The 57,671-nt window shown below is 44.3% G+C and carries 49 protein-coding genes (1 of these 49 only partly in view); 28 read left to right on the forward strand and 21 right to left on the reverse strand.

The window, feature by feature from the left end; genetic code table 11:
- Nucleotides 1–113 precede the first annotated feature (113 nt).
- The 5 genes from lon (at nucleotide 114) to SNR28_RS14240 (ending at nucleotide 5,462) form a co-directional block, all read left to right on the forward strand.
- Nucleotides 114–2,459 (forward strand): endopeptidase La, encoded by a 2,346-nt coding sequence (gene lon / locus SNR28_RS14220; RefSeq protein WP_375753279.1) that lies wholly within the window; start codon nucleotides 114–116, stop codon nucleotides 2,457–2,459.
- Between the two features lie 198 nt (nucleotides 2,460–2,657).
- On the forward strand, nucleotides 2,658–2,930 hold the full coding sequence (locus SNR28_RS14225; protein WP_277826404.1) for an HU family DNA-binding protein: 273 nt from the start codon (nucleotides 2,658–2,660) through the stop codon (nucleotides 2,928–2,930).
- A gap of 56 nt (nucleotides 2,931–2,986) precedes the next feature.
- The gene (locus SNR28_RS14230; protein WP_375753281.1) at nucleotides 2,987–3,109 is read left to right on the forward strand and encodes a hypothetical protein; all 123 of its coding nucleotides are present in this window, start codon (nucleotides 2,987–2,989) and stop codon (nucleotides 3,107–3,109) included.
- Nucleotides 3,110–3,115: 6 nt separating this feature from the next.
- Entirely contained in the window at nucleotides 3,116–4,981 is a 1,866-nt protein-coding gene (gene ppiD, locus SNR28_RS14235; protein WP_375753283.1) for a peptidylprolyl isomerase, read from the forward strand.
- 130 nt (nucleotides 4,982–5,111) lie between these two features.
- Nucleotides 5,112–5,462 (forward strand): ComEA family DNA-binding protein, encoded by a 351-nt coding sequence (locus SNR28_RS14240; RefSeq protein WP_375753284.1) that lies wholly within the window; start codon nucleotides 5,112–5,114, stop codon nucleotides 5,460–5,462.
- 33 nt (nucleotides 5,463–5,495) lie between these two features.
- On the opposite strand, the gene rrtA is transcribed toward SNR28_RS14240, so the two are convergent.
- Nucleotides 5,496–6,059, reverse strand: coding sequence for a rhombosortase (gene rrtA, locus SNR28_RS14245; protein WP_375753286.1), 564 nt, complete (start codon nucleotides 6,057–6,059; stop codon nucleotides 5,496–5,498).
- A gap of 3 nt (nucleotides 6,060–6,062) precedes the next feature.
- Here rrtA and SNR28_RS14250 point away from each other — a divergent pair, with 3 nt between their 5' ends.
- Nucleotides 6,063–6,677 carry a tRNA-uridine aminocarboxypropyltransferase gene (locus SNR28_RS14250; protein ID WP_375753287.1) on the forward strand — a complete coding sequence of 205 codons (615 nt, stop codon included), beginning with the start codon at nucleotides 6,063–6,065 and terminating at the stop codon, nucleotides 6,675–6,677.
- Between the two features lie 12 nt (nucleotides 6,678–6,689).
- Here SNR28_RS14250 and SNR28_RS14255 read toward each other — a convergent pair whose 3' ends face one another.
- Nucleotides 6,690–8,021, reverse strand: a complete 1,332-nt coding sequence (locus SNR28_RS14255) for an anti-phage deoxyguanosine triphosphatase (protein ID WP_375753288.1) — start codon at nucleotides 8,019–8,021, stop codon at nucleotides 6,690–6,692.
- A 386-nt stretch (nucleotides 8,022–8,407) separates the two neighbouring features.
- On the opposite strand from SNR28_RS14255, the gene SNR28_RS14260 reads away from it, so the two are divergent.
- Nucleotides 8,408–9,874, forward strand: coding sequence for an SLC5 family protein (locus SNR28_RS14260; RefSeq protein WP_375753289.1), 1,467 nt, complete (start codon nucleotides 8,408–8,410; stop codon nucleotides 9,872–9,874).
- 68 nt (nucleotides 9,875–9,942) lie between these two features.
- Here SNR28_RS14260 and SNR28_RS14265 read toward each other — a convergent pair whose 3' ends face one another.
- Together SNR28_RS14265 and SNR28_RS14270 are read right to left on the reverse strand one after the other, a co-directional pair.
- A complete protein-coding gene (locus SNR28_RS14265) occupies nucleotides 9,943–10,338 on the reverse strand; it encodes a heme-binding protein (protein ID WP_375753290.1) in 396 nt (131 codons plus the stop codon).
- A gap of 9 nt (nucleotides 10,339–10,347) precedes the next feature.
- Nucleotides 10,348–11,328: an aldo/keto reductase family oxidoreductase gene (locus tag SNR28_RS14270; RefSeq protein WP_375753291.1), complete on the reverse strand. Its 981-nt coding sequence runs from the start codon at nucleotides 11,326–11,328 to the stop codon at nucleotides 10,348–10,350.
- Nucleotides 11,329–11,455: 127 nt separating this feature from the next.
- On the opposite strand from SNR28_RS14270, the gene SNR28_RS14275 reads away from it, so the two are divergent.
- Entirely contained in the window at nucleotides 11,456–12,328 is an 873-nt protein-coding gene (locus SNR28_RS14275; RefSeq protein WP_375753292.1) for a LysR family transcriptional regulator, read from the forward strand.
- Nucleotide 12,329: 1 nt separating this feature from the next.
- Here the strand turns inward: SNR28_RS14275 and SNR28_RS14280 are convergent, their stop codons facing one another.
- From SNR28_RS14280 to SNR28_RS14290, 3 genes are all read right to left on the reverse strand, one after another.
- Entirely contained in the window at nucleotides 12,330–14,798 is a 2,469-nt protein-coding gene (locus tag SNR28_RS14280) for a TIM-barrel domain-containing protein (RefSeq protein WP_375753293.1), read from the reverse strand.
- A gap of 140 nt (nucleotides 14,799–14,938) precedes the next feature.
- A complete protein-coding gene (yfbR, locus tag SNR28_RS14285; RefSeq protein WP_375753294.1) occupies nucleotides 14,939–15,535 on the reverse strand; it encodes a 5'-deoxynucleotidase in 597 nt (198 codons plus the stop codon).
- A gap of 62 nt (nucleotides 15,536–15,597) precedes the next feature.
- A complete protein-coding gene (locus tag SNR28_RS14290) occupies nucleotides 15,598–16,812 on the reverse strand; it encodes a pyridoxal phosphate-dependent aminotransferase (protein ID WP_375753295.1) in 1,215 nt (404 codons plus the stop codon).
- Nucleotides 16,813–17,113: 301 nt separating this feature from the next.
- Here SNR28_RS14290 and SNR28_RS14295 point away from each other — a divergent pair, with 301 nt between their 5' ends.
- From SNR28_RS14295 to menE, 6 genes are all read left to right on the forward strand, one after another.
- Nucleotides 17,114–18,409 (forward strand): isochorismate synthase MenF, encoded by a 1,296-nt coding sequence (locus SNR28_RS14295; RefSeq protein WP_375753296.1) that lies wholly within the window; start codon nucleotides 17,114–17,116, stop codon nucleotides 18,407–18,409.
- Complete coding sequence (menD, locus tag SNR28_RS14300) at nucleotides 18,406–20,139, forward strand: 2-succinyl-5-enolpyruvyl-6-hydroxy-3-cyclohexene-1-carboxylic-acid synthase (protein WP_375753297.1); 1,734 nt, start codon at nucleotides 18,406–18,408, stop codon at nucleotides 20,137–20,139. Before SNR28_RS14295 ends, menD begins: the two co-directional genes overlap by 4 nt.
- The gene (gene menH, locus SNR28_RS14305) at nucleotides 20,126–20,953 is read left to right on the forward strand and encodes a 2-succinyl-6-hydroxy-2,4-cyclohexadiene-1-carboxylate synthase (RefSeq protein WP_375753298.1); all 828 of its coding nucleotides are present in this window, start codon (nucleotides 20,126–20,128) and stop codon (nucleotides 20,951–20,953) included. Before menD ends, menH begins: the two co-directional genes overlap by 14 nt.
- Before the next feature lie 24 nt (nucleotides 20,954–20,977).
- Nucleotides 20,978–21,844 carry a 1,4-dihydroxy-2-naphthoyl-CoA synthase gene (gene menB, locus SNR28_RS14310; RefSeq protein WP_375753299.1) on the forward strand — a complete coding sequence of 289 codons (867 nt, stop codon included), beginning with the start codon at nucleotides 20,978–20,980 and terminating at the stop codon, nucleotides 21,842–21,844.
- Between the two features lie 96 nt (nucleotides 21,845–21,940).
- On the forward strand, nucleotides 21,941–22,930 hold the full coding sequence (gene menC, locus SNR28_RS14315; protein ID WP_375753301.1) for an o-succinylbenzoate synthase: 990 nt from the start codon (nucleotides 21,941–21,943) through the stop codon (nucleotides 22,928–22,930).
- 3 nt (nucleotides 22,931–22,933) lie between these two features.
- Nucleotides 22,934–24,325: an o-succinylbenzoate--CoA ligase gene (gene menE, locus SNR28_RS14320; protein WP_375753302.1), complete on the forward strand. Its 1,392-nt coding sequence runs from the start codon at nucleotides 22,934–22,936 to the stop codon at nucleotides 24,323–24,325.
- 87 nt (nucleotides 24,326–24,412) lie between these two features.
- Here menE and nagE read toward each other — a convergent pair whose 3' ends face one another.
- The gene (gene nagE / locus SNR28_RS14325) at nucleotides 24,413–25,867 is read right to left on the reverse strand and encodes an N-acetylglucosamine-specific PTS transporter subunit IIBC (RefSeq protein WP_375753304.1); all 1,455 of its coding nucleotides are present in this window, start codon (nucleotides 25,865–25,867) and stop codon (nucleotides 24,413–24,415) included.
- 162 nt (nucleotides 25,868–26,029) lie between these two features.
- Between nagE and SNR28_RS14330 the strand changes: the two genes are divergently transcribed.
- Both SNR28_RS14330 and SNR28_RS14335 read left to right on the forward strand, forming a co-directional pair.
- A complete protein-coding gene (locus SNR28_RS14330) occupies nucleotides 26,030–26,911 on the forward strand; it encodes a LysR substrate-binding domain-containing protein (RefSeq protein WP_375753305.1) in 882 nt (293 codons plus the stop codon).
- A 90-nt stretch (nucleotides 26,912–27,001) separates the two neighbouring features.
- Nucleotides 27,002–27,154, forward strand: a complete 153-nt coding sequence (locus SNR28_RS14335; RefSeq protein WP_375753306.1) for a hypothetical protein — start codon at nucleotides 27,002–27,004, stop codon at nucleotides 27,152–27,154.
- 50 nt (nucleotides 27,155–27,204) lie between these two features.
- Here the strand turns inward: SNR28_RS14335 and SNR28_RS14340 are convergent, their stop codons facing one another.
- Genes SNR28_RS14340 through SNR28_RS14350 form a run of 3 tightly spaced genes read right to left on the reverse strand, consistent with a single transcriptional unit; the run spans nucleotide 27,205 to nucleotide 30,628 of the window.
- Entirely contained in the window at nucleotides 27,205–28,122 is a 918-nt protein-coding gene (locus SNR28_RS14340; RefSeq protein ID WP_375753307.1) for a YeiH family protein, read from the reverse strand.
- A gap of 38 nt (nucleotides 28,123–28,160) precedes the next feature.
- Nucleotides 28,161–30,029, reverse strand: coding sequence for an MFS transporter (locus tag SNR28_RS14345; RefSeq protein ID WP_375753308.1), 1,869 nt, complete (start codon nucleotides 30,027–30,029; stop codon nucleotides 28,161–28,163).
- Between the two features lie 11 nt (nucleotides 30,030–30,040).
- Complete coding sequence (locus SNR28_RS14350) at nucleotides 30,041–30,628, reverse strand: TetR/AcrR family transcriptional regulator (protein WP_375753310.1); 588 nt, start codon at nucleotides 30,626–30,628, stop codon at nucleotides 30,041–30,043.
- A gap of 247 nt (nucleotides 30,629–30,875) precedes the next feature.
- On the opposite strand from SNR28_RS14350, the gene SNR28_RS14355 reads away from it, so the two are divergent.
- The gene (locus SNR28_RS14355; RefSeq protein ID WP_375753312.1) at nucleotides 30,876–31,769 is read left to right on the forward strand and encodes a Tim44 domain-containing protein; all 894 of its coding nucleotides are present in this window, start codon (nucleotides 30,876–30,878) and stop codon (nucleotides 31,767–31,769) included.
- An 87-nt stretch (nucleotides 31,770–31,856) separates the two neighbouring features.
- On the opposite strand, the gene SNR28_RS14360 is transcribed toward SNR28_RS14355, so the two are convergent.
- The 3 genes from SNR28_RS14360 to SNR28_RS14370 form a co-directional block, all read right to left on the reverse strand.
- A complete protein-coding gene (locus tag SNR28_RS14360; RefSeq protein ID WP_375753314.1) occupies nucleotides 31,857–32,216 on the reverse strand; it encodes a hypothetical protein in 360 nt (119 codons plus the stop codon).
- 109 nt (nucleotides 32,217–32,325) lie between these two features.
- Nucleotides 32,326–34,461, reverse strand: a complete 2,136-nt coding sequence (gene pta / locus SNR28_RS14365; RefSeq protein WP_375753315.1) for a phosphate acetyltransferase — start codon at nucleotides 34,459–34,461, stop codon at nucleotides 32,326–32,328.
- Between the two features lie 107 nt (nucleotides 34,462–34,568).
- Nucleotides 34,569–35,765, reverse strand: coding sequence for an acetate kinase (locus SNR28_RS14370; protein WP_375753317.1), 1,197 nt, complete (start codon nucleotides 35,763–35,765; stop codon nucleotides 34,569–34,571).
- 331 nt (nucleotides 35,766–36,096) lie between these two features.
- Between SNR28_RS14370 and yfbV the strand changes: the two genes are divergently transcribed.
- The 6 genes from yfbV (at nucleotide 36,097) to SNR28_RS14400 (ending at nucleotide 43,180) form a co-directional block, all read left to right on the forward strand.
- Nucleotides 36,097–36,549, forward strand: a complete 453-nt coding sequence (gene yfbV / locus SNR28_RS14375; protein WP_375753318.1) for a terminus macrodomain insulation protein YfbV — start codon at nucleotides 36,097–36,099, stop codon at nucleotides 36,547–36,549.
- Between the two features lie 256 nt (nucleotides 36,550–36,805).
- On the forward strand, nucleotides 36,806–37,771 hold the full coding sequence (locus SNR28_RS14380; RefSeq protein WP_375753319.1) for an ABC transporter substrate-binding protein: 966 nt from the start codon (nucleotides 36,806–36,808) through the stop codon (nucleotides 37,769–37,771).
- A gap of 187 nt (nucleotides 37,772–37,958) precedes the next feature.
- Entirely contained in the window at nucleotides 37,959–38,876 is a 918-nt protein-coding gene (locus SNR28_RS14385; protein ID WP_375753320.1) for an ABC transporter permease, read from the forward strand.
- Nucleotides 38,873–39,667 (forward strand): ABC transporter ATP-binding protein, encoded by a 795-nt coding sequence (locus SNR28_RS14390; protein ID WP_277826433.1) that lies wholly within the window; start codon nucleotides 38,873–38,875, stop codon nucleotides 39,665–39,667. The genes SNR28_RS14385 and SNR28_RS14390 overlap by 4 nt, the downstream gene beginning before the upstream one ends.
- A gap of 130 nt (nucleotides 39,668–39,797) precedes the next feature.
- The gene (gene malZ / locus SNR28_RS14395; RefSeq protein ID WP_375753322.1) at nucleotides 39,798–41,633 is read left to right on the forward strand and encodes a maltodextrin glucosidase; all 1,836 of its coding nucleotides are present in this window, start codon (nucleotides 39,798–39,800) and stop codon (nucleotides 41,631–41,633) included.
- A gap of 68 nt (nucleotides 41,634–41,701) precedes the next feature.
- Nucleotides 41,702–43,180 carry a GGDEF domain-containing protein gene (locus SNR28_RS14400; RefSeq protein ID WP_375753324.1) on the forward strand — a complete coding sequence of 493 codons (1,479 nt, stop codon included), beginning with the start codon at nucleotides 41,702–41,704 and terminating at the stop codon, nucleotides 43,178–43,180.
- A gap of 44 nt (nucleotides 43,181–43,224) precedes the next feature.
- Here SNR28_RS14400 and dusC read toward each other — a convergent pair whose 3' ends face one another.
- The gene (gene dusC / locus SNR28_RS14405) at nucleotides 43,225–44,172 is read right to left on the reverse strand and encodes a tRNA dihydrouridine(16) synthase DusC (RefSeq protein WP_375753326.1); all 948 of its coding nucleotides are present in this window, start codon (nucleotides 44,170–44,172) and stop codon (nucleotides 43,225–43,227) included.
- A 136-nt stretch (nucleotides 44,173–44,308) separates the two neighbouring features.
- On the opposite strand from dusC, the gene SNR28_RS14410 reads away from it, so the two are divergent.
- Nucleotides 44,309–44,902 carry an SEC-C metal-binding domain-containing protein gene (locus SNR28_RS14410; RefSeq protein WP_375753327.1) on the forward strand — a complete coding sequence of 198 codons (594 nt, stop codon included), beginning with the start codon at nucleotides 44,309–44,311 and terminating at the stop codon, nucleotides 44,900–44,902.
- A 144-nt stretch (nucleotides 44,903–45,046) separates the two neighbouring features.
- Here the strand turns inward: SNR28_RS14410 and dsbB are convergent, their stop codons facing one another.
- Both dsbB and nhaB read right to left on the reverse strand, forming a co-directional pair.
- The gene (dsbB, locus tag SNR28_RS14415; protein WP_375753329.1) at nucleotides 45,047–45,556 is read right to left on the reverse strand and encodes a disulfide bond formation protein DsbB; all 510 of its coding nucleotides are present in this window, start codon (nucleotides 45,554–45,556) and stop codon (nucleotides 45,047–45,049) included.
- A 103-nt stretch (nucleotides 45,557–45,659) separates the two neighbouring features.
- Nucleotides 45,660–47,249 carry a Na(+)/H(+) antiporter NhaB gene (gene nhaB, locus SNR28_RS14420; RefSeq protein ID WP_375753331.1) on the reverse strand — a complete coding sequence of 530 codons (1,590 nt, stop codon included), beginning with the start codon at nucleotides 47,247–47,249 and terminating at the stop codon, nucleotides 45,660–45,662.
- Nucleotides 47,250–47,722: 473 nt separating this feature from the next.
- On the opposite strand from nhaB, the gene fadR reads away from it, so the two are divergent.
- Nucleotides 47,723–48,562 (forward strand): fatty acid metabolism transcriptional regulator FadR, encoded by an 840-nt coding sequence (gene fadR, locus SNR28_RS14425; RefSeq protein WP_375753332.1) that lies wholly within the window; start codon nucleotides 47,723–47,725, stop codon nucleotides 48,560–48,562.
- Nucleotides 48,563–48,630: 68 nt separating this feature from the next.
- Here the strand turns inward: fadR and SNR28_RS14430 are convergent, their stop codons facing one another.
- Together SNR28_RS14430 and metG are read right to left on the reverse strand one after the other, a co-directional pair.
- Complete coding sequence (locus SNR28_RS14430) at nucleotides 48,631–49,440, reverse strand: hypothetical protein (protein ID WP_375753334.1); 810 nt, start codon at nucleotides 49,438–49,440, stop codon at nucleotides 48,631–48,633.
- Nucleotides 49,441–49,700: 260 nt separating this feature from the next.
- A complete protein-coding gene (gene metG, locus SNR28_RS14435) occupies nucleotides 49,701–51,740 on the reverse strand; it encodes a methionine--tRNA ligase (protein WP_375753336.1) in 2,040 nt (679 codons plus the stop codon).
- 207 nt (nucleotides 51,741–51,947) lie between these two features.
- On the opposite strand from metG, the gene apbC reads away from it, so the two are divergent.
- The 3 genes from apbC to SNR28_RS14450 all read left to right on the forward strand — a co-directional run bounded on the left by apbC (nucleotide 51,948) and on the right by SNR28_RS14450 (nucleotide 56,155).
- Complete coding sequence (apbC, locus tag SNR28_RS14440) at nucleotides 51,948–53,015, forward strand: iron-sulfur cluster carrier protein ApbC (RefSeq protein ID WP_375753337.1); 1,068 nt, start codon at nucleotides 51,948–51,950, stop codon at nucleotides 53,013–53,015.
- A gap of 162 nt (nucleotides 53,016–53,177) precedes the next feature.
- Nucleotides 53,178–53,819: a uridine kinase gene (gene udk / locus SNR28_RS14445; RefSeq protein ID WP_375753338.1), complete on the forward strand. Its 642-nt coding sequence runs from the start codon at nucleotides 53,178–53,180 to the stop codon at nucleotides 53,817–53,819.
- Nucleotides 53,820–53,959: 140 nt separating this feature from the next.
- Nucleotides 53,960–56,155 (forward strand): AsmA family protein, encoded by a 2,196-nt coding sequence (locus SNR28_RS14450; protein ID WP_375753339.1) that lies wholly within the window; start codon nucleotides 53,960–53,962, stop codon nucleotides 56,153–56,155.
- Between the two features lie 111 nt (nucleotides 56,156–56,266).
- Here the strand turns inward: SNR28_RS14450 and SNR28_RS14455 are convergent, their stop codons facing one another.
- Both SNR28_RS14455 and SNR28_RS14460 read right to left on the reverse strand, forming a co-directional pair.
- Nucleotides 56,267–56,746, reverse strand: a complete 480-nt coding sequence (locus tag SNR28_RS14455) for an aminoacyl-tRNA deacylase (RefSeq protein WP_375753340.1) — start codon at nucleotides 56,744–56,746, stop codon at nucleotides 56,267–56,269.
- Nucleotides 56,747–56,853: 107 nt separating this feature from the next.
- A protein-coding gene (locus SNR28_RS14460) for a hypothetical protein (RefSeq protein WP_375753341.1) crosses the window boundary here: on the reverse strand, nucleotides 56,854–57,671 show its 3' portion. The gene runs 13 nt beyond the window's last position; only the last 818 of its 831 coding nucleotides appear in the window; its start codon lies off the right edge, out of view — the gene reads right to left on this strand; the stop codon is at nucleotides 56,854–56,856.

Here is a 57,671-nt window from a genome sequence, read left to right on the forward strand (position 1 = left end):
ATTATTGAAAGAGGAGGTATGAAAATACCTCCTCTTTTTTTTATTCACTTGTTGAAACCTTTCAAATTAGCCCCATATACTTTTCTATAAGACAAAGCGGAAGAGAGAAAAATATGAACTTGGAACGTTCCGAGCGTATCGAGATTCCCGTACTGCCTCTACGTGACGTAGTGGTTTACCCACATATGGTGATTCCTCTGTTTGTTGGCCGTGAAAAATCCATCCGTTGCCTTGAGTCAGCGATGGACAACAACAAACAAGTACTTCTCGTTGCCCAAAAAGAAGCAGATACTGATGAGCCTTCAATTGATGACCTTTTCGGCATTGGTACTGTAGCGACAATTTTGCAGCTTCTGAAGTTACCAGACGGTACTGTGAAAGTATTGGTAGAAGGTCAGCAGAGAGCCAAGATTGAACAGTTTAAAGAAGGCGATTTCTTCCTGGCAGACGCTGAGTTCTTAGTGACGCCAGAGCTTGAAGAGAAAGAGCAGGAAGTCGTTGTACGCAGCGCTATCAACCAGTTTGAAGGCTTTATTAAGCTAAATAAAAAGATTCCACCAGAGGTGCTTACCTCCCTGAATGGTATTGATGAAGCTGCGCGCCTTGCAGATACAATCGCAGCTCACATGCCATTAAAACTTGCTGAAAAACAGCAGGTGCTTGAGATCATTGACGTAAATGAGCGTCTTGAATTCTTGATGGGGCAAATGGAGTCAGAAATTGACCTGTTGCAGGTTGAGAAGCGAATCCGTGGTCGTGTTAAGAAGCAGATGGAAAAATCTCAGCGCGAGTACTATCTGAATGAGCAGATGAAGGCGATTCAGAAAGAGCTAGGTGAGATGGATGATGCACCTGATGAATTTGAAACTCTTAAGAAGAAAATCGAAGAGTCTAAAATGCCTCAGGAAGCACGCGAGAAGACTGAGCAGGAACTGCAAAAGCTGAAGATGATGTCACCGATGTCAGCAGAAGCGACCGTAGTTCGTAGCTACATCGACTGGATGGTGGGTGTTCCGTGGGCTAAACGCTCGAAGGTTAAAAAGAACCTTGCCAAGGCGGAAGAGGTTCTTAATGCCGACCACTATGGTCTGGAGCGAGTTAAAGAGCGCATTCTTGAATATCTCGCCGTTCAGAACCGTATCAATAAGCTAAAAGGTCCAATCTTATGTCTTGTTGGTCCTCCAGGTGTAGGTAAAACCTCTCTGGGACAGTCAATTGCATCTGCTACTGGTCGTAAGTATGTACGCATGGCGTTGGGTGGTGTGCGTGACGAGGCTGAGATTCGTGGTCACCGTCGAACCTATATCGGTTCACTGCCAGGTAAGCTGATTCAGAAGATGTCTAAAGTGGGTGTTAAGAACCCGTTATTCCTTCTGGATGAGATTGATAAGATGTCTTCAGATATGCGTGGTGATCCTTCATCTGCACTTCTTGAAGTTCTTGACCCTGAGCAAAACAATGCGTTTAACGACCATTACCTAGAAGTTGATTACGACCTTTCCGATGTTATGTTTGTTGCAACATCGAACTCAATGAACATTCCTGGGCCTCTACTGGACCGTATGGAAGTGATTCGTCTGTCTGGTTACACAGAAGATGAAAAGCTAAACATCGCTAAGCGTCACCTTGTTGAGAAGCAGATGAAGCGCAACGGCCTGAAAGATGGCGAAGTGAACATCGAAGACTCTGCGATTATCGGCATAATTCGTTACTACACGCGTGAAGCGGGTGTACGTGGCCTTGAGCGTGAGATCTCTAAGATCTGTCGTAAGGCTGTGAAGAACATCCTTCTGGATAAAGACCTGAAGCAAGTTACTGTGAACATGGACAACCTGAAGGAGTACTTAGGTGTTCAGAGACACGACTACGGTAAAGCTGATGAAAGCAACCGAATTGGTCAGGTAACCGGTCTTGCGTGGACAGAAGTGGGCGGTGATCTGCTGACTATCGAAACCGAAGCTATGCCAGGCAAAGGTAAGCTGACTCAAACCGGTTCTCTTGGTGACGTAATGCAGGAGTCTATCCAGGCAGCGATGACGGTGGTTCGTACCCGTGCTGAAAAACTGGGTATCAACGAAGACTTCTACGAGAAACGTGATATTCACGTGCATGTGCCAGAAGGTGCAACACCAAAAGATGGCCCAAGTGCAGGTATTGCTATGTGTACAGCGCTGGTTTCAAGCCTGACGGGTAACCCTGTACGTGCAGATGTCGCTATGACAGGTGAAATCACTCTTCGTGGTGAAGTTCTGCCAATTGGTGGATTGAAAGAGAAGTTGCTTGCGGCACATCGCGGTGGCATTAAAACGGTATTGATTCCTAAGGATAACGAGCGTGATTTGGAAGAAATTCCTGAAAACGTTATCGCTGATTTGGTTGTGAAGCCTGTTCAGTGGATCGATGAAGTTTTAACCGTTGCTTTGGAAAACGACCCTAAGGGATTCTCTGTAGAGCCCTAAAATAGTGACGTGTAGCAAAAATAAGTAAAGAATAACGCTGGCAGAGCCTAAAAAGGCTTGTCAGCGTTTTTTTTGGAAGCTAAGTTATCAAACTATGCCGCAGGGCTTGGGATTCAAGGCCTGAGGTGAAAATTAAAATCTCAAATGGAACGAATGTTACCAATAAAAATCATAACGGTAACAACAAGGGGAATAACCGTGAATAAGACACAATTAGTAGAAAAAATCGCAGATAGCGCAGACATCTCTAAAGCTTCAGCTGGCCGTGCACTAGACGCATTCATTGAAGCAGTGACTGAAACTCTGAAAGACGACGATCAGGTAGCACTTGTTGGCTTCGGTACTTTCAGCGTACGTACTCGTGCTGCACGCACTGGCCGTAACCCAAAAACTGGTGAAGAGATTCAAATCGCTGAAGCTAAAGTACCTGCATTCAAAGCTGGTAAAGCACTAAAAGAAGCTTGCAACTAATTTGAGTTGAATTTCTCCTGATTCAGGAACTTTTCCTGAGTTTTGGAATCGTATTTATGCGCATCGTACTGGTGCGCATTTCTTTTTCTGATATCATCTGTTCATTCAACTTCAAACGAGTCAAAGATGCCGGAACAGTTACTATCGGGCTATATCAGACTCAACCATCGGAGAACTAAAAAATTATGATGGATCGATTGCGCGAGGGCGTAAACAGCATCGCAGTTAAAATTATTCTAGGGCTCATCATCCTTTCTTTCGTATTTGCTGGTGTAGGTAACTACATCATTGGTGGTAGTAACAACGCTGCTGCAAAAGTTGGCAATACAGAAATCGGACGTAACGCATTCGAACAGGCTTATCAGAACGAACGCAATCGCATGCAGTCACAAATGGGTGACTACTTTGCAAATCTACTTGCAGACCCGACATATGTGCAGTCATTCAGAAAATCAGTACTTGATCGTATGATTAACGATGTACTGATCGAGCAATACGCGGATTCTCTTGGTTTGCGTATCAGTGATGAGCAGGTTCGTAGTGAAATTCTTCGCATGGCACCATTCCAGAACGATGGTAAGTTTGACCAGGAAATCTACGCAGCTTCTCTTCGTCGTGCTGGCTTTACAGCTGACAGCTTTGCAGAGTACATGCGCCGCGAAATGACTCGCGCGCAGGTTGTTACAGCGCTGCAGGCAAGTGAGTTTATTCTTGAAGGTGAAGTTGAAGGTCAGAGTAAGCTGCTTACTCAGACTCGTGATATCAGAACGATCTCTCTTAACCCTGAAGAGTTTGCAAAAAACATAGAACTTTCTGATGAAGAGCTTCAGGAGTACTACAACGCTAACGCTCCTGCTTATACTCGTCCTGAACAAGCGAAAGTTTCATACATTGAACTATCAGCGCAAGCGCTTAAAGAGCAAGTGCAGGTTTCTGAAGATGAAATCAAACAGTACTACCAGGACAATGTTGATAAGTACTCTTCAGAAGAACAGCGTGAGCTTAGCCACATCCTAGTAATGGGTGATGATGAAGCGAAGGCTCAGGAAATTCTGGACAAGCTGACAGCCGGTGCTGACTTTGCAGAAACTGCGGCAACTGATTCTGAAGATATCGGTAGTGCTGAGCAAGGTGGTTCTCTGGGTTGGGTTGAGAAAGGCGTAATGGACGCTGATTTCGAGGCTGCTGCTTTTGCTCTGGAAAATGCGGGTGACATGAGTGGCCTTGTAAAATCGAGCTTTGGTTACCACATCATCAAGCTTGACGCTCTAAAAGCTTCTCAGACTAAACCTCTGGAAGAAGTTGAAGCACAGATTAAATCTGAACTGGCTGATCAGCAAGCAGTAGACAAGTTCTACGAACTACAGAATGAGCTTGAAAAAGTGGCGTTTGAGTTCCCTGATTCTCTTCAGGATGCCGCTGAAGCGACAGGTCAGACGGTAGTAACAACAGACTTTATTTCTCAGGCAGAAGCACCTGCGGTTCTTAGCTCTCCAGCAGTTATGCAAACTATCCTAAGCCCTGAAGTGAAAGACGAAGGTCTAAACTCAGAGGTGATGGAAGTTGCTCCCGAGCACGTAATCGTAGTACGTGTTGAAGAAACTCGTGATGCCACATTGCTACCATTTGATGACGTGAAAGATCAGGTTGTCGAAGCTCTTTCTAAAGTGAAAGGTGAGCAAAAAGCGTCTGAACTAGCAACAACCGTTCTGGATGCGCTGAAAGCAGGTAATGAAGCTATTTTGGCTGAGAACAGCCTGTCATTTGGTGAGTCAGAAACAGTAGATAGAAGTTCTCCGTTGGCAAACGTTGTTTTTGCTATGCCAAAACCGGCAGAAGGCAGTGTTAGCTACGACCAGACTAAAGATATGCTTGGTAACATCACAGTTGTAGAGCTTTCTAAGGTTACAACAAATAGTGATGCATCATTTAATACTCAGATCGGTGCTCAGATGGCACGTTCAAATGTGCAGCAAGACTTAGATGCTATCTTAGCAACTCTTCGTTCTCAGGCTGATATCGAGTACTACGTGATAGACTCTCAGCCGTAATTTGCTGAAAGCGATATAACAACAAACGGGCCACTTTATGTGGCCCGTTCTGTTTTTGGAGATTGATGCGCGACATAAATGAAGGAGTTTTTATTATGAACCAACTGCAGAAATACTGAGGGTTAAAAATATGAAAACTCGTGCTTTATGGACAGCACTTCTCACAGCAATTTTGGTTGCACCTGTTTTTGCCAATGTTGAAAAACCAGAAACAGATACTGTCGTTAAAGATGAACAGGAAGTTCAGCCTCGGGTTACTGTCGCTGACAAATACGAAGGTATCGAGATTACCGTAAACATAAACTCTGCGTCTACGGATGAGCTGGCAACACTATTAAAAGGTATCGGTAACAAGAAGGCGCAGGATATCGTTGACTATCGTGAGAAGCATGGAAAGTTTACTTCGGCAGATGACCTGATAAAGGTGAAAGGTATAGGTCCTTCAACCATAGAAAAAAACCGGGAGCGTATAGAGCTATAACCACTTTTAAATTTTAGCTTCTCTCGGAACAGTTCAACTCCTACTGGATGGCCGGGAGAAGCGTCTTAACAGCATGCTAAAGAGATATATAGCAAACCCGGCAATGCAACCTGCCAAATGCGCTTCAACAGCGACTCTAGCACCAATAAGTTGTGCGGTACTCTCAGATGCACCAAACCACTGTTCATAGGCTACCTTTGTAATGACACCAAGCACGAGTAATATGCTGGTTCTTCTGCCTTCCAATGTTTCCATAAGTGCGTAATAAGCAAAGACACCGTGAAGCACACCTGAGAGCCCTGCGTAGTTACCCATATTGGTAAATAACAATGAGCTGCCTACGATAGCCGATACAGTGATAAGAACGATGCCAATACTTTGAGCGGTAGGCTTGAATACAAAAGCTATCACCCACAACGCAGCAGCATTTAAAATAAGATGGTATAAGTTGGTGTGGGTAAAGTTTCCTGATACGATTCGCCACCATTCACCGGAAGATATCAGCTGATGGTTCCAGATAGCCATAGATTGCATCGATGGTAGCTGTAGAATGGCAGATATTATAGTTGTGATAAACAGTAATAGAGAAAGGTTCAAGAGATGTCCCGTTATTGTCTACAATGTGGCAAAGCAAGTAAGGCTTGTATCTGCGGTTGGATTAAGCCAATTGAAACAGATATCGAGCTTATCATTCTTCAACACCCTTCAGAAGTGAAGCATGCCAAAGGAACGGCAAAAATATTAACGCTTTCGATGAAGAATAGTTATCTGTTTAATGGTGAAGACTTTTCCTCTCATAATGAACTCAATCGGATACTTAGTGATACGAATTACCTAAACCTTTTGATTTACCCCAAAGAGGAAGCCGTACCGATTAAGCAGAAAGCCTCTGAGTGGATTTCTGAAAGTCGAAAAATACGTATCATTCTAATCGATGGGACATGGCGTAAGGCTTATAAAATTTATCAGCTTTCTAAAAACCTTCATTCGCTAGACGCTTTAGACATCTCTGATTGTAAGGACGGTAACTATCGAATCAGAAAAGCTCCGTCGGAAACGAGTTTATCTACGGTAGAGGCGGGGTATTGCGCTTTTAGTTTACTGGATAAGCAAACGGATTTTACTCCCCTGCTTTTAGCATTCGAGAACATGATAGATTTTCATATTTCTCAAATGCCAAAAGGGGTGTATGAGAAGAATTACCGTTCTAGGTAAGCTTGTAGCCAACTAATATAAAGAGTGTGCTGAAAAAAGCTGTTGATGGAGCTTTTGAGCGTATCCGTCGGTCATGTTCGCGATATAATCGCAGATAACTCTCATGCCACCTTCGTCGCTTTCGTCTGCTCGTTGCCATTTTTTACGTGTTGCTTCCGGTAACAAGCGTTCAGGATCCGCACTCAACGCTTCGAACAAATCGATGACAATCTGCTGTCCTCGGTATTCCAATCTTTGAACCTCAGGTACTTTAATTACATACTCACTAACAAAGCGTTTGAAGATCGCTAACGCACTGTCTAATCCTGGTTCAAGGTACGCATTGTAGCTCAGAAGTTCACTTTCAAAAGATTCACTGACCTTATTGACAGAAACACCGGTCAGTAACGTGTTCACGATGCCTCCAATCGCATCTTTTCGTAAATAGTGCTCTCCACTAAATAGCATGTGACTAATCGCCTGAATGTTCCCCTCAAACCACTGCGCGCCGCAATTGGCTAACTGATTTGCAGCACCTTCTTGCCATTGATGAGTATCGATCAGGCCGAGAACAATGGCGTCCTCAAGATCATGGACACCATAAGCAATATCATCGGCCAGTTCCATTATCGAGCAATCAAGCGACTTAAAACGACTTTTTCTGTGAGCGAGAGGGTTGTCTGACGTGTCCTCCCGTAGTGCACTAAACCTATCTTTATCTGCTTCTGACAAAGGTTCCAGTACCCAATTGAGTTCAGTTGTGTCTACATCGTAGATACCTTTAGCGGGCGCCCACTCACTGGCTCTTAACTGCCTTTGATGAACTACAGGGTCAGGGTAGTGGTCACTGTGAGCTTTACTCAATAAAGCAGGGTACTTGATTAAACCTAGAAGAGTTCTTCGGGAAAGATTCATTCCATTGTGCTGAGTGTAAGGTTCTAGCTGAGTGACAATACGAAAAGTCTGTGCGTTGCCTTCGAAGCCGCCATGGTCTCTCATCGCATAGTTTAGAGCCACTTCTCCACCATGTCCGAAAGGAGGATGACCGATATCGTGAGCAAGGCAAAGTGCTTCTATTAAACTTGCAGAAGGCAGAATAGGGGAGTATTCGACTTGTCTCTGTTGAATTTGGGCCAGAATTCCAGAGCCAATCTGAGCTGCTTCAAGTGAATGAGTCAGTCGGGTTCTGTGAAAATCATTCGCTCCGGTACCATGTATTTGAGTTTTTGCCTGTAAGCGCCTGAAGGCAGCAGAGTGAAGTATTCTGGCACGGTCACGCTGAAAAGGATCTCGATGATCTTTTCTTCGAAGTTTGTGCTCGTTATTGATGCGATGCTGCCACAGCTCCAATTGCCTACTATCCATACCTAACTCCTTGTTTTGCACATAGTCATAATGCGCTGAATTGGTAATTGCGTCTAGAAACAAATCACTTTCGACATGATTGTTAAACGATTAGATGGAATTTTATTAAAATACACAAATTGTGATTGGTAACGTTTACATGGTGATTTGCTCACTATATAAATATAACGCGCGTTAATATCGCCCATATTTGTGATGAAAGTTTGTTCTTCTTCTCCATTTAATGTGATCATGATCTTGTGTTAGAAATTAATAAGAAAATTTAGGGTAAACGTTTCCACTAATGTTGCTTTGATCACAGAATATGTTTGTGCAAACATCTAATCTTCACCTCATAACAGAACATCATTTTTCAACGTGTAAACAATCGTTATGAGGATTTTTTTATGGAAGCAATAATTCAGTTAGCTGTATTTATCGGGCTAACAGCGTTAGTGGGTTACCTAACCTACAAAAAGTGTGCAGAGGCTGGTCCTCGTGGTGAGGGTGCAAAAGATTACTTCCTTGCAGGTGGCGGCCTGTCATGGGTGTTTATCGCTGGTTCTATAACACTGACTAACCTAAGTACTGATCAGTTGGTTGGTATGAACGGCAACCAGATGCTACTTCTTGCTCTTTGGGAGCTTTGTGGCTTTATTGGTCTGATTATTCTGGCAAAAATCTTTGTTCCAATTTACTACAAATACAAGTGTACAACGACGACAGAACTGCTAGAGCGTCGTTACAACAACAAACATATCCGTGCAACGGTAGGTACCCTTTTCTTACTTGGTAACATTTTCATCTACCTGCCAGCGATGCTATACGGTGGTGCGCTGTTTATGCAGTCTATGTTTAACGTAGAAATCGGTCTGATGCCTATTGCTATTATGTTTGCGGTTGTTGGTTCAGCATATGCAATCTTTGGTGGTTTGCGTGCGGTAGCAGTATCAGATACTTTCTCTGGTGTTGGTCTGCTTCTGATGGCGGTACTTATTGTGGTTCTTGCTCTGAACGCTATTAACTGGGATTTCTCTGGAATTCCTCAGGAACGTCTGACTCTGATTGGTGATGCGGATTCTCCGATTCCTTGGCCAACACTACTTACTGGTATGCTGTTTATCCAGATTTACTACTGGAGTACTAACCAGACAATTACTCAGCGTGCTATGGCAGCGGAATCAGTGAAAGAAGCACAGAAAGGTGTTCTTGCCGCAGCGTGTATCCGTATTCTGATTGTTCCTGCAATCGTAGTTATCCCTGGTATTGTTTCTTACAAGCTTTACGGTGATATCGGTGATGCAGCATACGGTCGTATCGTTGGTGACCTTCTACCTAGCTACCTATCTGGTGCATTTGCAGCGGTAATGGCAGCAGCGGTACTAACCAGCTTTAACTCAGTGCTTAACTCTTCTGCTGCACTTTATGTGTGTGACATCCACCAGAAGTATTTCAACGAAGAGCCAAACGTTAAGCGTCTGAGCACAATCGTATCTATCAGTTTTGTTGTGCTTGCAGTACTTCTTGTACCAGCATTTGCAACAGCAGATAGCCTGATTAACCTGCTTCAGCAGTTGAACGGCTTGTTAAGTATGCCAATCCTATCAGCGTTCATCACAGGTCTACTGTTTAAGAACGTTCGTGCTGAGTCTGTAATCCTGTCAGTAGTATTCGGTACTGCACTGTACGGTTACTTCACATTCGGTAGCGCACCATTTGGCCTGCACTACATCCACCTGATGGCGGCTACTCTGGTTGCTTGTGTGGTGTTTGCACTGGCAGTGAACAAAGTTGTATTCAAGAACAGCGCAAAGTTTGTTGGCTTCAAGCGTGGTGAAGATGACGAACTGAAAGCAGCAACAGAAACAAATTAAGAGTAAATAATAGTTACTAAAGCCCCTTTGGCCTCGCATTTAGCGAGGCCTTTTTTCGTTACTGACAATTAGATCTCCAGACTTTGAATTACCTTTTCAGCGAGTCTTTCATCATCGTCTTCGCTCAGACCACTAATGCCTACTGCACCAACCACGAAACCATCGACTTCGATAGGGGCTCCACCTTTAAATCCGGTTATCCGGCTATCTGTCCAATAACCCAAATCTTTTCCTGTATCGCGAGCCCATGCACCAAGATTCCCACTAGGCTGTCGATCCCGGGCTGATGTATAGGCTTTATTTTGGGCCAGAAGACCAGCCTGAACACTTACGTTGTCCATTCGCGCAAATCCAAGTAATTCACCGTGGGTATCGCAGACACTAATGGCAATTGTTTGTTGATTTGCCGTTGCTGCCTCTATTGCTGTATTAATCAACAGCTGTACATTATTAAGTGATAACATTTTTGATTCCTATGGTAGTGGGTTTCCACGAGAACTGACGTAAAGCGAATACCACTCTTCACGGGTAAGAGTGACTTTGGTGGCCTTCGCTGTTGCTCTGATGCGATCTGGGTTTGTTGTGCCTATAACTGGTTGGACTCGTGCAGGGTGGCGAAGCAAGAAGGCAATAACAATCGCTTCACCCGGCACCTGATACTTCTGAGCTAGCTCAAGCACTCGTTGGCTTGTTCTGCGAATGCTTTCATCCTGTGAGTGCAAACCGTTTTCAGAAAAACGCCCCTGAGCAAGACTGCCCCATGCCTGAAGCTGGATGTTCTCAAGTTGGCAATGCTCCAGCAACCCACTATCAAAATTCACATTGTGGTTGCCATCACTGCCGACTAAAACACCGTTATCCAGCCAGTCAGTTTTTGCCAGGCTCATCTCAATCTGATTCGCCACAATTGGCATGTTCAGAGCAGACTGAAGATACCGAATCTGGTGAGAGTTCATGTTGGAAACTCCGAGGAAGTCGAATTTGCCGTCGCTTTTGAGCTTTTCCAGTGTTCCGGCCAGTTCATCCAGCTCTACTAACGGGTCTGGTCGATGGAGAAGCAGCACGTCGAGTTTCTCGATTCGCAGACGTTCTAAAATGCCGTGTACGGATTCGGTAATCCAATGGGCAGAGAAGTCATAACGTCCCGGCCCTGAATTGTCTTCAAAACGAATACCGCACTTGGACTGAATCAACATCTGGTCACGCAGTGACGGGGCATCTGCCAGTGCCTGGCCAAAGGTGCTTTCTGCTTTAGAGAAGGTATAAATATCAGCGTGGTCAAATACATTGATTCCCGTTTCAAGTGCTGTATCTATGATGGTTCTTGCCTGATAGATATCATTTTCAGAAACAGGTGTCTCATTCCAGCCACCTCCTAGCCCCATGCAGCCATAAACCAGTCTGCTTGCTGTGGGCAGGTAGGAATTTAGTGGGCTTTTCGAATCAATAGTCATAACGTTATCCAGCTTGTTTTGATTGTAGAGATGATATTGTTCTTTCATATGTGTATAAACGGGCTAAAATGGAATTCATTGTTCACATATGTGAACAAATAGATTGCTGAAAAAGTAGGGGTGGTGTTTGAGTGAACGTAAACGAATAGAAAGGCTAATGTTATTTGTTGGGCTAGCTGAAATACTTAATTTTACTAAGGCGGCTGAATCATTAGGTGTTTCTAAGGGATTTTTGTCTGAGCAGATAAAAAAGCTGGAAACTGAACTCCGGTGTCCTCTGCTGATTCGTACAACCCGAAGTGTCAGACTTACACAGGAAGGCGAGAGGGCATATAGACAAGGAGTTAAGATTCGCTCACAAATGTTAGAACTAGAGCGAGGCTTGATGATCGAGCACGATGAAGTGAGTGGCCTTTTAAAAATGACTGCTCCTAAGATGTTTGCTGAAACCTATCTTTTTGAACTTTGCGCGAAGTTCAAGCAAAAGCACCCGGGTATAAGTTTTGAAATTAACTCCAGCTATACGACCTACAATCTTAGCCAGCAAGATATTGATCTGGCATTTAGGGCGACCAACAAGCCTCCTGAGAACATGGTAGCTACCAAGTTGTTTTCTTATAGTCATTTACTAGTAGCATCACCAAAATACCTCGATACGTACGGTCGACCATGCGCGACTAGCGAGTTAAATCAGCACCACTGTTTAGCTACTCTCCATCAGCGCGAGTGGCCAATGAAATCGGGAGATATACCCGTCACTGGTTGGGTATCAACTAATGAAAACCATATTCTCAAGCAACAGGCTTTGTCAGGCGAGGGTATTATCCGGATCGCTAATTACTATGTAGATAAAGAGATTAAAAAAGGGTTGTTAGAGCAAGTGTTGACAGAAGAAACCCTAACAGCACAAAACTCAGTGTACCTTTTTTATCCGCAGGTGATATATCCATCGGTCAAACTTAAGGCGTTTGTGAGTTTTGTGCGAGAGTATTTTATTTAAGTTAATCATCCATGGAAATGACCATATATTGATCAAAATTAAGGGTAATTTCAGCGCTCTCTAACTTCCAGAATGAGTGATCGAACTGCAAAGTCACTTGTTTTTTCTCCATATCATAATGCCAGCTCTTTTTGTTGAGTTGATGTTGGTACAAAACTTGTTCCAAAGGCTGGTTGTTGATGACTATCTGATGCGGGCAATTTTCCTGTACCAGTAATGTTAGCCTGACCTGCTTCCATTGGGGGATGAAGTTAGTTTTTTGTTTGACCGTGAGCTTGATCTGTGACGCTTTTGCCTGCCACTCAAACTCACTCTGATGGTATTCTCCCAACTCAAAATCCATGGTTTTACCGTCGTCATCATAAAAATATGCTTGCCCGGTTTTCCATGCTGCGAGTATTATCTCCAGACCGTTTGGTGACTCCTGGTCTGAAGTATCAATAAATACCCCGCTACCTGCTCGCATATATAAAGGGCTATAGTCCAGTTGCGTCTTTACTTGATGATAAATGCCACCAGTTAACCTTTCTCCGGTGTACCAATCTACCCACTCACCTTTGGGTAAATAAATATCTAGCGAGTCTACTTCTGGTTCAACAATCGCTGCGCAATACAATGAGTTTCCCAAAAGAAACGCCGTGTCGATTTCACGTGTATTCGGATCTTCAATATCAAAGTAGCTCAGTGGAGTAACTATTGGACTACCTTTTAGAACTACCTGACGAGATACACTATATAAAGTGGGCAGGAGCTGTTGGCGAAACTGCATCGCTTTGCGAATCTGAGGCAAAATGGTTGGATAAATCCATGGCTCTGTCACCGTGTTGTCGCTATTAACTGAATGAATACAGAACCTTGGATGGAAGATTCCGTTTTGGATCCAGCGTAAGAATAGTTCTGGACTCGGTGCAGGGCCAGTAAAACCACCAATATCCATGCCGTTAAATGCGACCCCGGACCAGCTCATGCCTAACATGGTGGCGATGTTGTAGCGAAAACACTTCCAGCTACTGTCATTATCGCCAGACCATGTTTGAGCTATTGTCTGAATACCAGCAAACCCGGCTCTACTAAGTATAAATGGTCTGGTTCGGCCTTTTCCTTCTTTATCACCTATGATGGCATCATAGCTAGCTTGTGCCATCAAGTTACTCAATACCGGTTTAAGGGCGCTAGCATTTTGCGCAGTTCCATCCCCATTGCATTGTGCGTCCCCATCCATTTCAAATTCGTTATTGTCATTCCATATAGACACAATGCCTTTGTTAACTAGCGAGAGTTTCAGATACTTAGTCCACAACTCTCTGCCTACCGGATTGGTAAAATCTACAAATGATGCATCTCCTCCCCAAAAGCGTTCGATTTTTGACTTTTCCCCATCGGCTGTGCGGATAAAGGCATTGGCTTGATCGAACTCTTGCCACAAAGGGTGCGTTGTCAGTAAACCAGGTTTCACATTAGGTGACAGAACCATCTCTTTAGCTTGCATGTCAGCTACAAACTTTTGCGGATCAGGAAAATTATTGTTGTCCCAGTTGAAGGTGTAACGCTTTCCATCTGCCCCTTTGGTATAGCCGGAAGATAAGTGGAAACCACTTAAAGGGATTGATTGGCGTTGACATTCATCTACAAAACCAAGGACGGCTTCGTCTGCTCCCTTGCTTAGCTCTGTGTAATACATGGTTGAGCCCATGTATCCAAGTGATGCTTTGGTTGGCATGCAAGCATACCCTGTAATCTCATGATATTGAGACAAAATTTTCGCGGGTGTCTTACCTAACATCATCACATAATCTATTTGACCACTATCCACTTGGTAACTAGCGTATGCTCCCCAGTACCCACTGCGTTCGCAGCCAATGTTAAACTCGCACGGATGTGCATTGTGATAGTAGAGCCCAACACAGTGATTATCGTTAGGCCTGTAACGTACCCAAAAAGGAATATGTTTATATAGAGGGTCACCACTGCCTGGATCATAGCCAACAGCATCAACATTATTCATACGAAAACGGCGGCCGCTACGTTCCAGAACTCCCGTTTTTTCACCAAGACCGTAATAGTAGTCATTATCCTCTCGTTGGTGATAGTGAGCGCGTCGCTGATTGGTATCCAGTATGTATGCTCTTCTAGGAAGATCTTGATAGATTATACTGTCTTGATGAAGCACGGCTAGATAAAGGGGACGTTGATGCAGCTGGATTCTATATTCTCCCAGTGGCAGCTCGATCACAGAACCAGAATCTAATGCCGTGCGGATATTGGTCATCCATAGCGCTATTGTGTCTGTTAACTCTGCTGGCTCTACATTGGCTTGGCCATATTCAAGGGAGGATTCATCTAGAAACTGCATTGATAATCTGAACGCACTTGATGAGATGGGGCGAAGTGTTAACTGGCCGAGATCAAGGTTAAATGTGACCCCGAACCGGTCATAGTTAACCCCCGAAATAGTAGTAGGTTGCTGCATGTTTCGTCCTTGTACTGAAGATGGGCTGGGTTTAGCCATCGTACATCGGAACCACCTTAATGATTAAACATCCAGAGTGAACTCTATGTTCGGTAGAGACGAACAATTCAACACCTTAGCGATAGTATTTATTATCTGGCTTAACTGATTTCATCCAGAGAAAGCTCAAAGCTAGGTGCAAAAGTTTCCAGGAAGTAGAGCATTTCGGGTGTTTCCCTTTCTTTCAACATCGACTCTAATCTTTTTTTCGCCTGCACGAACTCATGGTTTCCTGCAGAGAGTTCTTCAAGACACTTTAGATAGGCGCAAATAGTATCCGCTTGTTTTACTATTGCTTTGTCTTCGGGATGAACCGATTCTGACACTAAGAATGGTTCAAAATCTTCGCGAAACTCTTCTGGTAGCATAGAGAGCAATCTTTGTTCAGCGGCAGACTCTATCTTCTTGTATTCTTTGGCTATGTCCGGGTTAAAGTACTTAACTGGAGTGGGCAGGTCGCCCGTGAGTACTTCGCTGGTATCATGATACATACCGTATATTGCAATTCTTTCCGGATTAACCTCACCGTTAAACTTCTTGTTTTTTATTACTGCCAGAGCATGAGCGACAAAGGCAACCTGTAAGCTGTGTTCAGAAATGTTCTCTTTAGATACGAGGCGCATTAGTGGCCAGCGGTGAATAAGCTTCATTCTGGCTAGGTGAGCAAAGAAGTGGCTTTGGTTATTTGATTCTGACATTACAACATCCGTATTTTAGGTATAAAAAAACTCCCTTACGGGAGCTTTTATCATAGGAAATTTTACTGTTGGTAGGTAGACAGGAAACGCTCAAATCTACCAATTGCTGCTTCCAGATCTTCAACATGAGGCAGCGTTACAATTCTGAAGTGGTCTGGTTTAGGCCAGTTAAAGCCTGAGCCCTGTACCAACAGCACCTTTTCCTGAATAAGAAAATCGAGCACCATTTTTTGATCGTCTTTGATGTTATACATTTTGGTGTCGATTTTAGGGAACAGGTACATCGCCCCTTTTGGCTTCACGCAGCTTATACCAGGTACCTGTGTAATAAGTTCATAAGCCTTGTCACGCTGCTCAAGTAAACGCCCACCAGGAAGAATAAGTTCATTAATACTCTGATATCCACCAAGTGCCGTTTGAACCGCGTGCTGCATAGGAACGTTGGCACACAGTCGCATGGATGCCAGCATCTCAATGCCGTCAATATATCCCTGAGCAAGGTGTTTCGGGCCTGTCATAAACATCCAGCCGCTTCGGAAACCACATACGCGGTAGGCTTTTGAAAGCCCATTGAAGGTCACTATCAAAACGTCATCGGCTAGGGTCGCGATGGAGGTGTGAGTAGCACCGTCGTACAGTACTTTGTCGTAGATCTCATCGGCAAAAATAATCAGATTGTGCTGACGCGCAATTTCAAGGACTTCTAATAAGAAGTCACGGCTATATACTGCACCTGTCGGGTTATTCGGGTTGATCAGTACGATGCCACGAGTTTTCTTTGTAATTTTGCTCTTGATATCATCAAGGTCAGGATACCAGTCAGATTCTTCATCGCAGATATAATGAACAGGCTTACCACCAGACAGAGAAACCGAGGCTGTCCAAAGCGGATAATCAGGTGCAGGGACAAGAAGTTCATCGCCATTATTCAACAGCGCCTGCATTGACATCACAATTAGCTCAGATACACCGTTACCAATGTAGACATCCTCCACATCAAGGCTACGAATACCTCTTTTTTGGTAGTGCTGAACGACGGCTTTTCTCGCAGAATATAGACCTTTGGAGTCAGCGTAACCCTGTGATGTTGGCAGGTTACGAATAACATCAACAAGGATTTCATCAGGGGCATCAAAACCAAATGGGGCGGGATTACCAATGTTGAGTTTCAGGATTTTATGTCCTTCTTCCTCCATGCGTTTAGCATGTTTTAGTACTGGTCCTCTAATGTCATAGCAGACATTATCGAGTTTTGATGACATCCCGATATTTTGCATTGTGAATTTCCTGATATTTCTTGTTTTGATTTATTAAAGTACACCAAAAAACCAATTGATAGAATAAAAATCTGTTGGAAATTAACATTCTATTGACGGTCAGAGTAAGCGAACTTGCTAGGGTTTGCCGATTTTTTCTCTTGTCCCGTCAGATTGGGTAGATTGATAACTAATATTGCATAAGCAAGGCGCACAAAACCATGCAGTGAACTTGATTTGCTGCGGGTCTGCAAATAGAGTATTCCTCTTATATGCTTAAAACAGTTACAACGTGTAGATTTGCTCCATTTAAGAGGTAGATTTGGTCCAGTTTTATAAAGCGATTGCTGCATTAGCACAGAAAGTTAAGAGTAGCGATGCGCGGAATTGTCGTATTTCACAGGATATTGAAATTTTTTCTGATTTTTCTGCGATTGACTGGCTGGAGGCTCAGCCTCATTATCCAAGATTTTTTTGGCAATCCCGCGACACGAGGGAAGAAGTCGTTGCGTTGGGTAAAATTCACACATTTACCGAGCCAGCGCCAGCCTATGCCATATTGAGTGATGATCAGAGAGTATGGGGCGGCAGAGCGTACGACAGCCAAGACGAAAGAATGCCGTCTTATTTTTTCCTACCCCAAATTGAACTCATTCGCTTCGATCAACATTGGACTCTGAACGTCAATGTCGGAGACGAGGTGTCTCACGCATTAGCAGCTTTAAGCAAGCTAAGTTCTGAGTTTCAAAAACTTCCCCTGTTCGATGCCACCATAAGTTCTGTCACTCATGCTCCAGAGTTACCCGTGTGGACGGAAATGGTCAACACGGCACTAGAGAGCATCGAGCAAGACCAATTTAAAAAAGTAGTATTGGCGAGAAAAACCGAGCTCATCTTAAATGGGGGTGTTTCTCCTGCGCAGCTGATTAAAGCGAGTCGTGAGCAAAATAATCACAGTTTTCATTTCTTGTTTGCTCTTGATAGCCAATCTGCTTTTGTCGGCTCTACGCCAGAGCGTCTATATAGCCGGATTGGAAATGAGCTGGAAACAGAAGCGGTCGCGGGTACGATAGGCCGTGGTCCGAATGCTCAGAAAGATATGGAATTGGCGAACTGGCTGGCTCAGGACAAGAAAAACCTGCAAGAAAACCAGTATGTGGTTGATGATATTGTTGAACGGCTGACTCCACACGCAGATGAGATCGATGCGCAGAAAGAAGCGAACCTCATTCGATTGCGCAAAGTACAGCACCTGAAAAAGGCTATTCGCGCAAGTTTGAAGATGGGTGTTAATGGTGTTCAGTTACTTTCGGCTCTCCAGCCAACTGCCGCAGTTGCAGGATTACCCAGAGAGGCCGCAATAAACTTTATTCGTGACAATGAGCCGTTTGCCAGAGGTTGGTATAGTGGTTCGCTTGGGTTTATAAGTCATCAGAAAGCGGAGTTCTGTGTCGCGATTCGAAGTGCATTTTTTGAGAATAATAAAGTTGAACTGTTTGCCGGAGCCGGTATTGTCCCGGGCTCTAACGCAGATTACGAATGGCAGGAGCTGGATAGAAAAATGGCAACGCTATTGTCTCTTCTGACTGAAAACACTTCCATTGAGGTTGCTTCATGAGCAACCCCGAGAGCAACGCTGTCCCTAATCATCAGGCCATATTAAACCGCATCTGGAGCCAGACAATTCTGGAGGAGCTGACAAGGTTTGGCGTAAAGCATGTCTGCATCGCTCCCGGTTCCCGGTCCACCCCGTTAACTCTTGAAGCAGAAGAAAATACCAAGCTTACAATTCACACACACTTTGATGAGCGAGGACTTGGATTCTTAGCTCTGGGTATTGCAAAAGCCAGTAAAGAACCTGTTGCCATTATTGTCACCTCAGGCACTGCAGTTGCGAACCTGCTTCCTGCTATCACAGAGTCTGGATTGACCAAAGAGAAGCTGGTGGTGCTTACTGCGGATCGTCCTACAGAACTTATTGGTTGTGGTGCAAATCAGGCAATAAATCAGAACGGCATATTCAGCTCCCATGTAACAGGTGCTTTAAACTTGCCTAGCCCAGCCCAGCAAATTCCACTCAACTGGCTATTGAGTAGTGTTGACCAACAGATGTATCAGCAGAGCGAGTTTGGTGGTTCAATACATATCAACTGTCCGTTCCCAGAGCCGCTTTACTCCAATGAAAGTAAAGCGCTGCTTTCAGAATACACACAGAGTGTGAGTAATTGGCAATTAGGTAGCTGCACCTATATCGAACAACAAAAACCGAACGCGAACAACCAGCAATGTTTGCCGAACCTTGCTGCTAAAAAGGGACTGATTGTTGTAGGTAATGTTGCGCTAGAGGAAGCCATTAAAGCTAAACAGTTAGCAGAATGTTTAGGCTGGCCTGTGTTATGTGACCCACAATCAGGCACAACGAGCGAATGGGCTTACTTTGATATCTGGCTTCAGAATAAAAATGCGGCTGATCAGTTAGATGAATGTGAACTGATTGTTCAGGTGGGTGCTCGTCTGGTTTCCAAAAGAGCCGATGCTTTCATTAAGAATGCTGTTAAGAGTGGTTGTGCTCAACTTGTTTTGGTTTCTGAATCAACTCAGCGTTTAAACCCAAACCATTTATCTATGACGCACATCGCTGCGAACATTTCTGACTGGCTGATCGAACAGATTCGAAGCGTTGAAGGTGTTCGTTCTCAGCATAAGCATTGGTGTGATGAGCTAAAGCAGTTTTCAGAGACCGTGAGTTCTAGCATGGAGTTTTCGACGCAGTTGAGTGAAGTTGAGCTTGCTCATAAGCTTGCTCGTATCGAGAGTGAACATACTCTGTTTATTGGCAATAGCTTGATTGTTCGACTGTTGGATATGGTTGGTAAAGTTAACCAAAAGCAAGTATTTACTAACAGGGGAGCATCCGGAATAGATGGGCTGGTGGCGACTGCTGTTGGGGTACAAAAGGCGGAAAACCAACCGTTACTCATGCTGCTTGGTGATACTTCTCTGTTATACGATTTGAACTCGTTGGCACTGGCTGGTAAATGTCAAAAGCCAATGGTTATTGTCGTTACCAACAACGATGGTGGGGCTATATTCGACCTGCTACCTGTACCACAGCAGCAAAAGAAGTCGTTGTATCAAATGCCACATGGGTATCAGTTTGAACATGCGGCAGCTCAGTTTGGTCTTGGATATAACAAACCGTCAACCATGACAGAGTTGGCAGACATGACCGACAAGCATTTAAAAGACGGTAAGGGGTGCTTGTTACTCGAAGTTCAAACACCACCAGAGCAAGCAACGTTGGCGATAAAAGAGCTGGTTTCGAAAACGATAAATGTTAGCCACTAATTACCATGCACCTGAAGCGCGCCACCTCAAAGATAGGGGGAATTCTGATTCGTCAGTATTGGTGTTTGTACATGGTTTGTTGGGGGATGGGCAGGATTGGTCGAACATAGTTGATGAGCTAAGCGAATATCATCGAATTACTGTCGACCTTCCCGGTCATGGAAAAAGTCAGGGTATGCGCTGTGATAGTTTTGATGATGCCAGTGAGCAAATAAAAAAGGCGGTAGAGTTTCAGTTACAATCCGCAGGATTAAGTCAGCAGTTACCAATGGTGCTGATAGGTTATTCCCTCGGAGCTCGCCTTTTGATGTATTCCCTGACGCAATGCTTCTATGCAAACTGGAATGTAGTCCAAGCCTTTATTGAAGGTGGAAACTTCGGTCTAAAAGAGGACGAAGCAAAACAGCAACGTCTGGTCAACGATCAGCATTGGACTGGGCGATTTAATAATGAAGAGATTCGAACAGTGTTAGCGGACTGGTATCAGCAGCCTGTTTTTGCTTCTCTTACTAAGGAGCAACGAGAGAATTTGGTTTCAACTCGTGCATCTAATAAAGGGGAGGCTGTTGCTGCCATGTTGATGGCAACTTCGTTAGGGAAGCAGCCTTACCTGTTAAATAGGCTCCAAAATATCAATGTTCCGCTACACTATATTTGTGGCGAAAAAGATAAGAAATTTTTCGAATTGGCAGAGCAAAGCAAGCTATCCTATTCAGTAGTAGAGGGGGCTGGACATAACGTCCACAAAGAGGCTCCAAAGCTTTTTGTGAAGCTGATTCGTGATCAACTGGGTGAGACAACACCCTTAAGTTAAGAAAGAACAAACTTGGAATAGAAAATGGCAAAAACAGTTGGAATTACTGAAGAAGAACTTTACGCACCGGTAGCATGGAATGACTGTAGTTCTGAATATGAAGATATTCATTTCCACAAGTCTGAAGATGGCATCGCTAAAATTACTATCGCACGCCCTCAGGTACGTAATGCATTCCGTCCACAAACCGTAAAAGAGATGATGAAGGCACTTGCGGATGCTCGTTATGATGAGAACGTTGGTGTTATCATTCTGACTGGCCTGGGTGAAGATGCATTCTGTTCTGGTGGTGACCAGAAGATTCGTGGCGACTACGGCGGTTACAAAGATGACGAAGGTACACATCACCTGAATGTTCTTGATTTCCAGCGTCAGATTCGCACATGTCCTAAGCCGGTTATCGCTTCAGTTGCTGGTTGGGCTGTTGGTGGTGGTCACGTACTTCATATGATGTGTGACCTGACAATCGCTGCTGAAAATGCGCAGTTTGGTCAAACTGGTCCTAAAGTCGGCTCGTTTGATGGTGGTTGGGGTGCTTCTTATATGGCTCGCATCGTTGGCCAGAAGAAAGCTCGTGAGATCTGGTTCCTATGCCGTTTCTACGATGCTAAGGAAGCACTTGATATGGGCCTTGTAAATACAGTGGTTCCTGTAGCGGACCTGGAAAAAGAGACCGTTCGCTGGTGCCGTGAAGTTCTTCAGCACAGCCCGATGGCACTTCGCTGCCTTAAAGCTGCACTTAATGCTGATTGTGATGGTCAGGCAGGCCTGCAAGAGCTGGCTGGTAATGCAACCATGATGTTCTACATGACGGAAGAAGGGCAGGAAGGACGCAATTCATTTAACGAAAAGAGAAGACCTGACTTCTCTAAGTTCCCTCGTAACCCATAACCGAGAACTTAATTACTCTCCCTGCTTCGCTGATAAAGCGTTGCAGGGATTCCGAGGTACTCCCTCGATTGCTTACCAAATAAAGAGAAATTCCCCATGCGTAATGCCAAGTTATATCGTTACCAACTTCCTATGGATAGTGGTGTCGTGCTTCGCGATGAGAAACTGGTACATAGAAATGGTTGGATAGTTGAACTATCGGAAGATGGTAAAACTGCCTATGGTGAAATTGCACCATTACCCGGATTTAGCCGAGAATCCTTTGAAGAAGCGGGTTTACAGGCACAGGAGCAACTTGAGCTCTGGGTTTCAAATCAGTCTGTCGACTTTGATGCACTGCATCCTTCAGTAGCATTTGGCATATCTGTCGCCGAATGTGAGTTAGCAGGAGAACTCCCTGAAGGTGGAAACTATTACAGCGCGCCATTGTGCTCAGGTGATCCGGATGAACTTATCCCTGCTTTGGATTCCCTGCCGACAGAGAAGAAAGTCGCCAAAATAAAGGTCGGACTTTATGAGCCTATTCGTGATGGCATGATTGTGAATCTGTTTCTGGAAAGTATTCCTGACTTAACTCTGCGCCTTGATGCAAATCGTGCCTGGAATCCGGATAAAGCACAAAAGTTCGCTAAATACATCAATCCCTCTTATCGTCAACGCATTGAGTTTTTGGAAGAGCCTTGTAAAAAGCCTGAAGAGAGTTTCGCTTTCGCTATGGACACAGGCATTGCGATTGCCTGGGATGAAACACTACAAAACGCAGTGAAAGAACCAGGTTTTGAACTGGAGAACCTGACTGGGGCAAAGGTTATTGTTATCAAGCCAACCTTGATCGGCTCTATTGCACGTTGTAAGGCATTAGTTGAGGACGCATCACGTTTAGCCATTAACGTTGTTATCAGTTCCAGTATTGAATCAAGCCTTGGATTAAATCAGCTCGCAAGAATCGCCAAATGGCTGACACCAAATGAAGTTCCAGGATTAGACACCATTAAGTTGTTTGGTCAGCAACTGGAAGTGGCATGGCCGAAATGTGAATTACCTGTGGTGCGTTTACATGATCAAGAAGTGGTTTGGCAGAGCTAATTGATGTCTACCCTGGTTGCCGACTGGGCACTTAAGAAACCAGAGCAAGTTGCACTCTATACTCCTGGCGGGTCTTATACATGGAAGGAGTTAGAGGCGATTGTCAGAAATATCCGCTGGAACCTGATAAGGCAGGGGATAGAAAAAAATGATGTTATTGCTCTGGTTGCTAAAAATTGTCCGGATCTACTGTTTATCTATCTGGCATTGCTAGAGATAGAAGCGGTACCTGCTTTTATATGCCCTCAACCTGAGATGCAACTGGAGAGAAAGTTTAATGTTCTTGAGTGTTCTCATGTCTGGTGGGGGAAAGAGTCTCGCAAACATTTTTCTGAAGAAGAGCTTGAACGCGCAGCTCGCTACCATGAGGTTGTGATCAAAACGGACGCTCCGACAGGCCGAGTATCTGAACACAACGTAAGCCCGAGCTCACCTCTGGCAAGCATTGTCTTCACCTCTGGTACCACAGGAGAACCTAAAGCGGTTGCTCATACGGCTTCACAGCATATCGCTTCTGCTAAAGGTTTGTTAGAGCAGATAACATTTGAGAGTGAAGACTGCTGGCTACTCAGTTTGCCTACATATCATGTATCGGGTTTGGCGATAGTCTGGCGCTGGCTCTTTTCGGGAGCAAAGATAAAAATAGGTTCGGGCGAACATTTAGGTAAGGATCTCGAAGGGGTTACCCACGCGTCGCTTGTCGCTACTCAACTAAAGCGCCTTCTTGATAGTGGAAACGCTCTGACATTGAAGCGAGTGTTACTAGGTGGTAGCCATATTCCCACCGACTTAACTCAGCGTGCCAATCAAAGGGGGATTGAAACCTGGGTTGGCTACGGCATGACAGAAGCGGCATCAACGGTGACAGCGAAGAGAGCAGATAGCTCGGAAGGCGTCGGATATCTCTTGTCCGGTAGAAAGATTAAGCTTCAAGGTGAAACGATCTTTATTGGTGGAAAAACCCTTGCAGAAGGCTACTACCGAAAAGGGAAGCTGACGTCTCTGACTACAGATGGATGGTACAACTCTAAAGATTTGGGTGTTTGGGTCGGAGATGAGCTTAAAGTCATAGGCAGGGCAGATAACCAGTTTATTTCTGGTGGTGAGAACATCCATTGTGAAGAGATTGAAGCCGTTCTGAACAGGCATCCTTTGATTAGCCAAGCGATAATCATTCCGGTCAAAAACAGAGAGTTCGGGCACAGGCCTGTTGCGCTTGTTCAGTCTGACGCAACTCTTGAACAGCTAGAACTGAGTGATTGGTTAGCCGACAAACTGGTGAAGTTCAAAATACCTGATGCGTATTACCCTATGCCTGAGATGGATAGTGGTAATATCAAAGTATCCCGTAAAGCGCTTAAAAGCTGGTATAAAAAAGAAGTGCAGAATCGGTGACTAAGCGAAAAAGCACTTCAGGGGGAACCCCGAAGGGGAAGCGGTGACGGTGATCACCGCTTTTTTTGTTTCTGAGATTTGTTAAGGTTAAGCCAGCGCTTTCTTCATTTCCGCAGCGACTTTGTCCACTTTACCCAGACCAACAATAACCTGAAGACCGCCTTTACCAATTGGCACAACTCCAGCAGCACCTAGCTGTTTAAGTTTTGCTGAGTCAGCAAGAGATGAGTCTTTAACGGTTAAACGCAGACGAGTGATACAGTTGTCCACTTCTACGATGTTATCTGCACCACCGATTGCTACGATATATTCTTTCGTCAGCTCTGGGATATTATCTGCGATCTCTGAGGCTGTTTCGTTATCGTCACGACCTGGTGTTTTCAGGTTGAACTTAACGATAGCGAAACGGAACACGCTGTAGTAAACCACGAAGAACACGATACCTAGTGGGATCAGCATATACCAGTTAACCGCTAACGGATTTTGAGTGGATAACAGGAAGTCTATTAGGCCGGCAGAGAAGCCAAAGCCTGCAATCCACTCCATGTTTGCTGCAACGTATAGTGAAATACCTGTCAGAACGGCGTGGATGAAATAGAGTGCCGGAGCAAGGAACATGAAGCTAAACTCTAGCGGTTCTGTGATACCAGTAAAGAATGAAGCAAATGCACCTGCAAGCATAATAGAAAACGTTGCATTACGGTTTTTCTTGTGAGAACTGTGGTAGATAGCCAGTGCAGCACCTGGCAGGCCGAACATCATGATTGGGAAGAAGCCAGCCTGATACATACCCGTCTGACCCACAATTGCTCTGCCTTCAGCAATAGACTGCGCACCGCCCAGGAAGTTAGGAATATCATTGATACCTACAACATCAAACCAGAACACAGGGTATAGTGCGTGGTGCATACCGATAGTCAGCATCAGGCGGTTAAAGAAGCCGAACAGACCTGCGCCTACCGCCCCCATAGATTGAAGCTGAGTGCCGAATACAGACAATGAATCGTATACAACGGGCCAGATGTAAAGAAGTACAAATGACAAACCCATACCAGCGATAGACGTCAGAATCGGTACAAGACGTTTACCACTGAAAAATGCCAGTGCTTTTGGAAGTGTTACGTCACAGAAGCGGTTGTAGATCTCAGCAGAGATAATACCGATGATAATACCTACAAACTGGTTACCCACTTTGGCGAAAGATCCCGACACCTCGTATGCTGGCACTTGTAACAGTTGTGCCGCTGATTCAGGCTCTAGCAGGGTTGTTACTACCATAAAGCAGACAAAACCCGACAAAGCAGCAGAGCCACTCTTATCATGACTCAAACCGAATGCAACACCAACAGCGAACAGTAAGGCCATGTTATCTATAATGGCGCTACCAGACTTAATAAGGAAAGCTGCAAACAGATTGTCCGCCCCCCAACTTACAGGATCCATCCAATAACCAATACCCATAAGGATTGCCGCAGCGGGAAGTGTTGCGACAGGAACCATAAGGGCTTTACCCACTTTTTGCATATAACCAAGCACATTCATCTGTACTATTCCTATTTAATGATTCATCAAAAAAATTAATTGAAATAAATTGGGAATTTGAACCAGCTCCCTAACGGCGGTATTTAATACTTATTTCTCGTCGCGAACAAACTAAATTCTTGATAGCATAAATTAAATTTTTTAATGCATAAGTGTAAGTGGATGACAAATAACCAGTTGCTTCTGCGAAATCTTCATACCTTTACAGTGGCTGCGCAAAGCCTCAGCTTTACTCAGGCGGGGCTTCAGCTTCATATCACTCAGGGAGCAGTGAGTCACCGGATTAAGGTGTTAGAGAAAGAACTTGGTTTTAGCCTTTTTGTAAGGGGAACACGAAAGCTTGAACTGACTCCCGAAGGCGAAAGATTTAACAAGACACTGACAAAGTCCCTTAATGCCATCTATTCGGATATTAATGACATCAACTCCACGGAAATGACGGGTGAGCTTACAATTGCCGTTTCTCCAAACTTTGCCAATGGATGGCTGTTTCCTCGTTTGTCTGATTTCAAGCAACGCTTTCCTGGCTTCAACCTCAATATCCGGATTCAGGATAAACAGCAAGATCTCATAGCCAACAACATTGACGTCGCTTTTTATTACGGTGGAGAGCACCTGAATGATGTCTATTGCCAGCCTCTGATGGAGGAGAGTTATGTTCCGGTTTGTACACCAGAATATGCTAAGAGGCTACGTTTGTATGAAGATGGCAAAGAAGCACTGAAGCGAGTCAATTTTCTCCACTCAAAAGGCTCAAGGGCATGGGAAAAGTGGCTGAGTCATATGGGTTTGGATATAAATGCTAGTCAGCAAACTTATATTATCGACTACCCGGGAATGGAAATTTCCGCAGCCAGGTACTCTTCGGGAATCGCAATGGGGCGCTACTTGTCTGTAAAGCCGATGATAGACAGTGGTGAACTGGTTACCCCGTTTGAAGGGATGAAAACCAGCCTCAAGTATTGTTTTTTGTGCCCACAAGGCTCGGAAACCCGCCCGAAGATAAAAACCTTTCTTAGCTGGGTAGAGAATCAACTTACTTAATTTGAATATAATTTAGTTCAAAACGGCATTTAACAAACATATAACCTGAGCTCATAATAATCGAGTATTTAGTCTTAACAGGAATAAGAGATGACTCGGGTTCTGCTTATTTTAGTTGTCGCAATCCAGCTTCTGATTGCAATGCAGTCTGAGGGTTTGATCAGAGCTCTGTCAGAGCTATCCGCATTTCTGACCATCATAATGCTGGTTTTTACCATCAAACGAGACAAGCAATCGCGTTGAAAAAATCAGACTTACTTACGATCCAATAGTTCACTTACACAGCATTTTACTTATACAACAAGCAACCAAGTGAGTGAAGAAACCGATATGGCTACCCATAACCCGATACCGAACAGTAGTGGTTTGGCTCCTGCTTTTTTTAGCTTCTCTACTGAAATACCACATCCTATTAAGAACAGACAAACAACCAAAGTTTGCTTTGCTATATTGAATATGCCTTGGTATATAGCTTCAAACTGAGGTAAGTGATCACTGACTAAAATAGCAACGCAATAAAACAATATGAAGTAGGGAATTGTCATCTTGCTGTTTTTGCTTTTAAACAGAAAAGCGCTGAAGAAAGCAACGGGTATAATCCAGAGTGCACGAGCTAACTTCAGTGTTGTTGCTGTTTTTAACGCTTCTTCACCATATGCCGATGCAGCACCCACCACAGAGGAGGTATCATGAATGGCAATTGCTGCCCAGGTACCAAAGGTGTGTTGATCTAACCCCAATGCGTGGCCGATAACTGGAAATACAAACAGGGCGATAGAATTGAGCACAAACACGGTAGCGAGCGCCAAGCCTGTTTGCTCTTCATTTGCTTGTATCGCTGGAGAAACGGCAGCTATGGCGCTACCGCCACAGATAGATGTTCCTGCAGAAATCAGGTAGCCCGTTTTGCGTTCCAGCTTTATTTGTTTTGCTACCAGTGTACCGATAAGCAGGGTTCCAAAAATGGTCGCAACGATTAAACCTATGCCCTCTCCGGTTACAGTAAGCGCTTCTTGAAAGTGGATGCCAAATCCAAGCCCAACAATGGACCAGGCGAGCAGCTTTTTGGTAAGTTTGGCTGTCGATATATTATCTGGAACCAGCCCAAGGCTAGAGAGCAAAAAGCCGATCACCAGTGCCGTGGGGGAGGTCACCCACGGCATAAGGCAAAAGATCGCAGACAAATAAAAAATAATGGTTTTTTTATGCATATTTACAGTGCTGAAAAGTACAACAACGCTTTAAGTACTTAACGGTAGCTTCCCCGCAACTGGCTGACTTTATCTTTCAATAACAGACAGCTGGCTTCATTGGCCGGTATTGGTTCTGATGCTTCTATTTCTAGCTTTGAACGGAACCTTTTTGGCAGGCCTTTGCAAGCACGACCACGGTAACGACTAAAGTAACTGCCCCAGAGCCCTTTTAACGCCATTGGTATTACCGGGACTGGAGAGCGTTTTAGTATGATGTCGACACCGCGCATAAACTCATGTATTTCACCATCACTAGTGAGTTGCCCTTCAGGGAAAATACAAACGAGGTGTCCCTCTGAAAGAGCGGCTTCTACTTCGGTAAAAGCTTTACGTACTGAACTTCTATTGGTGCCATCAATAGGGATAACACCGGCACGATTGAGAAAACGTTTTAGGGGCGGTAAGTTCGCGTAGTTCTCTTCCATAACAAACCGGATCAAACGTGGGCATACCGCGCTGAGAAGAAGCGCGTCCATATAGCTTACATGGTTGCAAACGATCAGAGCACCACCTTTCTCTGGAAGGTGCTGTAAGTTTACGTGTTTTACCCGATAGAGTAGGTGGGTAAGGATCCAAACCAGAAACCGGACTACGTATATAGGGGCCTGAAGGAATAGATAGAGTGCCATGCACAGGTTAAGTATGGCTAAAAACAGGAATAGGTGAGGAATCTCCAGTTCTAGTACCCCAAGGAAGACGATGCCCAGAACCGCGCTACCTACCATAAACATTGAGTTATAGATGTTATTGGCAGCAATCACCTGTGAACACTGTCTCTCACTGGCTCTGTGTTGCATTATGGTATAAAGCGGAACAATAAACAGCCCACCGGATGTACCAAGCAGAGTTAGATAAATGAACAGAGGCCACAGTTCAGAGTACGAAATAAACTCGAAAAATGTCAGGAATATCGGTAGATCGTGAGGGATAGAAGATGCTAACAAAAAGCCAAATACTGAAATACCTAAACTGCCAAGTGGGACGATTCCGATCTCTATTCTGCCATTGGAAAGTTTGTCACAAAGCAGTGAACCAAGGGCAATACCGATGGAAAACAGTGCGAGTAGAAAGGAAACGGCTGCCTCATTACCATTTAAGTAAACTTTGGTGAAGTTCGGAAACTGTGTGAGATAAGCTGCACCCAGAAACCAGAACCAACTTATGGCGATGATGGCCTGAAAAATAACTCGATCTTTTTTCCCAATCGCAATGGTTTTTCGTGTCTGGCTCCAGGGACGCCAACGGATTTTAGCTTTAGGATCTGCTGCTGGTGTTTTTGGAATGAAAGAGGCGGATAGATAACCGGCTACAGCGAAAATAACCACTGCGCTTGCTGCGACATACTCAGCCCCTTTTTGTGAAGCAATAATGCCAGCGCCAAGGGTTCCTATCAGAATGGCCAGAAATGTACCTGTTTCAACCAGAGCATTGCCAGTGATCAATTCATTGCACTTCAAGTGTTGAGGTAGCAAGGCATATTTAACTGGGCCAAAAAAGGCGGATTGAGTACCCATCAAAAATAGAAGAAGCAACAAAATCGAATAGCTATGAGTGACAAAACCAATAGCACCCAGCACCATGATGCAAATCTCAGCCAGTTTTACCTTTCGGATAAACCAGTCTTTATCAAATTTGTCAGCAAGCTCGCCCGCCAAAGCGGAAAAAAGGAAGAAGGGTAAAATGAAAAGCCCGGCTGCCAAATTGATAAATAAGTTCGAGGATACGGGGAGTGCACTACTACCTGCGAACGCAACAAAAATCAGCAGTACGTTCTTAAAGATGTTGTCGTTAAATGCCCCGAGAAATTGGGTGACGAAGTAAGGCAAAAAGCGCCTTTGCGTCATTAGTGAACCTTTAGAGGTCATTGGTAATCCTTTTAACGAGCGAGGTAGTTGTCCAGAAGGTTTTTGATTAGCTTTTTACCGTCAATAGGCTCTGAAGCAAAAAACTTATCATCCACGCTCAAAAGAGTGATTCCATGAACTCCGGCCCAGAGTACACGGCTTGATTCGACAATCTCTACTCGTGTTTTCTCAGGAGATATCACGCCAATTAGGTGTTCTAGCATGCCTGTCATATTATCAATCCTTTCAGATTGCCATTCAGGTAACTCTTCACCTTGCATGGTGTGCTGGAAGATCAGTTGCCATCGATTCGGATTTAACTTAGCGAAATCGTGATAGCAATAGGCAAGCAGGTAAAGTGCCTGGTAGGGAGATTCGGCTTCTTTTACTGAAAGTGCGGCTTCTTCTTTAAGCTCGTCGACGGTTTGTGCTACTACATGCAATAAGAGTATGTTGTAGTTTCCAAAGACGTTAACCAGTGTGCTTGGCGCATAGCCAATCATGGTTGCTACTTTTCTTAAACTGAGCTCGTGATGAGTATTGTTTTTTAGGTACTCTTTCACCTTTGAGAGCGTTAACTCAATCAGCTCTTCTCTGGTGTGATCGTTTCTTCGTGCCATGACAAACTTAAATATAGAACAATGTTCAATATTTTATGTAGCTCAATAATCACCGTCAAGAAAACCCTCTGCCCCTTATACAAAAAGGTTAACTGTGCTAGGGTATTTGGCTGGTTCTATAATTAGTAAAGCTCTAATTAACATTCTGAAACAATGTTAATGGTAGGTAAGATTTATTTATGGAACATATGACTATATAGTCAGAATAAGTCTAATAACGAATAGTTAGTCTAGTGAAAGGAAAGTTATGAAACGTATTTTTGCAATGGTAGCTCTGTTGATGCTTACCGTTACAACGTCTCCCATTGTCGAGGCGAAGAAGTTTGGTGGAGGCAAGTCTTTTGGTAAAAGCTTTAAGACAGCGCCAGCACCGAAGCAGACAACTCAGAACACCAACTCAATCAAAAAAGATCAGACTCAAAATGCCGGTGCTAAAAGAGGCCTGATGGGTGGCTTACTGGGCGGTTTACTTGCTGGTGGTTTGCTTGCAGCGTTCTTTGGTGGGGCTTTTGAAGGTATTCAGTTCCTGGATATTCTGATTATGGGTCTGATTGCTTACTTTGCATTTAAGTTCATGCGAGGCATGCTTGGTTCTAAGCAAGGCAGTATGAATCAGCATTCGTATTCTGGCGCTAACTATGGTTCTGGTTCGCAAAATCCGTTTGAGCAGAAGCAGCAATCAAACTTCCAGAGCTTTGAGCAGCAAGGCCAGGGCAGTGCTCAGGCGACAGGTGGTTTTGGTAGCAATGGATACAGCGATGTGCCGCATAACTATCCACCGGGATTTGATCAGGTAGCTTTCATTAATGGTTCGCGTGAGCATTACCGTATACTTCAGGGTGCATGGAACCACAATGAGCTCCACACTATTGAAGAGTATGTCGCACCAGCACTGTATGAAGAGCTTAAGAGTGAAAGAGCGAAGCTTGAAGGTGAGCAGCATACGGATGTGATGTATGTAGATGCTGAGATTGTGAGAGCAGATTACGACTCTCAGAAAGCACAGTTAAGCCTTCAGTTCAGTGGCCGATACCGTGATGCAGTTGAAGGTATTGAAGAAGATATTGAAGATATCTGGCATCTTGAACGCGATCTGACAGCACCTAACGCACCTTGGCTGATTGTCGGGATTCAAGGCTAGCACCACTTCATTCCAGATTAAGTTAATATCGAAAGCCTCTGTATTCAGAGGCTTTTTTCGTTAATTAAGCACGCTTAGTATTTAGCCTCAAAAGCTCAGTTTCAGGTTGAGCGTTGCGCCATCCAAATTCTTGGTTGGAAATACTCTAATTTGGGGGCCAACAAGATGATTCAAACCTACGCCCATGGCACATCCCACTGTGTTGTAAGCTAGATCAGCACTACTGGCGTGACCATAATCCATTTTATCGTACAGCTCTTTTGCCGCACCAACCGCGACACATACACCGAACGATGTTATCCAGTCCTGTGTCACCATCTGTGTACCATAGCCAAGAGCCGCACTGAGACCGAGGTGTAGCTTCTTGTCTTCCTCAATGTCAGCAAAAGCTTTTTCTGAAAGTAACGAGATTACAAATCCCAATAAAATCAACTTTATAGCAACCATGTGTTTCCTTGTTACATTTGAACTGGCTACTACTTTTAGCAAAAAAAAAGCCAGCCTTCACGGCTGGCTTTTTAAATTGGAACTGATAACCAATTGATATAATTGGTAATTAAGCGTTATCAGCCTGAATGGCAGTTAGTGCGATTGTGTATACGATATCGTCAACTAGTGCGCCACGAGACAGGTCGTTTACTGGCTTGCGCATGCCCTGAAGCATAGGACCGATAGATACAAGGTCCGCAGAACGCTGTACAGCTTTGTAAGTTGTGTTACCAGTGTTTAGGTCTGGGAACACAAATACTGTTGCTTTACCCGCAACTGGAGAGTTAGGTGCTTTAGAAGCAGCAACGTTCTCCATGATCGCAGCATCGTACTGTAGAGGGCCATCGATAACTAGATCAGGGCGCTTCTCTTTAGCAAGCTTAGTTGCTTCACGTACTTTATCTACGTCTGCACCTTTACCAGATTCACCAGTAGAGTATGAGATCATCGCAACGCGAGGGTCGATACCAAAGGCTGCTGCAGATTCCGCAGACTGTATTGCGATTTCAGCAAGCTGCTCAGCCGTTGGATCCGGGTTGATTGCACAGTCACCGTAAACCAGTACTTGATCAGGCAGTAGCATGAAGAATACAGAAGATACGATAGAAGCATCTGGTGCAGTCTTAATGATCTGGAACGGAGGAACGATGGTGTTTGCCGTTGTGTGAACAGCACCAGAAACCAGACCGTCCACTTCGTCATTCTCTAGCATCATCGTGCCAAGGAATACAGAGTCTTCCAGTTTCTCGCGAGCAACAACTTCAGTCATGCCTTTCTTAGCACGAAGCTCTACTAGGCGAGCAACGTAGTTTTCACGTACTGCATTAGAGTCGATGATTTCTACGCCAGTACCCAGCGTTACGCCTTGCTGCTCAGCAACACGATGAATCTCTTCAGGGTTACCCAGAAGCACACATGTTGCGATACCGCGCTCGGCACAGATAGCCGCAGCTTTAACTGTACGTGGCTCATCACCTTCAGGAAGAACGATACGCTTACCAGCTTTACGAGCAAACTCAGTTAGCTGGTAACGGAATGCTGGTGGGCTCAGACGACGAACGCCGCCAGTGCCTTCAGTTAGCGAGTCGATCCATGGGCCGTCAATGTGACCAGCAACGTGATCGTTTACAAACTCGATACGCTCTTTATCGTCCGCTGGAACTTCTAGGCTGAAGCTCTGAAGGTTCAGAGAAGTCTGCCATGTGTTGCCTTCAACCTGGAAGATTGGCAGGCCAGTATCGAATGCGCGCTGACACAGTTTCTGGATCTCTTTAGGAAGATCGTAACCACCGGTCAGAAGTAGAGCACCAATCTCAACACCGTTCATCGCTGCCAGAGCTGCTGCTACGATTACGTCTGGACGGTCTGCTGAAGTTACCAGTAGAGAGCCAGGACGGAAGTGTTCGATCATATGTGGTACAGAGCGTGCACAGAAAGTGATGCTCTTGATACGACGCTTGTACATTTCACCTTCGCTGATGATGTCAGCTTTAAGGTGTTTAGCCATATCGATAGCACGAGTTGCGATCAGGTCAATGCGCCAAGGCACACAACCAAGAACACGAATCGGGCTAGTGTTGATGATTTCCATCGCTTTAATGTCAGCTTGTTTTGCTGCATCAGCGTCATCGAAAATCTCAGATAGATCCGGGCGGGTACGACCAGCTTCGTCAACAGGTGCGTTAAGCTTGTTGATAATCACACCAGAGATGTTCTTATTCTTAGTGCCGCCGAAGTTGGAAACAGCAAGCTCAATACGCTCACGAAGCTGTGAAGGATTGTAAGTGCCCGGAGTTGCAACAAATACAATTTCAGCGCCAAGTGTTTTCGCAACTTCCTGGTTAACCTGGTTTGCGAATGGGTGCTTACGAGTTGGAACAAGACCTTCGATTAGCGTTACTTCAGCACTGTTAACCTGGTTGTAGCGTTCAACGATAGACTCAAGCAGCACATCCATCTTCTCGTTACCAATCAGAGACTCAGCTTCATGCATTGGTGTCGGAGCTGCAGTTTTCATATCACTGCTTGCTTCAATGATTGTAGAAGTCAGATCGGGCGTGTTACCACCGTGGCGTGGTTGTGCAATAGGCTTAAAGAAAGAAACACTTACACCTTTGCGCTCCATAGCGCGAATTACACCTAAACTAACACTGGTTAGACCAACACCAGCGCTGATAGGCACAAGCATAATAGTACGGGACATTTGTAGAGTACCTTTGGCAAGTAGATTTAGCTCAAATCACGCAAGGGGGAAGTGACGAGCTCCGATACAAAACTGGCTAACTTTCGTTAGCCAGTTAATCTTTATTCTTACAGACCTGCTAGTTTTGCAGTGTCTTCAGCGATGACCAGCTCTTCGTTAGTAGAGATAACAATTGCTGGGATACGGCTGTCTTCAGTTGTGATAACGCCTTCGCCACCGAAGCGAGCTTTAAGGTTAGCTTCACCATCAACTTCAATGCCGAATACACCAAGACGGTTAAGAACCATCTCACGGATAGGAGCAGAGTTTTCACCGATGCCACCAGTGAATACGATAGCGTCAAGACGACCTTCTAGAGTTGCAGTGTAACCAGCAACGTACTTAGCAAGACGGTGACAGAACACGTCCATCGCACGAGTTGCTTCTTCTTTCTCACCGTAGTTGTCTTCAACAAAACGACAGTCAGAAGTCACTTGAGTAAGACCCTGAAGACCAGACTCTTTAGTTAGCATTGTGTTGATCTTCTCAACAGAGTAACCAAGTGCATCGTGCATGTGGAAGATGATAGCTGGGTCGATGTCACCACAACGAGTACCCATTACCAGACCTTCTAGAGGAGTAAGACCCATAGAAGTGTCTACAGATTTACCGTTCTTGATAGCACATACTGAAGCACCGTTACCTAGGTGGCAGTTGATGATGTTTAGCTCATCTGCTGGTTTACCTAGACGCTCTGCCGCTTCGCGAGCGATAAACAGATGAGAAGTACCGTGCATGCCGTAACGACGGATACCGTGCTCTTTGTACAGATCGTATGGAAGTGCGTATAGGAACGCTTCTTCAGGCATTGTCTGGTGGTAAGCAGTGTCGAATACCGCAGACATTGGTAGACCAGGGAATGCTTTTTGCGCAGCCTTAATACCAACAATTGCAGCTGGGTTGTGAAGAGGTGCTAGAGTTGCACAGTCTTCGATACCTTTTAGTACTGCATCGTCAATAAGAACAGATTGAGTGAATTTCTCACCACCGTGAACTACACGGTGACCGATAGCTTTAAGCTGCTCAGAAAGCTCTGGCTTAGAAGCAAGAATAGTTTCTACGATGAAAGAAAGAGCTTCATCGTGTGCAGCGCCATCACCAAGTTGAGCTTCGTGCTTACCATCAAGTTTCCACTTGATGCGTGCTTCCGGAAGATGCAGACACTCTGCAAGACCTGTTAGATGCTCGTCGCCATTGGTTGCGTCAACGATAGCGAACTTAAGTGAAGAACTACCGCAGTTTAAAACTAAAACTAGCTTAGACATGGTTAAATACCTGTTAATCGTCTGTATAAGGGTGAAAATTAGTCTCAAGAATAGCTCAAACGAGAGATCCTCGGGCTACTCTAGGTCAATAATACTTCATTATCCTTAATGTTGAGAACTGTGAACACAACTCGTATTCACATATGCAATCCTTGCATCGACCATCATAAATTTGCCAATATTGTAACTTACAGCAACAATGATATTGTGGGCTCGCAAAGAATAACGATAATGGCCCAATATAACAAAAAAAATTTGAAAAACCTTAACATTCATCAATTTTTTGCACTTTTATTTGAATGATTAAACTTTTTTTGAGCGTGAGGTCGAGATGAGCAATAAGACAGGTTTTGTCCACTCTTTTAGAGATGGACAGAAATACATGGATATCTGGCCCTTGAGAAAGGAGCTTTCTCCTATCTTCCCAGAGAATCGTGTGATCAAAGCGACGCGATTTGGTGTGAAGGTAATGCCTGCCGTTGCAGCAATTAGTATTTTAATCCAGATGTCCTTTCAGAATTATCAGGCAATGCCTCAGGCTATCGTTGTGGCTTTGTTTGCGATAAGTATGCCACTTCAGGGAATGTGGTGGTTGGGTAATCGCTCAAACACCAAGCTCCCTCCTGCACTTGCTGGTTGGTATCATGAACTGCACCAGAAGATTCTCGAAACCGGGTATGCTCTTGAGCCCGCGAAAGCAAAACCAAGATACAAAGAGTTGGCGGTTATTTTGAACCGTGCATTTCGTCAGTTAGACAGAAATGCTCTGGAAAGATGGTTTTAATCAAAATAACGCTCTGACAAGTTTGAAGATAAGCGCGAGTTTTTACTCGCGCTTTTTGTTTCTTATTGCCCTTCTCTCCCTATATCCATCTCTTCAATCCATCAATTTACAGAATAATATTTAAAACTTTCTTCCATTCTTGGACGATAGTGGTAATAATGTTTACGCATTCGTAAAGAAATGCGTACAAACTAAAAAATAAATATTTTGCAAAATGGCATTGAAACAAGAATAAATTGCTAATCAAGGAGTCAAGATGAAGGCAAGCCGAATTATCGCTACTGCTGCACTAGCGGGAGCTGCACTAATGGCATCATCAGGTGTTATCGCAAAAACAGCGACAGTTGCTGTATCACAAATTGTAGAACATCCTGCACTGGACGCTACGCGTCAGGGATTATTAGATGGCCTGAAAGCAAAAGGCTATGAACAAGGTAAGAATCTGGATTTTGATTTTAAAACTGCGCAAGGCAATCCGGCTATCGCTGTTCAAATTGCTCGCCAGTATGTAGGTGAACGTCCGGACGTACTTGTAGGCATCGCGACACCTACAGCGCAGGCTCTGGTATCAGCAACAAAAGACATCCCAATTGTATTTACAGCGGTAACTGACCCGGTAGGTGCAAAACTGGTATCTAATGCAGAAAAACCAGGTAAAAACGTAACAGGTCTTTCTGACCTTTCTCCAATCGTTCAGCACGTTGATCTGATGCAAGAAATCATGCCAGATCTGAAAACTATTGGTGTGGTTTATAACCCGGGTGAAGCGAACTCAATGAGCTTGCTAGCACTACTTAAAGACGCAACAAAAGCAAAAGGCATTGAGCTTGTAGAGTCTACTGCTCTGAAGAGCGCGGACGTACAGAGTGCAACTCAGGCAATCTCTGCTAAGTCTGACGTTATCTACGCAATGATCGACAACACAGTTGCGAGTGCTATCGAAGGTATGACTATTGCAGCAAATCAGGCGAAGACACCAGTATTTGCTGCAACAACTACGTACATCGACGCCGGCTCAATTGCAGCACTTGGTTTTGATTACTACCAGATCGGTGTGCAAACAGCAGACTATGTAGCAGCAATTCTGGAAGGTCAGGCGCCTGGTGATATCCCGGTACGTGTCGCTAAAGGTTCTGATTTGGTTATCAACAAAACAGCAGCAGACAAATTAGGCATCGCTATTCCTAAGTCCGTAATGGATCGCGCTACAGAAGTAAAATAAGAAACTAAGAGATTGTTGGCTTAGCCAGGAAACGCGTCATTCCGTTAGCCACGCGCCTGTAAGGGCAGGAATCTAAATTATTTCTAAAACAGATCCCCGCTATTGCGGGGATGACAATTCAAGGTTGGTTAACAATCTTTGCCAATATTTATGATGTTGGTGGTTTTTAAGCAGAAGAGGAGTAAATATGTCTGCTTTCGCATTTTTTGGTGCTCTCGAGATAGGGTTAATTTATGGTCTGGTTGCTTTGGGCGTTTACTTAACGTTTAGAGTGTTGGATTTTCCGGATCTTACTGTGGACGGTAGTTTCCCAATGGGTGCTGCAGTTGCTGCGACAGCGATTGTTGCCGGTATTGACCCATGGGTTGCAACGGTGATGGCAATTTTTGCTGCTGCTGCCACAGGTTGGGTGACAGCGTTTCTAGCTGTGAAATGTGGCATCCTCCATCTATTGGCTTCTATTCTGACCATGATCGCTGCGTTCTCTATAAACATTCGCATCATGGGTAGACCAAACATTGCGCTGTTAGGTTCAGACACCATACTTACTCCTTTTGAAGCGATGGGCGATTCTATGTATGTTCGTCCGCTGGTGGTTGGCATTCTAGTGCTGATTTCCGCCTGGTTTGTTATACGACTTCTTAACAGTGACTTTGGTCTTGGTTTGCGTGCTACGGGTGTGAACTCTCGTATGGTTAAAGCGCAGGGTGCGAATACAGGTTTCTATACTTATTTTGCACTAGCACTTTCTAACGGTTTTGTTGGATTTGCCGGAGCATTGTTCGCTCAGACTAACAGCTTTGCTGATGTGACATCTGGTACTGGTACCATTGTTGTTGGTCTGGCTGCAGTAATTCTGGGACAGACACTCATCCCTGGAAGAAAGATCTGGGTTGCAGTTACCGCTGTAATTGTTGGTTCGGTTCTTTACCGTCTGGCTGTCGCATTTGCGTTAAGTACCGGAATGTTCGGCCTTCAGGCATCCGACCTAAACTTGGTTACGGCAGTACTGGTGGCGGCCGCGCTAATCGCACCACGTCTAAAAGGAAATATGCAAGCAAAGAAAGGCAGTAAAACAGGTCAGAAATCGGGAGAAGTAGCATGATTTATTTAGAAGACATTCAGGTTACTTTTAACCCGGGAACCATTCTGGAAAACCGCGCTCTGCGTGGTGTTAACCTGGAGGTGCCAGAGCATCAGTTCCTTACAGTTATTGGTTCAAACGGTGCTGGTAAATCAACATTGCTTGGTGCTGTAACTGGTGAAACACCTATGGTGGGTGGTCATGTTCGTATTGATGATATGGACGTGACGAAAATGCCGGTGCATCAGCGAGCAGCACAGTGTGCTCGCGTGTTCCAGGACCCCCTTGCCGGTACTTGTGGAGATCTTACGATTGAAGAGAACATGGCGCTTGCTTATCGTCGCGGCCACAAGCGTGGTTGGCACCATTCTCTCTCTTCGAAGAGACGAAAGATTTTTCAGGAGCGCATCAGTATCCTTGGTTTAGGTCTTGAGGACCGTTTAGGTGACAACATCGGTCTTTTGTCTGGTGGTCAGCGTCAGGCAGTGAGTCTGGTGATGGCAACGTTATCTGACAGTAAATTATTGCTTCTGGATGAGCATACCGCTGCACTGGATCCACGTATGGCAGCCTTTGTTATCGATCTAACAAAAACCATCGTTAAAGAGTTTAATCTGACGGTAATGATGGTCACTCACTCAATGAAAGATGCGCTAGCGGTAGGTGATCGCACAGTCATGCTTCACCAGGGTGAAATCGTGCTGGATGTTGAAGGTGAGCAGCGGGCGAATATGGGTGTACCTGACCTACTGGAGATGTTCTCCAAAGTACGAGGTGAAGAACTGGCTGATGACAGCCTTCTATTGGGCTAAATCGGTTATCTACGCCCCCCTGTCTCATACTACTAACTGTGATCCTTCCTGAAATTCAGGGGGGATTTTTGTTAGTGAGATCTGCTCTAAAATTAGTCCGATAATAAAAGTTGGCTAACAGGAGCGACCAATGTCCCTACCGTTTATATCCCATGCTCAATCTACAGATGGATTGAAGTTTGATGGTGAACTGATTGAAGTAATACTAAAAACTGAAGCATTGCCTTTTTCCAGCGTTCAGTTGCGTTGCGAACCGGATAATGAAGAATACTTGATCGATATGCAGGAAGCGGGAAGGGAAGGGCGACTGCAGCTTTGGAAAGCATCATTCCGCAAAAATGAAGATAGAGACGTCACTCACTATCTTTTCAAACTGGTTCAGAACAAACAGCAATATTGGCTGGATGCACGCGGTGTGCAAAAGCGTATGCCAGGCAGAGAATATTACTTTAAACTGAACACAGTGAATCAACCGCCTGAGTGGGTGTCAGAACAAGCTTTCTATCAAATCTTTCCAGAAAGATTCTGCAATGGAAACCCTGATATCTCACCTAAAGATGAGACAATCAAGGTTGGAGATAGGGAATATAATAAGGTCGTAAGAGAGTGGGGCGAGCTACCAGGGAGCTACGATGGGTCAGCTGCACGTGAGTTTTTTGGTGGCGACCTGGCAGGTATTCGCAACAAGCTTGACTACATTCAGGACCTGGGTGTTACGGCACTCTATTTAAATCCGATTTTTACCTCTCACAGCAATCATAAATACGATACCAATGACTATTACACTGTCGATCCTAACTTTGGCACCAACGAAGAGTTTGCAGAGCTAAGTCAGGAGTTGCACCAACGTGATATGAAAGTTGTTCTGGATGCAGTGGTCAACCACACATCTGTAAGCCATGAATGGTTTGATATTAACGATACTAATGGCCATGGTGCTTATCATCATCCTGAGTCTGAGCATCGAGACTTTTATCTGTTTGATGGTGATTCTAAAGACTACTCGGGTTGGAAAGGCATTGGTACATTGCCAGTACTCAATTTCAGCAATCAGAAGTTGAAAGACAAGATATATCAGGCAGAAGACTCGGTTATTCGTCACTGGTTAAAAGAACCCTATCAGATTGATGGTTGGCGATTTGATGTCATTCATATGCTTGGTGAGGGTGAAGGTGCCATCAACAATGCACATTATGTTTCTGAGTTCCGAAAAACAGTGAAAGAAGAAAATCCGGATGCCTATGTTCTGGGGGAACATTTCTTTGAGGCTACCCAATGGCTCCAGGGCGATCAGGAAGACGGGGCAATGAACTATTACGGTTTTGCGCATCCGCTTAGAGCACTTCTTGCTGAGTGTGACATTTCTTACGATCCAATATCACTTTCTATCTCAGAGTTTGCTGACTGGCTGGTTGAGAGTAAGTCGAAGATACCATGGCAAAACCAGCTTACTCAGCTTAACCAACTTGATAGCCACGATACCGCTCGTTTTCTTACCTTGTTGAAGGGAGACGAAGAGAAGATGCGCTTAGCAGCCAGCCTGCTGTTCACTTATGTGGGTACACCATGTCTATATTATGGAACTGAAGTCGGACTGGAAGGTGGGGGTGACCCTGATTGCAGGCGCTGTTTCCCATGGGATAAAGTCGAAGACAATAAATGGCTCCCTTTTTATAACAAGCTGATTCATCTGAGAAAAACATCACCAGAATTGCAGCGCGGTGATTTTCTTCTGCTAGACTGTTCAGATAGCCATATGGTTTTTGCCAGAACACTCGACTCGGATAAAACAGTCATAGCATTTTCAACCAAAGATAGACAAATTGAGATACCAATTTGGAAGTTGGGTCTGGAGGCCGGTGTGGCTAGTTCACAAATTGACGAGAGCCATTATTCTTTTGATAATGGCGCGCTGACCATCAAGCTCGATCCACTGCAAGCCAAAATACTAAAAGTTACAAATTAGTAGTAGTTTGTAACTGCAACTGAAGGCAAGCTTTGTATCGAGGCTGAAAAGTATAAAAGGTACAAAGCTTGGCTTTATTGAGAAACGGTACAGTAAGTAAAAAACTGATTTTTGCAGTGCCATCGCTGTTTGCATTAGTTTTTGTAACACTTTTGCTGTTGAACTATGTCGAGCGTATTCAGTTAGACATTCAAAGAGAAATGCATCAATTAGAAACTTCCCTGATGCGTTCCGTCAAAATAGTTACCTCTCTTGATTACAACATCTCCAGTCAGTTTGCCCATAAAGCCGATCCGGCAGAAACCGGTGTTTTACAACATCACATCGAGTATAAGGATGGAGTTTGCAGAGCCTGGCCGGTTGTCGACCATATTACAGACACAGGTGAAACCGCGTACGCACCTGCTGTAGATATGGATTATATGGTTTTGGGCCCTGAAAGCTTGTGTCGGGAAGGGTCTCCGCTTTTTAGCATTGCGAAACGCAGAATCGCGTTAGCTCCGATACTTTCATTTTTGCATGACCTGGGTACGGATATACAAGCAGTGCATTATGTTTCCGCTGAGAAGTTTATTATCACTTCTCCGGAAAAATTTGCCAAAGAGCTGGATAAGAGCACGGTTTTGAATGCCACCAATCTACCTTTCTGGGAAATAACTTCTGAGCATCGCGATAAGATTACTGTCGTAGGTCCCTATAAGCGCGCTAAGTTTGAAGGAGAGCTTCTTTCACTCTCAAGTCCGGTTATCGCGAAAGATATTTACTATGGGGCGGTGGTTGTTGATATCAATGTCGATAGATTTTTGCAAAATATCTCTGGGCAAAGCAATAAGTACAGACTCATTAACTCAGGTGAAACGCCTTTACCGGATAATGCCTATTTCGTACATCCGATCATTGCTGAGGGCGTGAACTTTTCGCATACGCTCTATTATGAATTTGATCTCAAAGAGGAAGTTCGTCGCTTTTTCAGAGATGAAAGCGCAGATTTATTCACCGTTCTGGCTTTATTGGTCATTGCTATCATTGGATTATTTTACTTTAAAATCCGATTGGAAAGTCGCTATTTCAAAGATTTAGCAGAGCGGGACCCAATGACAGGCCTTCTGAATCGAAGAGGGTTAGAGTTACACTGCAATATGCCTTCCAAGCAAAAGTATGTAGCAATAGGCATCTATGATGTTGATGACTTTAAAAAGATCAACGACACCTACGGTCACGACAAAGGTGATGAAGTACTTTGCTTTGTCGCTGACAGAATTAGTGACAGTGTCAGAGAATCTGATGCGGTTGCGCGCTTTGGTGGTGAAGAGTTCGTCGTCTACCTGAGAGGGAACAACCACGATGCGATGGTGGATGTGCTTGAGAGAGTCAGAGTCTCGGTGACAGAAAACTCGTCTATGGCTTTACCTGACGGCTTTACTATTTCCGGTGGTGTATCTATTTCACTTGCAGAAGAGCGTGTGGAGTTTGAAAAGCAATTTAAAGAAGCGGATGAGAAGCTCTATCAGGCTAAGACTTCTGGCAAAAACCAGGTTGTTGTATAGAGCTCTCAATGGAAATAGGCACTCTAAAGCGATGCTTTACTGAATTAGGCGTATTTTGCCTGATACTCTTCAATTCGATCAACAATTGGCGCCGCTTTTTTAAAGGTACGAATGGAACGGAAAAGCTCATCCGCACCCTCGTAGTCTTTACGAAGATACACTAGCCACTGTTTTACCCGGTTTGGATAGTAAAGACCTTTGTCTCCCTCCATTTCAAGCTCTGAATATCTCAGGAGTAGATTAACAACTTGTGACCATGACATGGGGGCTTCGTTGTATTTCACCATATTTCCAAGATTTGGTACGTTAAACGCGCCCCGACACACCATTAGAGAGTCGACACCTGTGGTGCTGATGCAATCCTGCCCATCCTGATATCCCCAAATTTCACCGTTGGCAATGAGGGGGATAGAGGTTCGGTTTTTCACCTCACGGATGTATTCCCACTTAATCTCTTCGGCTTTGTAACCACCGCGTTTAGTTCGGGCGTGGATAGTAATCTCATTCGCCCCCGCCTGTTCAATAGCATCAACGATTTCAAAGCACTCTTCCGGATTTTCCCAACCAAGGCGAATCTTAGCAGACACAGGGACTGAGCCATCTACCGCTTCTCGGCATGATGCGACGATTTTGTGAATGGTATCCGGATGCTGGAGCAATGCCGCTCCACCTTTGTTACGGTTTACTGTCTTGGCGGGACAGCCAAAGTTTAGGTCTATACCCGCTGCGCCTAAAAATTCTGCTCTGACAGCGTTCTCCGCCATCCATTGTGGATCCTGACCTAAAAGTTGCACATAAACAGGAGTGCCTGATTGGGTTTTAGAACCTTGTTTTAGCTCGGGACAGAGTTTGTAAAAAGAACGATCTGGCAATAGTTGGTCTACGACACGAACAAATTCAGTGACACACTGGTCATAGTCGTTGATCTCCGTTAGGAGCTCTCGCATTAAATGATCCAGCACGCCCTCCATAGGGCCCAATATTACTCGCATTGACTTAACTCATACCGCACTTCACAAGGGAGGCGAGATTGTATTGCCTGATTGATAAAAAGTCACTGTTAAAAAACTCACGGAAATCATATTAGTCGTTATAATGCCGCTAAACATTTTAGACGAGATATTCCCTATGGAACTTATTCAATTGCCATCAGACTGGCAGGGCGAATCCGCGCTATTTCTGGAAGGTGCTGTTTTAGCTTCAAATATGTCAGTAAAACCTCTGGATCCTGAGTCATGGACAGAACATGTCGGTTTGGATTCTGAAGAAGCGCAGACTCTTCTGGTTCCTCATATCAATAAACAGCACAATTTGTTACAGCGTGCCGAGTACCATTCGATCTCTGCACTCAAGGATGAAGAGCTTGCTGATTTTGCGGAAGGTTTTATGACGATCTGGCCGGTTGTCGAAGAGCAGTACCAGGAAGTTGAACTTGGTGACGGTGCACTCAGAATGCTTCAGGCACTTCTGACAGCGTTGATGCTGGCAGTCGATGAGAAGCAGACAAGGGAGCAGATGCTACAAGCTGGGATTGAGAATCCACCGTCCCTGGAAGAGCTTAAACCTCAGTTGGATATCATGATAAATGAAGTTGCGCACGCTGCTGATGAATTAATGGTAGGAGTTAAGTCTCAGGCTTTGAATCCGTTTAAGAATATTGGTCGCAATGACGCTTGTCCTTGTGGGAGCGGGAAGAAGTTTAAGCAGTGTTGCGGGAAGTGATGTTTAACTTTGTGTTGATGGAAGGCTGAGAATACCTGATGCAATAAACTTGCATACGTAAAAGTAAAATAAACCGCATAAATGCCTTATGCGGTTTATGGAATCAGGTATTCCCTGTACCTCTTAAATTATTCTCTATATCTATTATTTTGCTTTGGCAAACTGAGATAGAACAATCACACCAAGTGTCAGCAAGTTACCAGCAAAGATGATCACCAGCCACTGTGGCATTGATAGTGTCAGGAACTCCCAAGCAATCTCGCTGCAGTCTCCCGGAGCTTCGAAAAACTGTGGGAACCACACGTTAAGTGGCGCCCATGAAGGCAGACTCAGTGCCTCACAAGTCGCAAAGATAGATGTTTGATAGTGAACATGCTCTAGAGAAAGCATCAACCCTTTGTACGCCGATGCGCCCCATCCGAACAAACCGACCCAGCGAAGAATCGTCGAGTTAGGATTTATCAGTCCAATGATCGCAAAACCACCAATACTTAACATGGCGATACGTTCGTAGATACACATTACACAAGGAGCGAGGTTCATCACGTGCTGGAAAATGACAGCGCAAGCCGTGAAGAATATAACGAACAGCAGCAGCAGGGCCCATGATGTCCGCGATAGTGAGAAGGTTTTAATTGATGAGAAAATATTCACTACAAATCATCCTGAAAAAATAAAAAAGCTCTGAATACTCAGAGCTTTTTATACGCTTATGGTTCAATAATCAATACTATTTATTTGAAAAATAAAATATTAATTAATGGCCTGAGCTGACAGCTCCTGCAGCAGCATCTGCAACATGGTGTGTGATGATGCCGATTTCATACATCCACTGTGTCATAGGTTCAAGCAGGTAAGAAATACCAAACAGGCCTACAATCGCTAGTACGATAGTGTACGGTAGCGCCATGAATACCATTTTTCCGTATGACAAACGGATAAGTGGAGCCAGAGCTGACGTTAGTAGGAACAGGAATGCAGCCTGTCCGTTTGGTGTCGCAACTGAAGGCAGGTTAGTACCTGTATTGATAGCAACAGCAAGTAGGTCAAACTGGTCACGAGTAATCACACCGTCAATAAGCGCTGCTTTAACTTCGTTGATATAAACCGTACCGACGAATACGTTATCTGAAACCATGGATAGCAAACCGTTAGCGATGTAGAACATGCTCAGCTGCTTGCCACCTTCCATTGCCAATACACCATTGATGATTGGGCCAAATAGATGCTGATCGATAATCACGGCTACAACTGCAAAGAAGACGGCAAGTAGCGCGGTGAACGGCAGGGCCTCTTCAAATGCTTTACCAATCGAGTGCTCTTCGATAACACCAGTAAATGCTGTTGCGAGAATAATGACTGAAAGGCCGATAAGACCAACAGCAGCAAGGTGCAATGCAAGGCCGACAATCAACCAAACAGCGATAGCACCCTGAATATAAAGTTTTGCGATATCTTGTTTCGTGCGCTGTCGTTTCTGCTCTTCATCGTACTCTACGAGGATATTTCTTACATGCTCTGGAAGCTCAGTGCCGTAACCGAACACTTTAAACTTCTCTACCAGCGCACAGGTAATCAGACCACAGATAAACACTGGCAATGTTACAGGCAACATACGGATAATGAACTCACCGAACAGCCAACCTGCCTGATCGGCAATAATAAGGTTCTGGGGTTCACCTACCATCGTCATTACACCACCTAAAGCAGTACCGACACCCGCATGCATTAGTAGAGAACGAAGGAATGCACGGTAGTTCTCAAGGTCTTCACGAGTGAGTTCAGTCAGATGAGAGTCTGATGTGTGATCGTGAGAGGCGGTGTGCCCTTTACCGGAAGCTACTTTGTGGTAAATAGAATAGAAGCCTACAGCAACACTAATAACGACAGCGATTACAGTTAGCGCGTCCAGGAAGGCTGAAAGGAATGCTGCTGTAAAACAGAAAGCAACAGACAAGATCATTTTAGAGCGAATGCCAAGCAGTATCTTAGTAAAGATGAACAGCAGGAGCTGCTTCATAAAGTAGATACCGGCAACCATGAAGACAAGAAGTAGGATAACTTCAAGGTTGTTTTCCAGTTCATGCATCACCATTTGAGGTGATGTCATTCCGATCGCAACGGCTTGAATGGCCAGCAGACCGCCCGGTTGCAGAGGGTAGCATTTAAGCGCCATAGCCAGTGTGAAGATAAACTCGATTACCAACATCCAACCAGCTACAAAAGGGCTTACATAAAAGAATACTATTGGGTTGATGATCAAAAAGGCGATAATGGCAACTTTGTACCAGTCTGGTGCTTTGCCAAGAAAATTCTTAACAAAAGCATTTCCGAGTGTCATCGGCATTGTGATTACTCTTAGTGTTAATGAAATTTATAAACTGTTGTTCTATATGCCTAAAACGGACATTTAAAAATGTTTTAGGATGTTTAGGCTAAAAATGTCAGAGAATTTGTATAAACCTCAAACAAAAAACCGCGCTAGGATAGCACGAAATGACACATTTTCTTACACATTTGTATCGGTTTATTCTATTTGTGAGGCTTATCAAAGTGCTACTTGAAACCTTGCTATTTGCATTATCTACGATAGGGCGAGAGAGGGGAGAATGTAACTTAAGTTTACAATTATATTTCATTAATATTAAATAGCGCCTTCGACTTTCTTTATCGTTTAGCTTAGAAAGTGAGAGTACAGTTGTACTCTCTAAATATGACACAGGGCACAACACGTGGCATTCGATTGGTTTTCGTTCTAGGGAACTAGTGGTATGATGAGTTGATTAGACCTCATAAAAACAGAATTGGATACTTAACTACATGGTCATTAAGGCAAAGAGCCCAGCAGGTTTTGCTGAAAAATATATTATTGAAAGCATCTGGAATGGCCGTTTTGCTCCAGGCTCAATACTCCCGGCGGAAAGAGAGCTATCTGAGCTTATCGGTGTAACGCGAACAACACTACGAGAAGTGCTGCAGCGCCTTGCCCGAGACGGCTGGTTAACTATTCAGCATGGTAAGCCAACAAAAGTAAATCAGTTTATGGAGACATCAGGTCTTCATATTTTAGATACATTGATGACATTGGATACCGAGAACGCGACAGGTATTGTTGAGGATCTACTTGCTGCTCGCACAAATATCAGTCCGATATTTATGCGTTATGCGTTTAAAGCCAATAAAGAGAGTTCGGAACGTACTATCCAAAATGTTATCGAATCTTGTGAAAGTCTTTTGAACGCAGAGAGTTGGGATAGCTTTATTGAGCAATCGCCATATTCTGAAAAATTGCTTCAGAGCATTAAGCAAGATAACGAAAAAAATGATGAGAAGCGTGAAGCAGAACTTCTGGCGAAGACGTTTAATTTTTATGATTACATGCTTTTTCAACGTCTGGCCTTTCATTCCGGAAACCAGATTTACGGTCTGATTTTTAATGGACTTAAAAAGCTCTACGATCGTATCGGTAGTTACTACTTCTCGAACCCACAAGCACGAGAGTTAGCCCTCGATTTCTATAAAGAACTTCTGAAAGTATGTGAGTCTGGTGAGCGTGACAAGCTACCACTGGTTATCCGTCATTATGGTTTGGCTTGCGCTGAAATCTGGAACGAGATGAAAAAAACACTGCCTACCGATTTCACTGAAGACGACAGCTAAACATACAACGTTTTTCTATTTTTAATAAAGCCCGGTACCGGGCTTTATTTTTGGCTGTATTTCGTTAGCTATATGGTTTTGGCTAGTTTAGGAAAGGGTTGATAGATGGTTTCAGCGACTTTTTCCAGCACCTGATCGTAGGCGTAGAATATCACCAGAGAAACATCAGATGATATTTTGTAAAGCTGCACCTGCGAGTAGTTAAATTCTTCATCATTCATTAATTGCATAAGTTGCTCACGTGCCCGAATGCAAAATGGAGAGCCATATACCACCGGGCTATGCACAGAAAGCTGATTTAACTTTCTGTTAAGTGTTGCTGCCTGCGCACGTATTCGCGCCTGACCATTTTCATTATCGATGTTTTGAATGATCACCCTAAAACTTGTTAGCAACTCAAGTGAATCAATGGTTAGCTGCCAGTTTTCGTTGTAAACATCATCTAAGTTCTGCTTTTCCTGGTCTAGCAACCACATGAGCATTATCTCATCAATCAAGAACAGGCTATGTCTTATTGCCTTTCCATGTACCATCTGATTTTTTCCGATGGTCATAGATCGCCATTCAGATTCAATATGGTTCATTCTGGTTTGAAGAATTCTATAAGTCGCTTTATTGTCAAAACTTGCTTTATCGACAATCTGTTGAGTCAAAATGCTTATTTTGGATTCAAGTGCACTTATTTGCTCATTGTCAGCCGTATCAAATAGTAGTGCCATATGTGACGCACTGCGATGCTGACGACAGTAATTAATAAGCTCTCTAAGGTCAGATACCAGCTCATACTTCTCTTGAAAGCTGTTTTGTTTGTTTTGCCCGTAAAGGTACAGTAATGCCAGGATTGAAGTTGAAATCATGATTGAAAGCAGTATAAACATCACAGCCTCCTTAGTTGCCGAATGACATTGTTTTGATATTTGTTTATTTATCAAGTAGCTAAGCCAGCTTGTTTAGTTAGAGCTGCAGGAATGGTGCCATCGGAATGTAAGTGTTTTAATTCAATGACTTAGTGTGTTTTAGAAACGCGGATAAGAACAATCGAGGTGCAGCGTGCACCAAAGTTGGAAGCGGTTATTAGATAAGTAAAAAAAATCCCCGATATGTCTATCGGGGATTTAGAAGTGTAATTTGAATCGAGTTACATGATTCTCATACCAGGCTGAGCACCTTCATGTGGCTCAAGGATCCAAAGATCTTTACCACCCGGGCCAGCGGCCAGAACCATGCCTTCAGACATACCAAACTTCATCTTACGTGGCTTAAGGTTAGCTACCATGACAGTGTGCTTACCAATCAGATCTTCAGGTTTGTATGCTGATTTAATACCAGCGAATACCTGACGAGTTTCACCACCGATATCAAGTTGAAGCTTTAGAAGCTTGTTTGCTTTTGGCACTTCTTCGCAAGAAACAATTTTTGCTACACGAAGATCAACCTTTGCAAAGTCATCAAACTCGATTTCATCTGCAACTGGGTCTTTAGAAAGCTCAGTTTCTTGTGCTTTCTCTGCCGCTGCTTTTTCAGCTGCTGCATCTTCTTTTGACGCTTCAACCATAGCTTCAACCTTCTTAGGATCGATGCGATTAAATAACGCTTTAAACTTAGTGATTTCGTGGTTAGTTAGCGGATTTGCTATACCTTCCCAGCTCAACTCTTCGTTCAGGAAAGCCTCAGTGCGTGCAGCAAGCTCTGGCATAACAGGCTTAAGGTAAGTCATAAGAACGCGGAATAGGTTGATACCTACAGAACAGATGTCCTGAAGCTCTTTCTCTTTACCTTCTTCTTTTGCTACAACCCATGGTGCTTTTTCGTCAACGTACTGGTTTGCCTTGTCAGCAAGCGCTGTGATTTCACGGATAGCACGACCAAACTCACGAGCTTCATAAAGCTCAGCAATGCGATCTGCTGCAGAAGCGAACTCATTGTATAGCTCAGGCTCAGCAAACGTTTCAGAAAGCTTGCCTTCGAAACGCTTAGAAATAAAGCCAGCGTTACGGGAAGCTAGGTTAACGATCTTGTTTACCACGTCAGAGTTTACACGCTGAGTGAAATCTTCAAGGTTCAGGTCAAGGTCATCGATACGATTGTTCAGTTTAGCTGCGTAGTAGTAACGCAGACATTCAGGATCAAGGTGATCCAGATATGTAGCAGCCTTAATGAATGTGCCCTTAGACTTAGACATTTTCGCGCCGTTTACCGTTACGTAGCCGTGAACGAATACGTTGTTAGGCTTGCGGAAACCAGAGCCATCCAGCATTGCAGGCCAGAACAGGCTGTGGAAGTAAACAATGTCTTTACCGATGAAGTGGTAAAGCTCTGCATCACTGTCTTTCGCCCAGTAATCGTCAAAGTTTAGATCGTCACGCTTATCACACAGGTTCTTGAACGAAGCCATGTAACCAACTGGTGCATCAAGCCATACGTAGAAGAATTTGTTCTTCTCACCAGGGATCTCAAAACCAAAGTAAGGCGCATCACGAGAGATATCCCACTGCTGAAGGCCAGACTCGAACCACTCTTGCATCTTGTTAGCCGTTTCAGCCTGAAGAGAGCCAGAACGAGTCCACTCTTGCAGCATGCTTTCAAACTGAGGAAGATCGAAGAAGAAGTGTTCAGAGTCCTTCATTACAGGCTCTGCACCTGAAACCGCAGATTTAGGGTTAATCAGCTCAGTCGGGCTGTATGTTTCACCACAGTTATCACAGTTGTCGCCATATTGATCTTCAGACTTACATTTCGGGCAGGTGCCTTTAACGAAACGATCAGGAAGGAACATCTCTTTCTCAGGGTCAAACAGTTGAGAGATAGTACGGCTAGTGATGAAACCGTTCTCTTTCAGACGGTTATAAATAAGAGAAGCCAGTTCACGGTTTTCTTCACTGTGTGTGCTGTGATAGTTATCAAAGCTGATATCAAATCCAGCAAAATCCTTCTGGTGCTCTTCGCTAACCGCTGCAATCATCTCTTCTGGGGTAATACCCATTTGCTGCGCCTTAAGCATTATAGGCGTGCCGTGTGCGTCATCCGCACAGATGAAGTTTACAGTGTTGCCGCGCAGGCGCTGATAACGAACCCAGATATCCGCCTGGATATGCTCAAGCATATGGCCAAGGTGGATAGAACCGTTAGCGTACGGAAGGGCACAAGTTACCAGTATTTTTCTTGGATCAGTTGCCATACTTAATATTCGCCGTTCATAGGTATTAAAAAATCAAGGCGATAATACTACCTCAACAGGCTTGATACTCCAACAATGCAATCAATGATTCCCTGATATTTTTGGGGTTTAGTGAGGCTTTATGTAGTGGTAGCATGAGACAAATAGCCCTTACTTCTATCGAGAAATAAAAATAATCATTTATCAGGGCTTCTCAAGGAGCATTCAATGTCATTATTAGAATCAAAAGAGTCTGTTTGCCGTTGGTTAAACGGTTTTGCCCACCCGCTACTGATTGATGGCTGGAGTGATCAGCCTGGAATTGTTAAGTGTTTGAAGAACAACGCTGTAAAGATTGAGTTTCCGTTTTATTCAAATACTCTCGCGTCTGATTTTTCCCTTTGGTTAGAGCAACAAGATATTAGCAACGAACCAGGTGAATTAAACGTCAGTTACAGTGTTAAAGCGTTGGAAACCCATGTTCAGTCGCAGTTGCCACGAGTAAAGAACATCATTGCGGTGACCTCAGGTAAAGGTGGGGTAGGTAAATCTACGACCGCAGTGAATCTGGCATTGGCTCTACAGGCTCATGGAGCCGAAGTTGGCTTGCTGGATGCTGATATTTATGGCCCATCTGTGCCAATCATGCTGGGAATGGAAGACAAAACACCGGACGTCCGCGACGGAAAGTTCATGATTCCAATTGAATCTTTTGGTATTCACACCAACTCAATAGGTTATCTGGTTGATAAAAGTGAGGCGGCTATCTGGCGTGGTCCGATGGCATCAAAAGCACTTGGCCAGCTACTGAATGAGACCGACTGGCCAGATCTGGATTACCTGGTGATTGATATGCCCCCGGGTACAGGGGATGTTCAATTGACTCTTTCTCAGCAAATTCCGGTCACTGGTGCTGTGATTGTTACCACACCTCAGGACTTGGCGCTTGCAGATGTTCGTAAAGGTTTGGCCATGTTTGAAAGAGTGGAAACTCCTGTATTAGGCATTGTTGAGAACATGAGTTATCACATCTGTAGTCATTGTGGTGAGAAAGAACATATCTTTGGCGTTAACGGTGCAGAAAAGATGGCCTCAGAGTTTGGTACTTCGATACTGGCTCAGGTTCCTCTGCATATCACAATGCGAGAAGATATTGATAGCGGTAAACCAACGGTTGTTGCTCGCCCAGAAAGTGAACATTCGGAAATTTACCTGTCACTCGCAGAACGTATTGCCAGCAAAATGTATTGGGCGGGTAAAGAACTACCAGACGCAATTCCTTTTACCGCGCTATAACATATTGATGTTTTATAAGTTAAATTGCCAGAGGGCGCATATCCTCTGGCTTTTCTACTGAATGCACGAAATTTCTACTCTTCTCTGCAGGTAAAATCTGGCAACTATCGGTCGAACCCCTTATAATCATGCGGTTTATTCAATTATCACCAAGTACGAATCATGTCTGAAAATACTAAATGTGTCATTGTAGGGATCGCAGGTGCTTCTGCATCAGGGAAAAGCTTGATCGCGAGTACAATTTATAACGAGCTTCGTGAAAAGGTAGGCGATCATCAGATCGGTGTTATTACTGAAGATCGTTACTACAAAGATCAAGGCCACCTGAGCATGGAAGAGCGGGTAAAAACTAACTACGACCATCCAAATGCGCTTGATCACGATCTTTTATGTGAGCATTTGCAGATTTTGTTGGACGGTGAATCTGTAGAGATTCCAGAGTACAGCTATACAGAGCATACTCGTACAGAGACAACGTCGACTTTTACTCCTAAAAAAGTCATCATCCTGGAAGGTATTCTTCTTCTGACTGACCCACGTCTTCGCGATCTAATGCACGCTTCAATTTTTATGGATACGCCTCTAGATATCTGCCTTTTACGTCGTGTTACACGTGATGTAGAAGAACGTGGAAGAACAATGGAGTCGGTACTGGCACAGTATCAAAAGACAGTTCGTCCAATGTTTATGCAGTTTATCGAACCTTCAAAGCAATATGCGGATATTATCGTTCCTCGTGGCGGTAAAAACCGAATTGCGATTGACGTTCTAAAAGCTCATATCGCTAAGCTACTGAAATCTTGATAGCTTAGTAATTTGAGCATCGAGTGAGAATAAATCACGTGTTTTTGATTTATTCTCAAATAAGTACTTAAAAAGATGGCACTTTATGTGCCATCTTTTGTCTCTAATAAAGTCATTATCACTCCGCAGGGACGAAACGAATGAAAAAGCTGTTTCTAATCTTAGGTATTCCAGTCGCACTAATTGTTGTAGCTGTGGCTGTACTGCTACTTTTTGTCGATCCAAACCAGTTTAAACCGCTTATTGTTGAGCAAACCAAAAAGCAAACGGGTCTGGAGCTAAATATCGAAGGTGATATTAGCTGGCAGTTCTTCCCAAGCCTTGGCTTGTCTATGGGAAAAACAGAGTTGAAGAACCCGGAGGGTTTTAAGTCGGATAACCTTCTTAAGATCAATCAGATTGCGGTCGATGTTTCAGTTATGCCGTTGCTGGATAATGAGCTCTATATCGGTAATGTGACACTTGATGGTGCTGAAATTTATCTGGAAACTCTGGCAAATGGGCAGAGCAACCTGGATTCCATCGCTGCGAACAAAGAGTCTGCTCCTGCATCTGACAATCAAGCTCCTTCTGTAACCGCTACAGAAAATCAAACGAGTACTACTGAGGCAGTACCTGCAGAACAAACCCAGCCTTGGACAATCAACCTTGCTGGTGTCTCTGTTACTAACGCACTGTTAGAAATCCGCGACGACAAAGCAGGTACATACACCAAACTTTATGATGTTGGCCTGAATGTGTCGGAGTTTGTTTTCGATCAGTGGACCACGGCTGTGTTCGAAGCTAAAGGTCAGAACAACCAGCAGAAGTTTGCTGCCAAAGGTCAGGCCGAATTTAAACTAGCGCAAGATCTGGCGTCTTATGAACTACGTAATATTGAAGCGGATACCAGCTTTAGAGATCCGGCAACAGATATCTCAAGCGCAAAAATAACGCTGGATACGTTCGCTTTTGATCAGGTCAATCCTTTGTCATTGTCCGTAAAAGGTAATGCTTCAGATATGGATATCGATCTCTACCTTGACGCGACCCTGCTGGTGGATAAAGCAATCAGCCATATTCGTCTGGAAAACATCGCCCTTAAATCACAATTTAAAGGTGCTGCTCTGCCTCAGTCTCCGATGGATATTAATGGCAAGCTGGCATTCGGTTATCAGGCAGATAAACAGCTAGTGAGCCTGGATATTGAAACGCTGTCAATGAACAAGATTCAGATTGATGGTAACTCGACAGTCAAGCTTACGGATATTCCGGCTGTTCGATTTTCTATTCATAGCCCTAACATAGACTTGGATGAGTTTCTGGGGCTAAATACTGCTTCTACAGACTCTGCGCCTGAGCAGGGTTCATCAAATGAGCAGCCCGCTAATACGGGTTCAGAAACGGCACCAGTTAAGAGCACGAAACCACAACCAGAAGTGGAACCAGACCTTTCTGCCCTTAAAACTCTGGATGTTGCGGGCCAGGTTAGCATTGATAAGTTCAAGGCAAATAATGCCCGAATGCAAAATGTTAACGCTAAGTTTAGCGTGAATCGCGGAGTAGTGAATCTCTCTTCATTTACTTCTAACCTGTATCAAGGCTCTATAAAAGCAAGTGCGACGTTGGATGGGCGTAAAGTGCCGGCAACTTACAAAGCGAAAAAGCAAATTTCAGGAGTGAAAGTTCAGCCACTTTTGAAAGACGTTGCTGGAAACGACATGCTTGAAGGAACAGGTAATATTGATGTCGATGTCACTGGTAAGAGCCTGACTCCGACAGGTATCAAGCAAAATCTCGCAGGTACAGTGAAGATCAATTTTGCTGATGGTGCGGTTAACGGAATCAACGTGGCACAGGTTATTCGTACCAACTATGCAAAGATAAAAGGCGAAACGCTTTCTGAGGAAGAGAAACAAGAGCAGAAAACCGACTTCTCAGCAATGACAGCAACCATCGCTCTTGCTGCTGGTGTTGCTAAGGCAGACGACCTTACTATGCAATCACCGTTGCTTCGAGTTCATGGGAAAGGTGAAGCTAACTACATCAAAGAAACCATGGACTTCCTGATTGACGCATCTATCGTTGGCTCACTGAAAGGACAGGGCGGTAAAGATATTAACGAGTTAAGGGATGTGACCGTTCCCGTTCGTATCTACAACAAGTGGACGGAACCCAAATATAAGGTAGAGTTTGACCAGTTATGGAAGAAGCTTGAAGCTGAAAAGAAAAAAGAGCTGGAAGAGAAAGCTAGAAAAGAAGCTGAGCGCGGACTGAAGAAACTGCTTGGTGATAAAGCTGATGAAGATGAAACCAAGAAACTGGCCGATAAGCTATTAAAAGGTTTGTTTAACTAATTTTCTTTTGAATAAATCACCTAAATAAGAAAAGAGTACCTGAGTAATTAGGTACTCTTTTTTATTACCTCACCCGTTCAAGAACAGGCTGCTGAGTGTTAATAGGAAACGTTAATGGAAAACCTGACTACTAAAGTGCAACCATTTGCCATGGCTCATCGCTTTAGAAAATGATGATTTATCCAGTTTTATCAACGTTTCATGATCACCACCTTCAAGATAGACCTCGTCAAGCTCCGTCAAGGATTCTTCGCATATCATAGACATGTGATATGGCGTGCCAATTGGTGGTACAGCACCGTGCTCACAATCATCGAAAAGAGTATAAACATCGTGCTCTTTTACCAGGTGATAATCTGATCTCAGCTTCATATTCAGTACAGAGAAACTAATCTTTGAATCAGCAGGAAGAACTGCGAGTAGATGCCTGCCCTCGTGATCTTCAAGGACGATACCTTTGGCAACATTCATCTTAGGGACATGTGCTCTGACTGCGCTATGGAGTGAACTCTGGCTATGATCATGGCTCAGAGTCTGGAACGGGATTTGGTTCTCGTTCAGGTAGTGTTCTATACGTGTTGCGATGGTCATAATAACCTCCGTGTCATGCTCTTGTGCTCAGATGAGCCATAAGCTTTATACACCTGAGTATATAAAGTATAGAAGAGGAACGGAGGTATCAGTATCTCAGCTCAGTTTTAATTGAACTCATGGGTGTAAGATATGCCTATACGATATTCGGGTTCATCAATATAGGTGTTGTTGTCCATGGCATAGCTGGATATGTTGAAGGAGTTATACTCGTTGAAAGTGTAACTTGCACCCAACCCGGCCCATACACCCTGATAGTTTTTGCCTTCGTCATTTTCAGAGCCATAAGATGTGCCCATGAACGTCATTGCTGTCCACTTTTCTGTCAAAGGCCTTAAAGCGAAGATGCCGACATAACCACCATGATTCGTGTTGTTGATCGTCTGGAAACCATTTTCCGGGGATGGTGAACCGCTAAATCCTGGCTGATTACAGTTGGCATTTGTATTCCCACTATCACAAACAGGTGTGTCGCCGTCGTTGTAGTTGTAGCCCGCCATTGGGAATATTTGGAAGCCAGCTGGTTCGATTCCGAAATAGCTTAATGGGACGAAGGTGCCAACGCTGTAGTTGGTTTGAGTTGCTCCGTTAGCATACTCGTTCTTGCCAAAATTAAAGTTGATGATACCTATCGGGAATAGCCAAGATCCCCCAATACGCCATTCAGAACCGTCACTATTCACCTTAGCGTTGATTTTTCTGGCATCGTCGAGTGCTAATGAACCCGAAATAGAGGCACTACTGTCATCGAAGTCATAGCTATCGCTGTAGCTAAAACCAATTTTAGTTACTACCTTGGTTGGATCGTCTGCCAGCTTCTCATCGTTGCTTTTTACAGCATGTTTGTCGCTTTGGCTTGGTTCCGCTTGCTGGTCTGTTCCTGCAGCGTGTGCAGTCAGTGCAAGCATGCTGAAGATAATAGTAA

The organism is Vibrio iocasae (assembly GCF_042245395.1).
In the GTDB taxonomy this organism is placed as follows: Bacteria; Pseudomonadota; Gammaproteobacteria; order Enterobacterales; family Vibrionaceae; genus Vibrio; species Vibrio iocasae.

Excerpts from the sequence above, each read along its gene's own strand:
- lon (WP_375753279.1), top strand. The coding sequence starts at position 114 with ATGAACTTGGAACGTTCCGAGCGTATCGAGATTCCCGTACTGCCTCTA.
- SNR28_RS14230 (WP_375753281.1), top strand. The coding sequence starts at position 2,987 with ATGCGCATCGTACTGGTGCGCATTTCTTTTTCTGATATCATCTGTTCA.
- ppiD (WP_375753283.1), top strand. The coding sequence starts at position 3,116 with ATGATGGATCGATTGCGCGAGGGCGTAAACAGCATCGCAGTTAAAATT.
- SNR28_RS14240 (WP_375753284.1), top strand. The coding sequence starts at position 5,112 with ATGAAAACTCGTGCTTTATGGACAGCACTTCTCACAGCAATTTTGGTT.
- SNR28_RS14250 (WP_375753287.1), top strand. The coding sequence starts at position 6,063 with ATGTCCCGTTATTGTCTACAATGTGGCAAAGCAAGTAAGGCTTGTATC.
- SNR28_RS14255 (WP_375753288.1), bottom strand. The coding sequence starts at position 8,021 with ATGGATAGTAGGCAATTGGAGCTGTGGCAGCATCGCATCAATAACGAG.
- SNR28_RS14260 (WP_375753289.1), top strand. The coding sequence starts at position 8,408 with ATGGAAGCAATAATTCAGTTAGCTGTATTTATCGGGCTAACAGCGTTA.
- SNR28_RS14265 (WP_375753290.1), bottom strand. The coding sequence starts at position 10,338 with ATGTTATCACTTAATAATGTACAGCTGTTGATTAATACAGCAATAGAG.
- SNR28_RS14270 (WP_375753291.1), bottom strand. The coding sequence starts at position 11,328 with ATGACTATTGATTCGAAAAGCCCACTAAATTCCTACCTGCCCACAGCA.
- SNR28_RS14280 (WP_375753293.1), bottom strand. The coding sequence starts at position 14,798 with ATGCAGCAACCTACTACTATTTCGGGGGTTAACTATGACCGGTTCGGG.
- yfbR (WP_375753294.1), bottom strand. The coding sequence starts at position 15,535 with ATGTCAGAATCAAATAACCAAAGCCACTTCTTTGCTCACCTAGCCAGA.
- SNR28_RS14290 (WP_375753295.1), bottom strand. The coding sequence starts at position 16,812 with ATGCAAAATATCGGGATGTCATCAAAACTCGATAATGTCTGCTATGAC.
- menD (WP_375753297.1), top strand. The coding sequence starts at position 18,406 with ATGAGCAACCCCGAGAGCAACGCTGTCCCTAATCATCAGGCCATATTA.
- menH (WP_375753298.1), top strand. The coding sequence starts at position 20,126 with ATGTTAGCCACTAATTACCATGCACCTGAAGCGCGCCACCTCAAAGAT.
- menB (WP_375753299.1), top strand. The coding sequence starts at position 20,978 with ATGGCAAAAACAGTTGGAATTACTGAAGAAGAACTTTACGCACCGGTA.
- menC (WP_375753301.1), top strand. The coding sequence starts at position 21,941 with ATGCGTAATGCCAAGTTATATCGTTACCAACTTCCTATGGATAGTGGT.
- menE (WP_375753302.1), top strand. The coding sequence starts at position 22,934 with ATGTCTACCCTGGTTGCCGACTGGGCACTTAAGAAACCAGAGCAAGTT.
- nagE (WP_375753304.1), bottom strand. The coding sequence starts at position 25,867 with ATGAATGTGCTTGGTTATATGCAAAAAGTGGGTAAAGCCCTTATGGTT.
- SNR28_RS14330 (WP_375753305.1), top strand. The coding sequence starts at position 26,030 with ATGACAAATAACCAGTTGCTTCTGCGAAATCTTCATACCTTTACAGTG.
- SNR28_RS14335 (WP_375753306.1), top strand. The coding sequence starts at position 27,002 with ATGACTCGGGTTCTGCTTATTTTAGTTGTCGCAATCCAGCTTCTGATT.
- SNR28_RS14340 (WP_375753307.1), bottom strand. The coding sequence starts at position 28,122 with ATGCATAAAAAAACCATTATTTTTTATTTGTCTGCGATCTTTTGCCTT.
- SNR28_RS14345 (WP_375753308.1), bottom strand. The coding sequence starts at position 30,029 with ATGACCTCTAAAGGTTCACTAATGACGCAAAGGCGCTTTTTGCCTTAC.
- SNR28_RS14350 (WP_375753310.1), bottom strand. The coding sequence starts at position 30,628 with ATGGCACGAAGAAACGATCACACCAGAGAAGAGCTGATTGAGTTAACG.
- SNR28_RS14355 (WP_375753312.1), top strand. The coding sequence starts at position 30,876 with ATGAAACGTATTTTTGCAATGGTAGCTCTGTTGATGCTTACCGTTACA.
- SNR28_RS14360 (WP_375753314.1), bottom strand. The coding sequence starts at position 32,216 with ATGGTTGCTATAAAGTTGATTTTATTGGGATTTGTAATCTCGTTACTT.
- pta (WP_375753315.1), bottom strand. The coding sequence starts at position 34,461 with ATGTCCCGTACTATTATGCTTGTGCCTATCAGCGCTGGTGTTGGTCTA.
- SNR28_RS14370 (WP_375753317.1), bottom strand. The coding sequence starts at position 35,765 with ATGTCTAAGCTAGTTTTAGTTTTAAACTGCGGTAGTTCTTCACTTAAG.
- yfbV (WP_375753318.1), top strand. The coding sequence starts at position 36,097 with ATGAGCAATAAGACAGGTTTTGTCCACTCTTTTAGAGATGGACAGAAA.
- SNR28_RS14380 (WP_375753319.1), top strand. The coding sequence starts at position 36,806 with ATGAAGGCAAGCCGAATTATCGCTACTGCTGCACTAGCGGGAGCTGCA.
- SNR28_RS14385 (WP_375753320.1), top strand. The coding sequence starts at position 37,959 with ATGTCTGCTTTCGCATTTTTTGGTGCTCTCGAGATAGGGTTAATTTAT.
- SNR28_RS14390 (WP_277826433.1), top strand. The coding sequence starts at position 38,873 with ATGATTTATTTAGAAGACATTCAGGTTACTTTTAACCCGGGAACCATT.
- malZ (WP_375753322.1), top strand. The coding sequence starts at position 39,798 with ATGTCCCTACCGTTTATATCCCATGCTCAATCTACAGATGGATTGAAG.
- dusC (WP_375753326.1), bottom strand. The coding sequence starts at position 44,172 with ATGCGAGTAATATTGGGCCCTATGGAGGGCGTGCTGGATCATTTAATG.
- SNR28_RS14410 (WP_375753327.1), top strand. The coding sequence starts at position 44,309 with ATGGAACTTATTCAATTGCCATCAGACTGGCAGGGCGAATCCGCGCTA.
- nhaB (WP_375753331.1), bottom strand. The coding sequence starts at position 47,249 with ATGCCGATGACACTCGGAAATGCTTTTGTTAAGAATTTTCTTGGCAAA.
- fadR (WP_375753332.1), top strand. The coding sequence starts at position 47,723 with ATGGTCATTAAGGCAAAGAGCCCAGCAGGTTTTGCTGAAAAATATATT.
- SNR28_RS14430 (WP_375753334.1), bottom strand. The coding sequence starts at position 49,440 with ATGTTTATACTGCTTTCAATCATGATTTCAACTTCAATCCTGGCATTA.
- metG (WP_375753336.1), bottom strand. The coding sequence starts at position 51,740 with ATGGCAACTGATCCAAGAAAAATACTGGTAACTTGTGCCCTTCCGTAC.
- apbC (WP_375753337.1), top strand. The coding sequence starts at position 51,948 with ATGTCATTATTAGAATCAAAAGAGTCTGTTTGCCGTTGGTTAAACGGT.
- udk (WP_375753338.1), top strand. The coding sequence starts at position 53,178 with ATGTCTGAAAATACTAAATGTGTCATTGTAGGGATCGCAGGTGCTTCT.
- SNR28_RS14450 (WP_375753339.1), top strand. The coding sequence starts at position 53,960 with ATGAAAAAGCTGTTTCTAATCTTAGGTATTCCAGTCGCACTAATTGTT.
- SNR28_RS14455 (WP_375753340.1), bottom strand. The coding sequence starts at position 56,746 with ATGACCATCGCAACACGTATAGAACACTACCTGAACGAGAACCAAATC.